This window comes from Blautia aquisgranensis (genome assembly GCF_040096615.1).
Classification (GTDB): domain Bacteria; phylum Bacillota; class Clostridia; order Lachnospirales; family Lachnospiraceae; genus Blautia_A; species Blautia_A aquisgranensis.
In genome coordinates, this window is sequence record NZ_JBBMEJ010000002.1 from 288357 (window position 1) to 346027 (window position 57671).

General features: G+C 42.6%; 45 protein-coding genes and 1 riboswitch (2 of these 46 cut by a window edge). Of the genes, 38 read left to right on the plus strand and 7 right to left on the minus strand.

All coding sequences use genetic code 11. The features are described from left to right. Positions 1-595: the start of a Glu/Leu/Phe/Val dehydrogenase gene (locus WMO28_RS03220; protein ID WP_178643743.1), read on the minus strand. The gene continues 674 nt to the left of window position 1, outside the view; 595 of the gene's 1269 nt are visible here — the first part of the coding sequence; it begins with the start codon at positions 593-595; the stop codon falls past the left edge of the window. 214 nt (positions 596-809) lie between these two features. On the opposite strand from WMO28_RS03220, the gene WMO28_RS03225 reads away from it, so the two are divergent. The 9 genes from WMO28_RS03225 (at position 810) to WMO28_RS03265 (ending at position 11137) form a co-directional block, all read left to right on the plus strand. Continuing rightward, positions 810-1673 carry an SIS domain-containing protein gene (locus WMO28_RS03225; RefSeq protein WP_178643741.1) on the plus strand — a complete coding sequence of 288 codons (864 nt, stop codon included), beginning with the start codon at positions 810-812 and terminating at the stop codon, positions 1671-1673. Positions 1674-1964: 291 nt separating this feature from the next. Beyond that, complete coding sequence (locus WMO28_RS03230; RefSeq protein ID WP_178643739.1) at positions 1965-2762, plus strand: DUF4422 domain-containing protein; 798 nt, start codon at positions 1965-1967, stop codon at positions 2760-2762. After that, positions 2746-3780, plus strand: coding sequence for a glycosyltransferase (locus WMO28_RS03235; RefSeq protein WP_178643737.1), 1035 nt, complete (start codon positions 2746-2748; stop codon positions 3778-3780). The genes WMO28_RS03230 and WMO28_RS03235 overlap by 17 nt, the downstream gene beginning before the upstream one ends. A gap of 12 nt (positions 3781-3792) precedes the next feature. Continuing rightward, positions 3793-4902, plus strand: a complete 1110-nt coding sequence (locus WMO28_RS03240) for a glycosyltransferase (protein ID WP_178643735.1) — start codon at positions 3793-3795, stop codon at positions 4900-4902. Next, complete coding sequence (locus WMO28_RS03245; RefSeq protein WP_178643733.1) at positions 4880-5917, plus strand: glycosyltransferase; 1038 nt, start codon at positions 4880-4882, stop codon at positions 5915-5917. Before WMO28_RS03240 ends, WMO28_RS03245 begins: the two co-directional genes overlap by 23 nt. Next, entirely contained in the window at positions 5910-7151 is a 1242-nt protein-coding gene (locus WMO28_RS03250) for a hypothetical protein (protein WP_178643731.1), read from the plus strand. The genes WMO28_RS03245 and WMO28_RS03250 overlap by 8 nt, the downstream gene beginning before the upstream one ends. A 3-nt stretch (positions 7152-7154) precedes the next feature. After that, entirely contained in the window at positions 7155-8354 is a 1200-nt protein-coding gene (locus WMO28_RS03255; protein ID WP_178643729.1) for a hypothetical protein, read from the plus strand. 54 nt (positions 8355-8408) lie between these two features. Beyond that, complete coding sequence (locus WMO28_RS03260) at positions 8409-9881, plus strand: oligosaccharide flippase family protein (RefSeq protein ID WP_349056039.1); 1473 nt, start codon at positions 8409-8411, stop codon at positions 9879-9881. Between the two features lie 56 nt (positions 9882-9937). Next, positions 9938-11137 (plus strand): hypothetical protein, encoded by a 1200-nt coding sequence (locus WMO28_RS03265; protein WP_349056040.1) that lies wholly within the window; start codon positions 9938-9940, stop codon positions 11135-11137. A gap of 7 nt (positions 11138-11144) precedes the next feature. On the opposite strand, the gene WMO28_RS03270 is transcribed toward WMO28_RS03265, so the two are convergent. Continuing rightward, on the minus strand, positions 11145-11411 hold the full coding sequence (locus tag WMO28_RS03270) for a hypothetical protein (protein ID WP_178641136.1): 267 nt from the start codon (positions 11409-11411) through the stop codon (positions 11145-11147). A gap of 41 nt (positions 11412-11452) precedes the next feature. Beyond that, positions 11453-11704: a DUF1413 domain-containing protein gene (locus WMO28_RS03275; protein WP_178641133.1), complete on the minus strand. Its 252-nt coding sequence runs from the start codon at positions 11702-11704 to the stop codon at positions 11453-11455. A 221-nt stretch (positions 11705-11925) separates the two neighbouring features. Here WMO28_RS03275 and WMO28_RS03280 point away from each other — a divergent pair, with 221 nt between their 5' ends. The 12 genes from WMO28_RS03280 to WMO28_RS03335 all read left to right on the plus strand — a co-directional run bounded on the left by WMO28_RS03280 (position 11926) and on the right by WMO28_RS03335 (position 29375). Next, complete coding sequence (locus tag WMO28_RS03280) at positions 11926-14184, plus strand: hydratase (RefSeq protein ID WP_349056042.1); 2259 nt, start codon at positions 11926-11928, stop codon at positions 14182-14184. 177 nt (positions 14185-14361) lie between these two features. Continuing rightward, the gene (locus WMO28_RS03285; protein WP_349056043.1) at positions 14362-14898 is read left to right on the plus strand and encodes a hypothetical protein; all 537 of its coding nucleotides are present in this window, start codon (positions 14362-14364) and stop codon (positions 14896-14898) included. Positions 14899-14985: 87 nt separating this feature from the next. Further along, the gene (locus WMO28_RS03290) at positions 14986-15288 is read left to right on the plus strand and encodes a hypothetical protein (protein ID WP_349056044.1); all 303 of its coding nucleotides are present in this window, start codon (positions 14986-14988) and stop codon (positions 15286-15288) included. Positions 15289-15820: 532 nt separating this feature from the next. After that, positions 15821-15926, plus strand: a riboswitch (cyclic di-GMP riboswitch). 112 nt (positions 15927-16038) lie between these two features. Then, positions 16039-19245, plus strand: a complete 3207-nt coding sequence (locus WMO28_RS03295) for a response regulator (protein WP_349056073.1) — start codon at positions 16039-16041, stop codon at positions 19243-19245. A gap of 58 nt (positions 19246-19303) precedes the next feature. After that, complete coding sequence (locus WMO28_RS03300; protein ID WP_349056045.1) at positions 19304-21148, plus strand: ABC transporter substrate-binding protein; 1845 nt, start codon at positions 19304-19306, stop codon at positions 21146-21148. A gap of 146 nt (positions 21149-21294) precedes the next feature. Further along, positions 21295-23445, plus strand: coding sequence for an ATP-binding protein (locus WMO28_RS03305; RefSeq protein WP_349056046.1), 2151 nt, complete (start codon positions 21295-21297; stop codon positions 23443-23445). Between the two features lie 359 nt (positions 23446-23804). Then, complete coding sequence (locus WMO28_RS03310; protein ID WP_349056047.1) at positions 23805-24563, plus strand: transposase; 759 nt, start codon at positions 23805-23807, stop codon at positions 24561-24563. A 28-nt stretch (positions 24564-24591) separates the two neighbouring features. Then, a complete protein-coding gene (locus WMO28_RS03315; protein WP_349056048.1) occupies positions 24592-25599 on the plus strand; it encodes a phosphoribosyltransferase-like protein in 1008 nt (335 codons plus the stop codon). Continuing rightward, positions 25586-25882 carry a hypothetical protein gene (locus WMO28_RS03320; RefSeq protein WP_178644824.1) on the plus strand — a complete coding sequence of 99 codons (297 nt, stop codon included), beginning with the start codon at positions 25586-25588 and terminating at the stop codon, positions 25880-25882. Before WMO28_RS03315 ends, WMO28_RS03320 begins: the two co-directional genes overlap by 14 nt. Positions 25883-26062: 180 nt before the next feature. Next, the gene (locus tag WMO28_RS03325; protein ID WP_178644822.1) at positions 26063-27058 is read left to right on the plus strand and encodes a retron St85 family RNA-directed DNA polymerase; all 996 of its coding nucleotides are present in this window, start codon (positions 26063-26065) and stop codon (positions 27056-27058) included. Between the two features lie 64 nt (positions 27059-27122). Further along, positions 27123-28247, plus strand: a complete 1125-nt coding sequence (locus WMO28_RS03330) for an aldo/keto reductase (RefSeq protein WP_349056049.1) — start codon at positions 27123-27125, stop codon at positions 28245-28247. A 36-nt stretch (positions 28248-28283) separates the two neighbouring features. After that, on the plus strand, positions 28284-29375 hold the full coding sequence (locus WMO28_RS03335) for a PTS sugar transporter subunit IIC (protein WP_349056050.1): 1092 nt from the start codon (positions 28284-28286) through the stop codon (positions 29373-29375). 92 nt (positions 29376-29467) lie between these two features. On the opposite strand, the gene WMO28_RS03340 is transcribed toward WMO28_RS03335, so the two are convergent. Then, positions 29468-30556: a DnaJ C-terminal domain-containing protein gene (locus tag WMO28_RS03340; RefSeq protein ID WP_349056051.1), complete on the minus strand. Its 1089-nt coding sequence runs from the start codon at positions 30554-30556 to the stop codon at positions 29468-29470. Positions 30557-30945: 389 nt separating this feature from the next. On the opposite strand from WMO28_RS03340, the gene WMO28_RS03345 reads away from it, so the two are divergent. The 10 genes from WMO28_RS03345 (at position 30946) to WMO28_RS03390 (ending at position 44883) form a co-directional block, all read left to right on the plus strand. Further along, positions 30946-31896, plus strand: a complete 951-nt coding sequence (locus WMO28_RS03345; protein WP_349056052.1) for an SH3 domain-containing protein — start codon at positions 30946-30948, stop codon at positions 31894-31896. A 16-nt stretch (positions 31897-31912) separates the two neighbouring features. Beyond that, positions 31913-34570 carry a transglutaminase domain-containing protein gene (locus WMO28_RS03350; RefSeq protein ID WP_349056053.1) on the plus strand — a complete coding sequence of 886 codons (2658 nt, stop codon included), beginning with the start codon at positions 31913-31915 and terminating at the stop codon, positions 34568-34570. Positions 34571-34617: 47 nt separating this feature from the next. Further along, positions 34618-36048: a fibronectin type III domain-containing protein gene (locus WMO28_RS03355; protein ID WP_349056054.1), complete on the plus strand. Its 1431-nt coding sequence runs from the start codon at positions 34618-34620 to the stop codon at positions 36046-36048. A 210-nt stretch (positions 36049-36258) separates the two neighbouring features. Further along, positions 36259-38838 carry a preprotein translocase subunit SecA gene (gene secA / locus WMO28_RS03360; protein ID WP_349056056.1) on the plus strand — a complete coding sequence of 860 codons (2580 nt, stop codon included), beginning with the start codon at positions 36259-36261 and terminating at the stop codon, positions 38836-38838. Between the two features lie 120 nt (positions 38839-38958). After that, complete coding sequence (locus WMO28_RS03365) at positions 38959-39786, plus strand: carbon-nitrogen hydrolase family protein (protein WP_178642994.1); 828 nt, start codon at positions 38959-38961, stop codon at positions 39784-39786. A gap of 101 nt (positions 39787-39887) precedes the next feature. Then, a protein-coding gene (gene prfB, locus WMO28_RS03370) for a peptide chain release factor 2 (protein WP_118061801.1) occupies positions 39888-41007 on the plus strand; the annotation gives its coding sequence in 2 pieces (ribosomal slippage) (positions 39888-39962 and positions 39964-41007; 1119 coding nt in all). 138 nt (positions 41008-41145) lie between these two features. After that, positions 41146-41598: an ACT domain-containing protein gene (locus WMO28_RS03375; RefSeq protein ID WP_178642992.1), complete on the plus strand. Its 453-nt coding sequence runs from the start codon at positions 41146-41148 to the stop codon at positions 41596-41598. A gap of 4 nt (positions 41599-41602) precedes the next feature. Then, complete coding sequence (locus WMO28_RS03380) at positions 41603-42814, plus strand: homoserine dehydrogenase (protein WP_178642990.1); 1212 nt, start codon at positions 41603-41605, stop codon at positions 42812-42814. Between the two features lie 22 nt (positions 42815-42836). Further along, positions 42837-44045, plus strand: coding sequence for an aspartate kinase (locus tag WMO28_RS03385; protein WP_178642989.1), 1209 nt, complete (start codon positions 42837-42839; stop codon positions 44043-44045). Positions 44046-44121: 76 nt separating this feature from the next. After that, complete coding sequence (locus WMO28_RS03390) at positions 44122-44883, plus strand: DUF975 family protein (protein ID WP_178642987.1); 762 nt, start codon at positions 44122-44124, stop codon at positions 44881-44883. A gap of 615 nt (positions 44884-45498) precedes the next feature. On the opposite strand, the gene WMO28_RS03395 is transcribed toward WMO28_RS03390, so the two are convergent. Together WMO28_RS03395 and WMO28_RS03400 are read right to left on the minus strand one after the other, a co-directional pair. Further along, positions 45499-45987, minus strand: a complete 489-nt coding sequence (locus WMO28_RS03395; protein WP_178644265.1) for a Gx transporter family protein — start codon at positions 45985-45987, stop codon at positions 45499-45501. A gap of 4 nt (positions 45988-45991) precedes the next feature. Further along, positions 45992-46366, minus strand: coding sequence for a NusG domain II-containing protein (locus WMO28_RS03400; protein ID WP_178644263.1), 375 nt, complete (start codon positions 46364-46366; stop codon positions 45992-45994). Positions 46367-46781: 415 nt separating this feature from the next. On the opposite strand from WMO28_RS03400, the gene WMO28_RS03405 reads away from it, so the two are divergent. The 5 genes from WMO28_RS03405 to WMO28_RS03425 all read left to right on the plus strand — a co-directional run bounded on the left by WMO28_RS03405 (position 46782) and on the right by WMO28_RS03425 (position 53983). Then, positions 46782-47387, plus strand: a complete 606-nt coding sequence (locus tag WMO28_RS03405; protein ID WP_349056058.1) for an FMN-binding protein — start codon at positions 46782-46784, stop codon at positions 47385-47387. Further along, positions 47384-48163 (plus strand): 4Fe-4S binding protein, encoded by a 780-nt coding sequence (locus WMO28_RS03410; RefSeq protein WP_349056059.1) that lies wholly within the window; start codon positions 47384-47386, stop codon positions 48161-48163. Before WMO28_RS03405 ends, WMO28_RS03410 begins: the two co-directional genes overlap by 4 nt. Beyond that, positions 48160-49203, plus strand: coding sequence for an FAD:protein FMN transferase (locus WMO28_RS03415; RefSeq protein WP_349056060.1), 1044 nt, complete (start codon positions 48160-48162; stop codon positions 49201-49203). Before WMO28_RS03410 ends, WMO28_RS03415 begins: the two co-directional genes overlap by 4 nt. A 60-nt stretch (positions 49204-49263) precedes the next feature. After that, positions 49264-51936: a penicillin-binding Tp47 domain C-containing protein gene (locus tag WMO28_RS03420; protein WP_349056061.1), complete on the plus strand. Its 2673-nt coding sequence runs from the start codon at positions 49264-49266 to the stop codon at positions 51934-51936. 67 nt (positions 51937-52003) lie between these two features. After that, positions 52004-53983: an FMN-binding protein gene (locus WMO28_RS03425; RefSeq protein ID WP_178644255.1), complete on the plus strand. Its 1980-nt coding sequence runs from the start codon at positions 52004-52006 to the stop codon at positions 53981-53983. Between the two features lie 100 nt (positions 53984-54083). On the opposite strand, the gene WMO28_RS03430 is transcribed toward WMO28_RS03425, so the two are convergent. Continuing rightward, on the minus strand, positions 54084-54641 hold the full coding sequence (locus WMO28_RS03430; protein ID WP_178644253.1) for a hypothetical protein: 558 nt from the start codon (positions 54639-54641) through the stop codon (positions 54084-54086). A gap of 181 nt (positions 54642-54822) precedes the next feature. Between WMO28_RS03430 and WMO28_RS03435 the strand changes: the two genes are divergently transcribed. Together WMO28_RS03435 and WMO28_RS03440 are read left to right on the plus strand one after the other, a co-directional pair. After that, positions 54823-56979 (plus strand): Tex-like N-terminal domain-containing protein, encoded by a 2157-nt coding sequence (locus WMO28_RS03435; protein WP_178644251.1) that lies wholly within the window; start codon positions 54823-54825, stop codon positions 56977-56979. Between the two features lie 162 nt (positions 56980-57141). After that, positions 57142-57671: the 5' portion of a mechanosensitive ion channel family protein gene (locus tag WMO28_RS03440; protein WP_349056062.1), read on the plus strand. It continues 325 nt past the right edge of the window; 530 of the gene's 855 nt are visible here — the first part of the coding sequence; it begins with the start codon at positions 57142-57144; the stop codon falls past the right edge of the window.

The following is a 57671-nucleotide window of genomic DNA, read 5'->3' on the forward strand; positions in this document are numbered from 1 at the left end:
CGATGATGGTAACGCCACGTCCGGTAGCCTCAACACGGCCTACGGAACCACCGATCTCGATCGGTTTACCGGTAACAACGCCCGGAACAGTATGGCCTGTGAACATACTGTAGGTATCCATGATCCATGCCATAACCTCACCGTTTGTATTTACATCCGGTGCAGGAATATCTTTATCCGGTCCGATGATCGGAAGAATACGTGTAGTATAACGACGTGTAAGACGGATCAGCTCAGCTCTGGAAAGCTTGGAAGGATCGACCTTGATTCCACCCTTGGCACCGCCGTAAGGAATATTTACAACTGCACATTTAAAGGACATCCATGCAGCAAGAGCTTTAACTTCGTCCATATCAGAATTCTGATGGTAACGGATACCACCCTTGCACGGTCCACGTGCGCTGGAATGCTGAACACGATATCCCTCGAATACCTTGATGGAACCGTCGTCCATACGGATCGGGATTGATACTTTAAGCTCGCGCTCCGGGTAGCAAAGTGTTGCATAGTCTTCATAGCTGAGACCAAGTGCCTCTGCGGACTGCTTCAGGACAGAGAGCATATTGTCGTAAGGATTATACTTTTTTTCTGCCATTGTTACCACTCCTTTGAAAATAAATATTTTTTCTTGATTAATTAAGAATAATATTATTCATCTGATGAACTGAGTATAGCACAACAAATACGAATGGTAAATAATTTTGTTCATAAAAATATATACAAAAATATTTATATCTTTTTGGCGGATTTTACATAGGCATATGATAAAATAAAAAACAGAATAACGGCAGTAAACAGGAGGACGCTTCATGGAGAATGAGTTACAGAAACTGATCATTTCAGCACAGCTGACACCAAAAGAAAAAGAAGTCGCAGATTATGTTCTCGAGAATCTGCAGAAATGCTGTTTTATGACATCCACAGAGCTGGCAGGAGTGCTGAAAGTGAGCTATTCCTCTGTGATCCGGCTTACAAAGACACTGGGTTTTACCGGATATCCGGACTTTCAGAGTTTCCTGAGAGAGATTTATGCAGAGCAGTCTAGAGATGTAGATACCGGAATCCTGATCCCCGCAGAGCGTATCGAAGCCATCAAGAAAAAAGAACACAAAGCAACTGTGCAGGATACGGTATGTGCCTATACCCTGAGCAATATCCAGAGTACCATTGCCAGCAATACAGAAGAACAGTATCGTAAGGCCAGCAGCATTCTGATCAACAGTGATGTGAAATATATTTTTTCCTCAAGGGGATCTACCTGTGTGGGGGAATTTCTGAATACGATATTGAGACAGACACTTCCGCATGTGTACAATTACGGAAGTCACGGCCAGAATATGTTTGACTTTGCCAGTGACCTTAAGAAAGGAGATGCGGCGGTTTTTATTACTTACTCCAGATATTCGAAACTGATGTATCTTACAGCGGAAATGGTGCATAAACAGGGAGCTTCTATTATTCTTCTTACAGATAAACCTACCTGTGAGGCCGCAAAATTTGCAGATGTAGTATTGACAGCCAGAGCAGACAGCAGTGAGTTTTATAATTCCTATGTGGCAGGAATGTTCGCAGCAGAGATGCTCTGTGCATATATCTGCAGGGAGACGAATTATTCCAATCAGGAATTGCTGGAGCGGATCGACGAGTATACGTCGCAGATCGGGAATTTCTGACAGAAAGTGGGAAGAATTTCATAATTATTCTTTTTACAGGCAGTATTGCCCTTGGCATTTGCTTGCTTTTCTGATATTATACTGATAAGATATGGTGGGATTGCTGACCTGACAGTCCCTCAATGTAACAACTACTCGGTCATGTAAATTGTTTTATGTAAATGACAACATGGTTTTAGCTGCTAGGAACACGATAAAATAAGTACAGAATAAAAAGTCCGAAATGGAAATATCAGCAGATCGACAAGACCGGTATTTCTTTATTTGTGACTCAAAATGTGGATAGGAAAAATGAAAGAAAAAAATAAGTTAAAAATTGCTGTAGCAACTCACAAAAAATTTCAAATGCCAACACAGGCAGGATACTTCCCTTTGCATGTGGGAAAAAGCTGCCATGAACAGAAACTGGAAGAATATGTGGGCGATGATACGGGAGACAATATTTCAGATAAGAATCCATTTTTCTGTGAACTGACAGGATTATACTGGTTATGGAAAAATACGGATTCAGAATATGTGGGCATGGTTCATTACCGCAGATATTTTAAGACGTTGAAAAAATGTTATGGAAAGAACCGGATGAATTATATTTTACGGGAGTCAGAAGCAATTCGTTTTCTGCAGAAGTATGATATGATACTCCCACGAAAAAGACAGTATATAATTGAAACATTATATACGCATTATTCTCATACGCATTATGCAGAACATCTTGAATGTATGAGAAATATTCTGATGGAAAAAGAAAGCTCTTATGTACCGGTTTTTGACAAGGTCATGAAGAGAAGAAGCGCGCATATGTACAACATGTTCATTGCGAAACGGGAAATCTGTGATGCATACTGTGCATGGCTGTTTCCGTTGCTTATGGAGCTGGAAAAGAGAAGTGATCCGGGTTCTTACGATCCGTTCCAGGCGAGACTGATCGGACGTGTGGGAGAACTGCTGATGGATGTATGGGTTGAGAAAAACAATATCCATTACTGTGAGGTACCAGTTCTTTATATGGAAAAAGTAAACTGGATACACAAAGGAAAGGCCTTTCTGAAGGCGAAGTTTTTAGGAGAGAAGTATGGTGCAAGTTTCTGATATAGACATCAGCATTGTTATTCCGGTATATCATGTCCCGGAAGAACTTTTGCTTCGCTGCCTGCAAAGTATAAAGAGCATCCGGGGACTTTCCCGGGAAGTGCTCCTGGTAGCAGATGGAGAGGATCAGACTGTCTGTTCAGGTCCGGCAGTCCGAAAATTCGCAGAAGAAGCGGATTTTCCGGTCTTTTTTCATGTGAAAAAACATGAAGGAGTTTCTGCTGCACGAAATTATGGGATCAGTCATTCATGTGGAACATGGATTTTTTTTATGGACGCAGATGATTACATCTGTGGGGATGCCTTCGAAAAAATTGCTCCCGGATTAAAAGGAGAAGAAATGGATCTGGTCATTATGGACTATTCCATGATGACCGGAAATGAATGCAGCCGTCATTACTACAAAAAAGAAATGGATTTTATCAATCTGGACAGCTTTCAGAGAGATATTCTGAAACCGCAGTCAGGAGCAGGATTTGTATGGTCAAAGCTTTACAGAAGAGAATGGCTCAGCAGATCAGGAGTCTGCTTTGATACAGAGCTGTCAGCGGCAGAAGATGCAGAGTTTGTTCTGAAACTGGCATTAAAAAAACCGAAAGTTTTTAATGTGCCTTATAACAGCTACTACTACTGCTACAATCCACAGTCGGCAGTTCACAGTTTCCGACAGGATTACGCCGACCGCTATATCAATGGAATGCAAAAAATCAGAGATGATCTGAAAAGAGAGAATGCTATGACACAGCTGCAGGATGAGTATGACAGCTGTGTTTTGTATCATCTCCTTTTAATTGCGGTAAATTTTTCGTTTCATCCGGAGAATCCTTCTAAGGGAAAGAAGCGTATACACAATTTTCAGAAGATTACCCGACAGAAGATATTTAAAGAAGCGTTGAAAAATATCCATCTCGAGAATTTTTCAATGACAAGAAAGGTAACTCTGGTCTGTATCCGGCTTCATTTATACAGAGTCGTAGAAATGATCGCGAAGATCAGGCACAGACAGCGTGAAACATGAGGAGACAGAAATATGCATAAGATACTGGTATTTGGAATGACAGAAAACCCCGGAGGAGTGGAGAGTTTTCTGTATAACTATATATCTGAGATAGATCCGGGGGAGTTCCAGTTCGATTTTTTGTGTAATTCTTACGAAAAAATAGCATATGAGGATAAGCTTGCAGAGAGAGGCTGCAAGATGATTCATTTCATAGCCAGAAGTAAAAATTACAAAAAATACAAGCAGGAAATTCAGACATTTTTCAGCAAACACGGAAAAGAATACGAGTGCATATGGGTTAACGTATGCAGTCTGGCTAATATTGATTATCTGAAATATGCCAAAAAATACGGAATTCCCAAAAGAATCATTCACAGCCATAATTCAAAAAATATGGATTCCTGGTTACGGGGAGAACTGCATCAGCTGAATCGTTTTGTGATCCAGAAATATGCTACAGATTTCTGGGCCTGCTCAGAAGCAGCAGTCAGCTGGTTTTACAGGGATTCTTTGAAGGATAAAGCGAAGGTCATTCATAATGCAATCTCAACAGAGCGGATGGCCTATGATCCTGAAAAAAGTCTGCAGCTGAGAGAAAAACTGGGACTTCAGGATGCATATATTATGGGAAATGTTGGAAGACTGCATTTCCAGAAAAATCAGGAATTTTTACTGAAAATTTTTGCACAGGCAGTAAAAAAGATGCCGGAAGCCCGTCTTGTACTTGTGGGACAGGGTGAAGATGAGGAGAAACTGAAAAAACTTGCAGCAGAGCTTGGAATAGAGAAATATATATACTGGGCAGGGGTGCAGAAGGATATTTGCCAGTGGCTCAGTGCATTTGATCTTTTTGTCTTTCCGTCAAGATTTGAGGGCGCACCGATTGCAGCACTGGAGGCGCAGGCGAACGGGCTTCCTATACTTACATCCGAGCAGGCTGTACCGGAAGCATGTGTACTTAACGGAAACTGCAGACGTCTTTCTCTGGAAGAACCCATGGAAAAATGGGTAGATGAACTTCTTAAAATGGCAGAGAATGCCAAAAGAGAAGAACAGGCAGTTATACAACAGAACTTTGTAGACGGTGGATATGATATTCATACGGAGGTAAAGAAAATTGAAAAACTTCTGTGTTGTTGAGAAAAACAGCCGGGAAAATCATGCTGGTTCCAAGGCCAGAAATGATGTGGCAGAAATTCTGGAAAACTGTGGATATATACCGGTCTGCGTACATCACAGTGAAGAAAAAGGAACGCTGGATAAAATAAAAATGTCAGCAGTAACCATAAGTGACTGGCAGCGTGTCAGCAAAACAGCAGGCAGCGGAAACCGGATTATCATACAGTATCCTCTGGCCATGTATCCCAAGGTAAGCCAGCTGGCAGTTCCTTTTGTACAGAAAATGAAAAAAAAGAATACAAGGATCATTCTTCTGATTCATGACCTGGAAAGTCTTCGAGGACTTGTTTTTGCTTCCGAAAGAAAATTTCTGGAGCTTGCGGATGAGGTGATCGTTCACAATGAAAAGATGAAACAGTACCTTCTGGAAAAAGGATATCATTTTCAGAAGATACATATACTGGGACTGTTTGATTACCTGATACCGGGATTTAAACCGGCAGGGGACAGGAATCGTCGTGAAATTGCGATCGCCGGAAATCTGAAACCGGAGAAATGCGGATTTTTAAATGATCTGAAAAAAATCCCGGGAGACCTGGAATATCATCTGTATGGTCCAAACTACCAGGAAACAGAAAAAAATCCACAGGTGATCTATGAAGGACAGTATGCACCGGAACAGCTTCCCTCCGTATTAAAAGAAGGATGGGGCCTTGTCTGGGACGGCGGCAGTATTTATGAATGTGAGGGTACTTTCGGAGGATATCTGAAATTTAATAATCCCCATAAAGCATCATTGTATCTGGCAAGCGGAATGCCTGTGATCGTATGGAATCAGGCAGCGATCGCGCCGTGGATACAGGAACAGAATCTGGGTATCACAGTAAGAAGCCTGGAAGAAATCCCGGATATCATAAATAGGATGACAGATAAGGAATATAAAGAGATGCTGGATAATGTTCAGAAAAAAGGACAGCAGCTCAGAGAGGGAAGCTCCCTGAAGAAAATAACAGATGAGATAGAGAGCAATGAATGATAACAGAATAAAATTAAGAAAGAAAGTATTTTTCGCAGGACTTTTTCTGTATTGTGTTCCGACAATTCTGCAGACTACATTACTGGTAGAAACCTCGTACTGGAATGATCTGTTTGTTTATCTGCGTTATCTTGCTTTTTATTTCGGGCTTATCCTGATTGTGGATGAACATGTTACATGGAATAAACGAAAGAGATTTCCACTGGAACTTGTGAATGTCAGAAAGAGCGTATGGTGTCTGGCGATTCTGGCTGTGACCGGAATCAGTGCACTTATTTCCGGAGACCGCTCTTTTCTTGCCTGTGTCGTTTTTACAATGGCTGCAGAAAATATAGATCTGGATCAGATCGTAAAAACCATATTTTTTATGATCTCCACAGTATTGCTTATAATTACGGGACTGAGCGGATATGGAACTATTGAAGATATGATGTTTAAGAGACAGGATGTTCTTACACGTCATGCGCTTGGTTTTGATTACCCCAGTACGGTGATGTCATATCTGTTCTTTGCAGTTGTGTTGTACTGCTGGATCACGGAAATGAAACTTACGCTTATTGAGGTGATAACGATCGAACTTCTGAATCTGATTCTTTTTAAACTTACGGATTCCAGATTCGGATTTTTGCTCATAGCAGTATTGGTTGCAGGTGTTTATCTCTGGGGACTGGTACAGAAAAACTTCATAGTAGAAGATATCTTTAAAAACAGAAGAGTGAGATTTATCACGGACTATGCCGGTGTTCTTCTTTCTGTTGTGACATTGATAATGTGTATTATTTATCCAACCGGACTTGGAAAACTTTTTGACCGGTTTCTCAGCAAACGAATTCAGTATATGGTAGCTGGTTTTCGGAATTACGGAGTCCATTTGTTTGGAAAGCATATAGACTGGATTGGCTTTGGAGGATCTGATAACACAGACAGTCTGTTGAAAAGTTATAATTTTGTAGATAATTCCTATGCCAAAATCCTTCTGGATCAGGGACTTCTGATATTTATTCTGGTGCTTGTCATATTGATTATTATGAACAAAATAATTCGAAAACAGTACCATGACGGAAGAATTGTACTGGTTTTATTTGTACTGCTATATTCCTTTGTGGAACCACGCCTGTTGCATATTTATGTAAATCCGTTTCTGTTTGCGGCGGCACCGTTTATCAGAGGAACTTTTCTTGAAGAGAAAGATGGAAAGTTTACGGAATGGTACAAGATGATAAATAAGGAATAAAAGATGCTAGGTCAGAAAATTCAGAAGACGATAACAAATATATACTGCAAAGCAGATAACAACAAACAGAATATTTTCGAAAATCTGTATCTGATTTATTTTGGTTTGATCACGATGATGGCTTTTAAAGATACGACAATGTTTTCTTTCGGATGGAGCGATACACAGCTGGATCTGGTACTGATTTTCGGGATACTGGTCGTATTTGCAAAAATTGCATGTGGCCGGTCCTGGAAATTATATGAGATTCTGATTGCAGGAATTGCAGCCGGAGTGCTGATCCTCTGCTGGCATCATTATATGAGAAGATATATACTGGATCTGGTGGTTCTGATCATTGGAGCCAGAGATGTAGATGAGGACAAGCTGGTCAGAGTATTTTTGTGGGTATCAACAGGATGCCTGATTATTACAATGATTGCAGCGCTGACAGGACAGATTGAAAATCTGATCTATATCCAGAAACAACGGGGAAATATTGCAAGAATATCTTTTGGAAGTATTTATCCTACGGATTTTTCAGCACATGTATTTTTTACGGCTGCCTGTTATCTGTGGCTGCGAATCCGAAAGATCCGGTACAGAGATCTTGCACTTGTAGCAGGACTTGGAATATTCTGTCTGTATTTCTGCGGAGCAAGAACCAGTGCAACAGGACTTTGGATTTTTGCATTGTTCTTCCTGCTGAAGAAAAAAGAAATTCTTAAAGAAAACAAAAAAATACAGAGTATAATGTGTTTTGTTATGCCGTTGTGCAGCGTCAGTTCCATACTGCTGGCGCTGTTTTACAGGCCGGAATGTGGCTGGATGAGATGGATCAATAAAATATTGACTAACAGATTTTCGCAGGGACATAAAGGCTTTGAACGTTATTCAATTCCGCTGCTGGGACAGGAAGTGCTCATGAACGGATATGGAGGAGCTGTTCATCAGAAAGAAGGAGTGGAATATTTCTTTCTGGACTGTTCTTATATTAACATACTTTTTCAGTACGGTATTCTGGTACTGGGAATACTTATAATCTTATCTGTCTGGATTTTGTTCCGGCTGATGAAAGCGGGAATGTCTGAGCGGATGTTTATACTTGCAGTAGTTTTTCTGTGCTGCATTATGGAACAGCATCTGCTTGAAATTTCATATCATCCGTTCTGGCTGCTTACACTGGCGGGGATTGCTTCAACTGATAAAAAAACATATTTATAAGGGAAAAGGATTTATGGGAGAAAAATCATATAAAGGAAAAAAGAGGAACAGATAGTGAAAAAAAATGAAAACAGGTCTGTGACATACAATTTTATAATGAATGTAATTCTTACAGGAAGTAATATCCTGTTTCCGCTTATTACATATCCATATGCTTCCAGAATCCTGAAACCGTATGGAATGGGAATGGTAAGCTTTGCGAATGCGGTAATTACGTACTTTACCATGTTTGCACAGCTTGGTATCCCTACCTATGGAATACGTGTATGTGCGAAAGTAAGAGATGATAAAGAAAAACTGAGCCGTACAGTTCAGGAAATTCTGATCATTAATATGATCACCTGTTTCCTGTCATATGCGGCATTTTTTGCGGCAGTATTTTTTAATGCAAAACTCCGGCAGGAAAAAACATTATTTCTTGTCATGGGTATTCTGATATTTTTCAATACACTTGGTGTGGAGTGGCTGTATAAGGGGCTGGAACAGTATACCTATATTACAGTTCGTTCCATTATTTTTAAATTTATTGCCTTTTTATGTATTTTTATATTTATACATAACAGTGATGATTATGTGATCTATGGTTTCCTTACAGTTCTTGCACTGGTCGGCTCCAATGCCATGAACTTTATTAATCTTCACAAAATGATTTCGACTCATCCTGTAGGAGACTATCATTTCCGGCAGCATCTGAAACCGATTTTTATATTTTTCGGAATGTCAGTTGCAACAACGATCTATACCAATATGGACAGTGTAATGCTTGGATTTATCAAGGGCGCAGAAGAGAATGGATGTTATGATGCTGCTGTAAAGATCAAGAACATTCTTGTCAGTGTAGTAACATCGCTGGGAACGGTATTACTTCCGAGAGTTTCTTATCACTGGGAAAAGGGAAACAGGGAAGAATTCTGGAAACTGGCAAAAAAAGCTGCAGCTTTTGAAATCATAGCCGGAGGTTCGCTTGCTCTGTTTTTTATAATTTTTGCACAGCCAACCATTTATCTGGTATCCGGAAAACTTTTTGAAAGAGCAATTGTTCCAATGGAGATCATTATGCCGACTCTGCTGTTGATCGGACTCAGCAATATTACGGGAATACAGATTCTGATTCCTATGGGGAAAGAGAAATATGTACTGTATTCAGAAATTGCAGGAGCAACAGTGAACCTTATCATTAATGGAATCCTGATCCCGAGACTTGGGGCTTCCGGAGCTGCCATTGGTACGGTATCGGCGGAACTTGTGGTTCTGATGTATCAGATGTGGGTTTTACGGAAGGATCTGGGAAAACTTTTCGGAGGTGTTCAGATCTGGAAGATTATAATAGCGGTTGTTTTATCGGCAATAGCTGCAACAGCAGTTCGAAGAAGCAGTCTTTCTACATTCTTTATGCTGCTTTTGGGAGGAATTGTATTCTTTATGGTATATGGAATCATTCTTCTTATTCTGAAAGAATCCGTGGTATGTGAATATTTAAATACCGGAAAAGGCTATGTAAATAAAATTCTGAAAAAGAAACATTAAACATAATTCGCTGCCTGGAATGCTGCAGGTGAAAAGAACGAGAAGTGAGGAAAAAAATGAAAGGAAAAACACAACAGGATATTGACTGGAAAGAGATACTGTATCTTGCATGCTTATGTGTATATATTATAACTTTTACAATGGTTAGAAACGGCAGAATATTAACTTATGTTCATCCGGTGAGCTGGGAGCAGTATGTTACATTTGTTCATGTGATTAATGGACTGCTTGTGGTGAAGATTATATTTGATATAGTAGAAGAGCCACGGATCATAGGGCTGATCGCACTGACGGAAGCTGTTGGTTTTATAGTATACAGACATAATTCTTCTGATATAATTCTTGCCATATTCTGGTTTTTGTGTGCCAGCAAAAATGTGCGGCCGAGAAAAATTACAGAATGTCTGTTCTGGAGTCATATTGTCGGCTTTATGATCATGACATTCCTGGGTCTGATAGATGTTGTTCCATTTGGAAGAACTGTAAAGATCGGACACAAAACAGTATCCTATGCATTTGGATTTTCACACCCTAATGTAGCAGCGGCCAAGATCTTTCAGATTGTTTTACTGTACTGGCTTTTAAGAAAAGGCAGACTGATGCTGAAGCATTATATCGGAATTATAGTTGCAATGGCAGTTGTTAAAGTAGTTACGGACTGCAGTACGGTTCTGATGCTTATGGGACTTCTGCTGGTGATTACGGTACTGTATAATTTACCTGGTGCCAGAGGATTTCTGAACAGAAACATTAACAGAGTAAGGAATGTATTTCTGACGTGCTATCTGGGAATTCTGGGAATAATGATTGGATTCTGCTGTTTTTGCAAAAATGAAAAAATATTTAAGGTGCTTGGGACATTTGGAGCACGTATTTCCCAGGCAATCAAATACTATAAATATTATGGGCTTTCGTTATGGGGACAGCCTTTGATGGATTACAAATCAAATCCGGAGGGATACAAAAAACTGGGGTTATATACATTGGATAATGGTTATATGCATTTGCTGCTTGCGTTTGGAATTGTACTGTTTCTTTACATTATCTTTTTACATGTTGGAACAATATGGTGGATGTTCCGGAGAAGACGTCTGGATTATGTGATCGTGTATGCAATGTTCTTTAGTTATGGATTTCTTGAGACAAACGTGATCCGTACAGGTATGAACTTTACTTTGTTTTATCTGTTTGGATTTATCTGGGAATATTATGATACAAAAATTTCCCGGAAAAATAAATCCATATTAAAAAGCTGAGAAAGCATCAATCTTCCTCAATGACCTGAATCTCCAGATAATCGAATTCAATCTGTTCAATGAAATTGTCCTGATAAAAACGGGCTTTATCATGTTTCTTAAAATCTTTCACGGTAGCGTCCAGCCAGATCGGATTGCCGAGATCCAGCTGATAGCAGATTTCCTCGAGACCGTGGAAGATTTTATGCGTTCTTGTATCATTACTGTCATCGCAGACAACTGTATCTGTGAGCATGTGATTGTCTTTCCAAATTTTTCCCCATAAACGGAACATAACATTTCTCCTTTTTGAAACTGCCACAGGCGGCAGAGATATTAAAGTTTTTTATAGATCTGCTGATTCTGAGGTGTTTTATTCAGTGCAAGCAGAACAGAAGAACCAGTCTCGTTTTTGGAATAAGCGAGAACCATAGAACCTAATTTTGTACGGTTGCCCTTCTGGATCCGGTTCCATTCAAATCCTCTGAAAAGTTCTCTTACTGTGAAAACTTCTCCTAGCTCTACATCATCGAGTGTTCTTACGACAATATCAAACAAATCCTGTAATGAAGTATTCTCATTTACCATACGTATTCTCCTTTTTCGATTAATTGCACTCATCTGCTGCGGTTCGTAATCACATTATAGCTACTAGCTATATGCTTGTCAATATAAAAAATCAGAAAATTTTTCTCTTGTACAGGAAACAGTGCATTTAACAGGCGCGCTTTTGTTGACTAATGTGTAAAAATCCTCTATAATAAACCCAATTATGAAAAAATGAATCATTACAGATTGGAGGAACCGAAATGAAACTTTACGATACAGGCGTTTATCTTCAGAACGGTCATGATATCATTCCTGAAGATCAGGCGAATCTGCCGGTAGCGAAAGAAGAGGCTGCTAAGAATACCATCGCATATTCTATTCTCAAGGCTCATAATAAATCCGGCAATATGGAGAAGCTTCAGATCAAATTCGATAAACTGACTTCCCATGATATTACATTTGTAGGAATCATCCAGACTGCAAGAGCTTCAGGACTTGAGAAGTTCCCGGTACCATATGTACTGACCAACTGCCATAACTCCCTTTGTGCAGTAGGCGGAACCATCAACGAAGATGACCACATGTTCGGACTTACCTGTGCGAAGAAATATGGCGGAGTTTATGTACCACCTCATCAGGCAGTTATCCATCAGTTTGCAAGAGAGATGCTTGCAGGCGGTGGAAAAATGATTCTCGGTTCCGATAGTCATACAAGATACGGTGCACTGGGAACCATGGCCATGGGCGAAGGTGGCCCTGAGCTGGTTAAACAGCTTCTCTGCCAGACATACGATATCAATATGCCGGGCGTTGTTGCCATCTATCTGAAGGGCACTCCGCGTCCGGGCGTAGGACCGCAGGACGTTGCACTGGCTATCATTGGAGAGGTTTTTGCCAACGGCTATGTGAAGAATAAGGTTATGGAGTTCGTAGGACCTGGAGTTGCCAATTTAAGTGCGGACTTCCGTATCGGAATCGACGTTATGACAACCGAGACAACGTGCCTTTCCTCAATCTGGCAGACAGACGAGAAGATCGAAGAGTTCTATGCGATCCACGGAAGACCGGAGGATTATAAAGAACTGAAACCAGGCAGTGTTGCATATTATGACGGATGCGTTGAGATCGATCTCGGCGAGATCAAACCAATGATCGCAATGCCGTTCCATCCAAGCAATACCTATACCATCGATGAGCTGAAAGCAAACCTGGACGACATTCTTGCAGATGTTGAGAAGAGAGCACAGGTAAGCCTCGATGGAAAAATTCCTTTCACCTTAAGAGATAAGGTAGTTGACGGCAAGCTTTATGTTGACCAGGGAATCATTGCAGGCTGCGCTGGTGGTGGATTCGAGAATATCTGTGCAGCAGCAGACATCCTTAAAGGCAAAAACATCGGACATGATGCCTTTACTTTAAGTGTTTACCCGGCAAGTACTCCGATCTATATGGAGCTGGCTAAGAACGGCGTTCTTGCAGAGCTGATCGGAACAGGTACTGTTGTGAAAACTGCATTCTGCGGACCGTGCTTTGGTGCCGGAGATACACCAGCCAACAATGCGTTCAGTATCCGACACACAACCAGAAACTTCCCGAACCGTGAAGGCTCCAAGATCCAGAACGGTCAGATCTCTTCTGTTGCACTTATGGATGCACGTTCCATTGCTGCAACAGCTGCCAATAAGGGATTCCTTACATCAGCAGAGGAGTTTGAGGGAAGCTATTCCGAGCATAAATATTACTTCGATAAATCCATCTACGAGAACCGTGTATTTGACAGCAAGGGCGTAGCAGATCCAAGCGTTGAGATCCAGTTTGGCCCGAACATCAAGGACTGGCCGGAGATGGCTGCACTTGCAGATAACCTGATCCTGAAAGTTGTTTCCGAAATTCACGATCCGGTTACAACAACAGACGAGCTGATTCCATCCGGTGAGACATCCTCTTACCGTTCCAATCCGCTTGGACTTGCAGAGTTCACACTGTCCAGAAAAGATCCGGAATATGTAGGCCGAGCAAAAGCGATCCAGGTAGCTCAGAAAGCGATCCAGGAAGGCAACTGCCCGGCAGAAGCAGTACCGGAGCTGAAACCGGTGCTTCAGACTATCAACAAAACATATCCGGATGTGGACAAGACCAACCTTGGTGTAGGAAGCACTATCTTTGCAGTAAAACCAGGTGATGGTTCCGCCAGGGAGCAGGCAGCATCCTGCCAGAAAGTACTCGGCGGCTGGGCAAACATTGCAAATGAATATGCAACCAAGAGATACCGTTCCAATCTGATCAACTGGGGAATGCTTCCATTCCTGATCCCGTCCGGTGAGCTTCCGTTCAAGAACGGCGATTATCTGTTCTTCCCGGGAATCCGCAAGGCAGTAGAAGAGAAAGCAGATGTGATCAAAGGTTATACAGTTGACGGCGATACACTGAAAGAATTCGACGTTACACTTGGAGAACTGACAGATGATGAGAGAGAAATCATTCTGAAAGGCTGTCTCATCAATTATAATCGTAAATAAAATATGATATATTTTGCAGACCGGCAGGCATTTCAGGCTCCGGTCTGCTTTTTGTTTCAGTGATATAAAAGAAAAAAACAGTGTTAATGATGAATTGCTGAAAATACATGAATATGATATTATATTCTATAAAAGTGTAATAAAAAAGTACACCTTGACGAATATAGAGAAATGGAGGTGCCTATTATTTCTGATGAAGTAAATAAATCAGATATATCCAGCAGGAAAAAACTGAAAGGCAGACTTACTACAGGCACAGTGGCACTCCTTATTGCATTGCTTGCAGTGATTTCAGCAACATATGCATGGTATGTATATAATACAAGCCGTCATACAACAAAAGTCCGTATGGCAGCGGGCGCAGGTGTCAATCTGCAGATCAGTAATTCATACAGTGGAACATATGGATCAGCCGCTGTGCTGGACAGCTTTTCGGGGAGACTGAATCCTGTATCAACCAACCGGATCAGCGGAGGATTCCAGAAAGTCCTGGGTTTTACCAACGGAACAGAGAATCAGAGCAATCTGGTGGCCAGCCTTTTTGGGAAAGGAGACTATAGTGATTACTATAAGACCAGTCTGTTTCTGAGAACAAATGGAAATTCTACAGATATATACATAGCGGATATCGGTTTTGAGGACAGCGACGAGAAGAATCCCATATCATCAGCAATCCGTGCAGGTTTTGTGGTACACAGAACAGGAAGAGACTAGCCGGCTCAGGGTGAATATATTTTTGCCATAAGCAATAAAAAAAATCCGGAGGCAGATTACAATACTGCAAGAGGAAAAGAAGGGGATGTGCTGGATTGCACGAAGACAGACGGAAAATTAAAACCAGTAGCAGTGACTTATCCATATATTTATGCTACTACTTATACCGATCAGAATAGTCAAAACTGGATAGCCACGAAGGTTGGAAAGAACTATGAAGTTTCATCTGGCACACAAAAAATTGCTTCTTCCGTAGGGTATGATGGCGTAAAAATGCGTGTTTATATCTGGATGGAAGGTACCGATGCTGATTGTGTCAATAATGCAGCAGCAGAAGACCCGGCAACTTATAACGTAAATGTAAAACTGGCAGGTATTTCTGCTGAATAAGACAGCAAATATAAATTGAAAGGTCATGGCAGAGCCATGACTTTTCTTTTATCCTAATTTTCCCTATTATCTACTATCCCCAATCTCCTCCACGCATTTTCGGTACATCTGCTGAATTGCTATTTCCCCGACTTCTGGTATAGTCATGTAACTGAAAAGAGAACTTCAGAAGGGAGAAATGCAATATGTGAAAAAAACAGGATATCATATGGGAGCAAAGTACGCTAATAACAAAGCAAATACAAGCAATAAAAATGGAATTCCCTAAACCAGAACTCCACTTTATATTATTTCTTCAATAATATCTTCATATAAAAAAATATCTCCCCTGGGGCACATCGTTGAGAGGTGCGGGGAGTCCTGTTAATATTACTATATGTATAACAGATAATAATATCAATGTGCAAAATAGCCAAAATTCATCCTAATCCCTGACAATGCAACCTGACATACGCAAAATACACGGATTTTCTATCCAACATTATTGACGTATGAAAAACTTCATGGTATTTTATTTTTGATAAAAATGGAAATTATTTCAAGGCAAACCTGCTGAAAGGCAGGGACGCAAAGCCAGAAGGGGCTAAAATCAGTGTGATGTTAAAGAAATATAGTAGGGACGCTGGCAGGTTTTAGAAGGTGTCCTTTTTTGTATGCAAAAATGGATAAGAAAACTGGCAGGGACGGGTTCTCTGTATATAGATAAAAGCAGGATAACGAAGCATGAAACAGAGTGAGGATTTTTATAAAATGGGAAATTATGAAGACAAAATATATTCTTTAAGTGAGACTGTACCGGGACAGACACAGGCCATGTCACAGGCAGTACAGAAAACACTGGAAAATAATGGCGGGGTAGGCATAATGACAGGATATTATGACCAAAACCTGTCTGTTTTATCTGTGAGCAATCTGCTGTTACATAGTACAGGATATACATTCGACTCTTTTATGAAGCAGACAAACGGCTCATTGAAAAATTTCTTTTATGGCGAGGAAGATATACTGGATCGAGATCGTTTTTTGCAGCTTCACGGAGCAGGGGAATCACAGATCCTTACAGCAGACGGTACAGTGAATAATGTACGGCTTTATAAAGAAGATGCGACAGATGAGGCGGGCAGACAGATCTGGGTTATGTCCGTACAGGTCAACTGGGATCATGTAAATCTGGCACTGCTCAATGAGGCTATCTGTTCCGGCTTCTGGTATTTTGACTGTGACGAAAACAGTGAGATTGTGAATGCAAACTGGAGTCATGAATTCCGAAAAATGCTTGGCTATCATGACACTTTGGACTTTCCGAATAAACTGGAATCCTGGTCAGATCTTCTGCATCCACAGGATAAAGAAAGAGTAATGGTGCAGCTTCAGGCGGCAATTAAGGATAAGACGAACCAGATAAAATACCAGGTAGAGTATCGTATGAGAATGAAGGATAATCAATACCAGTGGTTTCGGGCATCGGCAGAAGTAATACGCCGTCTGGATGGTTCTGCCAGCAGGATTGCCGGGATTTTTATTAACATTGATGGGGAGAAAAAAGAAATCATGCAGGCACAAAAATCTGCTGCTTTCCACCGGGCTTTTACGAAAGCAGATCTGTGCGAGTATTATGTGAATCTGGAAGCGAATACTTTTGATACCTTTAAGGTTGAAACATCCCTGATGACAGTCTTTGAACAGAGTCATACATGGGATGAACTGATCCGGCATTTTGTGGATTCCTATGTTGTGGAGAAAGATAAGAAGGCGGTATCCTCTTTTTACGACCGTGGTTATATTGCAGAAAGGCTGAAGGGTCTGGAAACCGAATTGGCTTTGGAGTGCCGTATCACTCTGAATGGAGAAGAACGATGGGTCCGTAATGTGATCATACGCGGCGAGATAGAGGATTCAGAATATGCCATGATCTTTCTGCGGGATATCACAGAGACAAAGGTGGAGAGTGCACGGCATCTGCAGATGGCAGCGGATAATGCTTCCATGGAGCAGCTGATCCAGAGTATTGTGCGTCTGGTTGACCGTTTTGTTGTCTGTGATCTGGAAAATGACAGGTATGAATTCTACAATCTGAATGGACAGATGATATATAAACCTCTGGGATTTTATCATGATTTTCAGATGCAGGTTCTTGAAAAATATAAGACACTGGAACCATTGGAAGCTATAGATATCCTGATAGCCCCGGATAATATCCGGAAAAAACTGAAAAGTGAAAATGATATTTATAAGTTTGAGTATTGCAGCCAGGATGAAAAGACTTATAAGATCGCTTCTTACATACCCCTGGAATGGGAGGATGGAAAACTGGTAAAAGTATTGCTGGCATCCATGGATGTGACACAGGAGAAAAAAGCAGAGATTGAATCCCGTCAGGCACTGAAAGAGGCTTACTGTTCTGCAGAAAATGCTAATCGTGCGAAAACAGAATTCCTTTCCAATATGTCCCATGATATCAGGACACCGATGAACGCTATTGTCGGTCTGACAGCGATCGCAGGAGCAAATATTGAGAGTCAGGAGAGAGTTATTGAATGTCTCAGCAAGATTACAGAATCAAGTCGCCATCTGCTGGGGCTGATCAATGAAGTGCTGGATATGGCACGTATCGAAAGCGGAAAAATGACGCTGGCACAGGAAGATTTCAATCTGTCAGAACTGGTGGATAATCTTATTACGCTTACGAAACCGGTGCTTGATGAACATAAACATAATTTTGATATACATATTAATCACATTGAACATGAGGATGTCTGCGGTGACAGTCTGAGGATTCAGCAGGTGTTTGTGAATCTGATGAGTAATGCGATCAAGTATACACCGGATGGTGGGAATATTATTTTTTCCATAGAGGAAAAGCCAAATGGATTTTCAGAGCTTGGATGCTATGAATTTACGATTGAGGATAATGGAATCGGTATGTCACCGGAATTCCAGAAAATCATGTTTGATCCTTTCAGCCGTGCAGATGATCACCGGACAACCAGAGTTCAGGGAACTGGTCTGGGAATGGCGATCAGCAGAAATATTGTTAATCTGATGAATGGTAATATTAAAGTGGAGAGCACCTTACATAAGGGAACCAGAATTACGGTAACGATTTACCTGGAGCTTCAGGAAAAAGAAAAAGCACAGGACAAAAATCTGATGAATCTTCCTGTTCTGGTTGTGGATGATGATAAGACATGCTGTGAAAGTACAGTTGCCACACTGAAAGAAATCGGTATTACAGGTGAATGGGTTCTCTCCGGCAGAGAAGCCGTTGAGCGTTGTTATGCACACCACGAGTTGAAGTGCGATTATTTTGCTGTTATTCTGGACTGGAAGATGCCGGATATGGATGGAATAGAAACTGCCAGACAGATCCGGAAGCGTATAGGTAAAGAGATTACCATCATTGTACTGACATCTTATGAATTCAGCGAGATTGAAGAAGAAGCAAAGGCTGCAGGTGTAGATGCTTTTATTGCAAAACCGCTGTTCCGTTCCAGGCTGACGGCAACATTGCGGCAGTTTACTTCGGACAGAAAAGAAAAAGCAGCAAGAAATTATCTGCAGAAGCTGTCAGAAGCAGATTATACAGGAAAAAGAATTCTGGTGGTTGATGATAATGAGTTAAACAGAGAAATTGCTGTTGAAATTTTACAGATGACAGGGGCAGAAGTGGAAACAGCAGAAAATGGAAAAGCTGCAGTTGAAAAAGTGGAAGTTTCTCCGAAAGGCTTGTATGATCTTGTTTTTATGGATATCCAAATGCCTGTCATGAATGGTTATGAGGCAACCGCAGCGATCAGGAGCCTTCCGGGTGAACAGGGAAAACTGCCGATCGTTGCCATGACTGCCAATGCTTTTGCAGAAGATGTACAGCTGGCAAAAAACACAGGCATGAATGGACATATCGCAAAACCGCTGGATATGAATAAGCTGAATGATGTCCTGGAAAGCTGGCTGTAATTGATTCCCGATTATTGAATTAATGATTTTAGCAGGAAAGAATGAGGAAAATACGAGTATGAAAAAGGCAAAACATTATCTGATAGCTTTATTGTCAGGGGTGCTTGTAGCAACTACTGTTTTGTCTGGCTGTGGACAATCTGAAAAAGCAGTATCTGAAAATGATGATCACCTTACTGTGTATCTGTGGGAAAATCGTTTAATGAAAAATATTGTACCCTATATCTATGAGCAGTTTCCGGATCAGGATATTGAGTTTATTACCGGCAACAATGATACCGATTTATACAGCTATTTTGAAGAACATGGTGAACTGCCGGATATCATAACTGTACGTCGATTCTCAGGAACAGATGCACAGGATCTGGAGCCGTATCTTATGGATTTTGCTTCTTATGATGTGGTTTCCAGGTATTACTCCTATGCATTGCAATATTATAAAAATTCAAAAAATGAGATTCAGTGGCTTCCTATCTGCGGTATGCCGCAGACGATCATTGCCAACAAGACATTGTTTGAGCAGCTCGGGATCAAGATACCGGAAAATTATAAGGAATATGCACAGGCATGCCAGCAGTTTTATGATAATGGTATAAAACCGTATTCCCTGGATCTTGCAGAAGACTGGTCTGCTCATGAGGTGATTCAGGCAGGTGCAATCGGTGAATTCATGAGTCTGGATGGAATCGAATGGAGAAGCTCAGCTGAAAGTGCATCAGGGGATATTGCGTTTGATGATGCGTTATGGAAACGTATTTTTTCAGAAACCAATACATTTCTGAAGGACTCACATTTTACAAGTGATGATATCAGCGTCGATATTAATACTGCAGCGCAGATGTTCCTTGAGGGAAAAGCAGCAATGTTTCATGGTTATCCGGCACTTATGCAGGAATATCAGGAACAGATGGGTGCAGAATTAACCCGTATACCGTTTTTTTCACAGATTTCGGATGAATCTTTTATAAATATGACCCCTTCTCTGAATATTGCATTCAACAAAGACCTGGAAAAAGATCAGGAAAAACTGGACCTGGCATTCGATGTCCTGGATCGTATGATTTCAAAAGAAGGACAAACGCTGATTGCAGAAGGAAAGGGTGTAATTTCATTAAATGTAGATGTTCCAAACATGATGGAAGATGTACCTGGCCTTGAAGATGAAATTAATAATAATTCTGTTTATATCCGATATTCTGCTCAAAAATCATTTGATGCCAGCCTTAAGGCTGTTCACGGATTATTGTCAGGGGAAATGGATGAAACACAGGCGTATGATGCTTTTCGCAGCACAATGAACAGTAAGGATTCAAAAGAAAAAAACACAGTAAATTTTGAAAATGAATATTCTATTTCACTAAATGATAAAAACGGTCGTGATGCGGCATCTTCTATTTTAACTACGATCAGAGAAGAAAATGATGCTCAGCTGGCTTTGGTACCATATTATTATTTTACTTCTTCCATTTACAAAGGGGAGTGCACCGGCAGCCGGGTTGCTTTGATGACAGCAAAGAGTTCAGATACACCATTATATCTGGCAAAAATCAATGGCAAAGAGGTTTATGAACTTGCGGAGAAATATCTTGCTGATTCTGATGAGAAATTTCATGTAACCAATAAATATGAATTACCAATTGCATCCGGTATGAAAATAATCGTCAGTCAGGAGGAAAACGGATTCTCATTACAGGACATAGAAGTAAATAAGAAAAAAACAGACAAAGACAAGGAGTACTCTATTCTTCTTACAGACACCACAATGTCTGTTTTGAAAAAAATAAATCCGAAATGTGAGATCAGGCAGCTTAAGGACACAACATTATCAAGTGCATGGACTGCAGCAATGGCAAACGGACAGCAACCGTCAGCACCGGAAGATTATATAGAGGTTGAAAAATAAAAGTGGGAAAAGAACAAGTGATAACAAAAAGAAAAAAGATCATAGTACCATTGTTTTTTTTAATTCTTATACTTTTAAGCTTAATTTTTGTAAAGCTCCTTTTGAACAGGATGAACAGCTATATCGCAGAAAACGGGAAAAGCAATATGGGAGCTGTTGTTGAACAGATACAGCAGACCTATGATCTGCAGGTGAATGGATACTACAGTCAGCTGCATTTGCTTGAGGATTCTCTTATTCAGGAGGACGGAAGGTCTCTTGGACTGGATATAAACAAAAAGTTCTTTGAGGTATGGCAGAAAGAATCTGAAAGTACACTTATATTTCTCCAGGAAAATGGAAAGGCAATAACCACTGATGGAACAAAACTTCGGGTTGACATGCCAAGTAAACTTTTGTTGGATTTGAGGAACGGATATAATATTGGAAAATTGGTTTCTCTTGATTACAACCAGAAGAAAAAAGATGGTTATCTGGTTGCAATTCCATGTCAGGAATATACGATTAATGGGGAAACTTATACGGCAATTGGAACCTTGTATGATCATTCAAAATTAGATTCCATGTTAAGTGTGAAAAGCTATAACGGGAATGCGTATCTGTTTATGCTGGATAACGACGGAAATATTACTTATACAAATCAGAAAGAAGATAAATTTTTTAGGAACTATTTTTTGTTAAAGCATTTAAAAGGAGATCAGGCTATCACTGAGGAAGAGGCTGATTCTCTTCAAAAAAAGCTGGATGGCAGAGAACAGGGGGTAGAACTTCTGGGAAGTGACAAACCTTACTATCTGGGATACTGTCCGATAGAAAATAATAACACCATGCTGATCTGTATTGTAGAAAAGAGTGTTGTAGATAATGTACTGAAAGATTATCAGAAAACAATAGGATTTACAACATTACTCATGGCAGGTTTTATACTTTTGCTTTTTGCCGGATTATTCTACAGTATTTCCAGACGCCGTCTTGCTGATCAAAAAGCTGAATATGAAAAAAGAAATAATGAGATTCAGATACAGGCATTGAGGGAAATGCAAGTCGCCAATAAAAAACTGAAAAAGGCAAAGGACATTGCAACGGAAGCCTTGCAGACAGCTGAAAATGCAAATAAGGCGAAAACAGATTTCCTGTCCAATATGTCACATGATATTCGTACACCAATGAATGCAATTATCGGTATGACGTCATTGATCAGACATGATGCAGGCAATAAAGCGAAAGTAATAGAATATGCAGATAAAATAGACATTTCATCACAGCATCTGTTAGGAATCATCAATGATGTTCTGGATATGAGCAAAATTGAGGCAGGAAAAACAGTTTTTAAGTATACCGATTTTTCCATCTTGGATTTTATTACAGAACTCAATACCATATTCCATTCACAGATAGACGAAAAAAACCAGACTCTTACGATCATAAAAGAAAACATCCGGCACGAGTGGGTGAATGGTGACAAGGTTCATTTGATGCAGATTTTCAGCAACTTGGTTTCTAATGCAGTGAAATACACGCAGAAAGGTGGAAAAATTCAGTTTCTGGTAGAAGAATGTGAGACAAAGTCATCTGTCTACGCAAAGTACCGTTTCTTAGTCAGCGATAATGGAATAGGAATGTCGGCAGATTTCAAAGAGACGATCTTTGATGCTTTTACCCGGGCTGAAAGTTCTGTGACTAATAAGATACAGGGAACCGGTCTTGGAATGGCTATTACCAGAAATCTGGTTGAAGCAATGGGAGGCACCATTGATGTGGAGAGTGAACTGGGACAGGGAAGCTGTTTTGAGGTTCTCATAGATCTGAGAATTGCAGAGGACAGAAAGGTTGTTTTGATAGCACAGGAAGAAATAGATGAACCGGATAGTAATACCCTGAAAGGAATGAGGTTCCTGTGTGCTGAGGATAATGAGCTAAATGCAGAAATCCTGATGGAACTGTTAAAGATTGAGGGCGCAGAGTGTATCATCTGTGAAAATGGTGAAAGAGTTCTGGAGGCATTTGAACAGTCTGCCCCAGGGGATTATGACATGATCCTGATGGATGTGCAGATGCCTGTTATGAATGGCTATGATGCAACGAGAGCAATCCGCAGGAGTACTCATGAATTGGCAAAGACGATTCCGATCATTGCTATGACCGCCAATGCATTTTCTGAGGACATTCAGTATTCTCTGGCAGCCGGTATGAATGCCCATATTTCAAAGCCGGTTGATATGAAGACGTTGGAAAAGACGATAAGAAGAATAAAAATCGGCGGGAGGGGCACCGAAACGCAGGCCATTGAACAGTGACAAATGGATATAAAAAGCAGAAAAACATATTTAACAGAAGCAGCCTGCCGGGTTTTATCTGAAAAGATGATTCCCAGGCAGGTTTTATTTTTTGTCCGGAAAGTTGAAAAGATTAATGTGCAAAATAGTTGAAATTTATAACCTTCATTCTATATGCTAAAATGAAAAATAATGAAAATTGAAAACCATCGGGGACGGAGAAATTTGGAAACCTATTCTGTCCCAAATGGATAAATATTATTTTACACTTGTATTTATGATCATATTTTTTTATAATAGTCCCAATAATTTATTTCTAAGTACAATTTCTAACTACATTTCTTTTTTTATCTATAGTCATTTCGTGAAAGGAGCAGTTCATGCCAAGAAAACCCAGAGAGAAAAGTGCGCTTTGTATTCATCATGTAATTTTGCGTGGGATTAATCAGCAGATTATTTTCGAAGATGAGTATGATTATCTGCAGTTTATCAATGTCCTGAAATATTACAAAGAAACCTGTGAATTTAAGATATATGCGTATTGTCTGATGAATAATCACATTCATTTGCTAATAGAACATATGACAGTTGATCTTGATTTAATTATGAAAAAGATAGAAGTAAAATTTGTCAGGTGGTATAATAAAAAATACCAGCGTAGTGGATATCTGTTTCAGGACAGATACAAAAGTGAACCTGTAAATGATATGAGATATTTTCGGACAGTGTTTCGGTATATTCATCAGAACCCATTCCATGCAGGAATGGAAAAGACGTTGGGAATGTATCCATGGAGCAGTTATAATGATTATATCAACATGGATGCTTCTTTTGTAGATATCAATACAGTTTTTGACTTGTTTCAGAGTTATGATGAATGTATAAGTTATCTGCAGGTTGATTCGGATGAAATGTGCATGGAGTATTATGCTTCCTCACGTCTTTCAGATGCAGAAGTTCTTAAAATAATTGCCAGAAGGACATCCTGCACATCACCTTCTGATTTTCAACGACTTGATCTTGCCACGAGGAATGAATATTTACAGAGGCTACATTATTCTGGAATTTCTATACGCCAGATGAGCAGACTTACGGGAATTTCCAGAACAGCAATAAGTACAGCGGTTAAAAAGAAATGAAAGAGAGAGCCAGAAAAACCCGTCCCCAATGGAAAACACAACAGCAATAGACCATTTTTACAAATTCAATAATATAAAACCTGAGCAATATGCCTCAAGCCAAATGGAGGCATATACACAAAATAAACTCTACGACTCGCAGATATTACAGGAAAATCTGGAAGATAGAATTTCCTGTTGGATAAAAAGATTCGATGAGGACGAAAGAGAATATTTCTATTCTTTATTCGAAAATTACAGTTATATAACAGAGAATGAATATAAACAGCGTATTTATGAATTATGTAATTCAATATATGAAGATATTCAGAAGAAACAAATTAAGCGAGAGGAAGTTTTGTTTGTAACGGTGCCAAGTTCTAAGGGTGTTGGTAGCGGAGGAGATTCTCTAAGAAGCCAGTTACTGTGTGTGAATCTGGAATGGGGAATACATAAAGAACAGATTATATCGGATATCAATAAAATGGATTTGAAGTTACTGGATAATAAGAAAGCCATTATTTTTATTGATGATATATTAGGAACAGGATTCTCGGTAAGAAAAACAATGGAAAACTTTGCAGAACACTGCTCAGAGAAAAATCTTGATAACTATCTGATTTATGTAACAGGTATCTTAATGACGAAACGGGCAATAAAGTATATTAATAAAAAAGCGGAAGAAAAGGTTTGGGTTTTTCAAATGCAGGAAGAAAAAAACTGTATTAAAAACTGTATGACAGGTGGCTATATTTTTAAAGGAGAAGACAAAAAGAAAATAGAAAAAATTATAGAAAAATATGAAAAAGAAATAGGTATAGAAGGGGAAAAAAGTTTTGTTATGGGATTTGAGAAATGCAAAATCCTGCTGTCTTTTTATTACAATACTCCGAATAATACGCTTTGTTCGTTCTGGAAATACACGGAAAAAAATGTTCCACTATTTCCAAGAGACAGAGATAAAAGATTAACATTAGAGGCAATTAAAAAAAGAAAAAAGAAAAACACAGATAATGCATATCTGAAAGGATGCGTGGACACATATGAAAATGTATAAAAGATTAATTCTGACATACATTGATAAATACCATAGAGTAGATTTTGGACTTCTGATAGCAGAATTGAGAATGACAGAAGTGCAGATAGCGGAACTGGTCAGTGAATTGAAATCGGAAGGATTTATAACCGTGAAAGATCAAAGATATGAATTAAGTACGTTGGGGAAAGAACAGGCGTTTTCGATATGGAATGAATGGTCTGTTTATAATGATGAAAAAAGAGAAAAAACAGGACAGAAATTTGAATGGGATTATTTATACATCCCGGCGAATATGATATAATTCGCTTTAAGAGTAATTGAATTGAGGTGCAGTCGCCTCCTTGATGAAGGGGACTAACATACGAGCGGGACTGGCTGTTCGCTTATTATCATTCGTTCACATCCAGCCTCGCTCGTATGAGAATGATCTTAGCCACTTTCATATAATCAATACAATTACTCTTTTTTTGTAGGAGCATTTATGAGTGAATATAAATATATTGACCGTTTAAGAAAGGCAATGGAAAATAAGTATTCAAAAGAGTACATTCAACGTTGCTCAGACTATGCGAAGAAGCTGCTGGATAAGAATCTTCCGGTGATTTATGATGGCAGACATGCGAGTGAAATTTTGGAATTACAGCAGATAAAGATGGAGTGTTACCATACATTTACAATAGCAGGGAAAAATAAACAAAGAAATATTACAGCTCCCAGTTATGAGCTTAAACGGAGACAGAAATGGATACTTAAGGAAATTCTGGAAAAACAAAATGTAAGTAAAAACTGTCACGGTTTTCTAAAAGACAGATCTATTTTGACGAATGCAAAAATGCATATAGGGCACAGGAATATTCTGAATCTTGATATCAAAGATTTTTTTCCATCGATTACACAGACAATGGTCATATCACTGTTTCAGGAGATTGGGTACAGTGAGAGTGCGGCAAAATTCCTTGCAGAAGTCTGCTGTTATGAAGAAAAATTACCTCAGGGAGCACCCACAAGTCCATATATATCCAATCTGATTCTGAGAAGTATGGATGAGAAACTGGAAAAATTTTGCCTCAAAAAAGAAATTACCTATACTAGATATGCAGATGATATGTCGTTTTCAAGCAATGAAGACATTGGTGGACTTTCAGATGAGATTTGTTCTATTATTGAAGAGTATCCATTCAAAATTAACCAGAAAAAAATATGCTATTATCAGGATCCATACCGAAAAATAGTCACAGGGCTGATCGTGAAAGAAAATGAAGTGTGTATTCCTAAAAAGTTCAAAAGAAAGTTGAAACAGGAAATATATTATTGCAGACATTTGGGGGTACAGAAACATCTGGAAAATACAGGAAACAGTGAACGGACCGGATTCAAAGAGTATATGTATGGAAAGGCATATTTTGTGGCAATGGTAGAGCCGGAAACCGGAGAAAAGTATCTGGAGGAACTGGATAAGATAGAATGGGGGTATTAACAAAAGAGAGAGCCAGAAAACCCCGTCCCCAATGGTGCCCAATGGTGAAAGGAGAAAAACAAACATGGCATATTTAGGTGAAGAAATCAAAAAACTGGGTTTTGGTCTGATGAGACTTCCGCAGAAATCCGAAGGTGTGATCGATGTAGAGCAGACTAAGGTTATGGTAGATAAGTTTCTGGAAGCCGGATTTACATATTTTGATACGGCGTGGGCTTATGCTGGCAGTGAGGATGCGATCCGTGAAGCGCTGGTAGAGCGTTACCCGAGAGAAAAATATCAGCTTGCAACCAAGATGGCAGCCTGGATCAACTGTAAGACAAGAGATGAAGTAATCGCACAGTTTCAGACATCTCTGGAGAGAACGAAGGCAGGATACTTTGATTTCTATCTTCTTCATAATCTTGGAGAGCACAGAACGCAGTATTTTGATGAGTACGGTTTATGGAACTGGATTCATGAGCAGAAAGAAGCTGGCCTGATCAAACATGCAGGATTTTCTTTCCATTCCACACCGGAAGAGCTGGATGCAATCCTTACCGCACATCCGGAGATGGAGTTTGTACAGCTTCAGATCAACTATGCAGACTGGGAAAACCGGGCTATTCAGTCAAGAGCCTGCTATGAGGTAGCCAGAAAACATGGCAAGCCGGTTGTGATCATGGAGCCAGTTAAAGGCGGTATGCTTGCAACTCCGCCGGAATCCGTGGAAAAAATCCTCAAGGCAGCAGAGCCGGAGGCTTCCACAGCATCTTGGGCAATTCGTTTTGCAGCAGATCTGGCTGGCGTGATCACTGTACTTTCCGGAATGAGCAACATTGCCCAGATGGAAGATAACCTTTCTTATATGAAAGATTTCACAGGACTTACAGACAGCGAGAAGGAGACTCTGGATAAAGCAAGAGAAGCCATGAACAAAATTCCGCTGATTCCGTGTACAACCTGTAATTACTGTGCAAAGGTCTGCCCGAAGGGAATTGGAATATCAGGTTCCTTTACAGCAATGAATTATCTGACACTGTATGGAAACATGGGAGCAGCAGCACATCAGGAGAGCTGGCTTGTATCCGGACACGGAAGAAAACGCGCAGACGAATGCGTGAAATGCGGAAAATGTGAGGAAGTCTGTCCGCAGCATATTTCCATCCGTGAGGAGCTGGAAAAAGTCAGCGAGACTTTTTGCAAATAAAAAAGCCCTTTATGAGGGCGGAGAGAGAGTTTTATAATGGAAAAATTTAAAGCGTTTCTGAAGCGGAAGGATATCGAGATCTCACTGAAGAGATATGGTATCGATGCGCTGGGAGCCATGGCACAGGGACTTTTCTGTTCCCTTCTGATCGGTACGATCATCAACACTCTTGGCACACAGTTTCACATTCCGTTTCTTACAATGACAGTTGCCACAGTCAACGATACTCCGTATACGGTTGGATCCCTTGCATCCGCTATGAGCGGCCCGGCTATGGCAGTAGCGATCGGTTATGCGCTGCATTGTCCGCCACTGGTACTTTTTTCGCTGATCACGGTTGGATTTGCATCCAATGCACTTGGCGGAGCCGGTGGTCCTCTGGCTGTACTGTTTGTGGCCATTGTTGCAGCTGAGCTTGGTAAGGCTGTGTCCAAGGAGACGAAGATCGATATTCTTGTGACACCGCTGGTAACGATCGGCGTAGGTGTGGGACTTTCCGCATGGTGGGCACCTGCACTTGGAAAAGCAGCCATGAAGGTAGGAAGCGTGATCATGTGGGCAACAGATCTGCAGCCATTCTTTATGGGAATCCTGGTTTCCGTATTTGTGGGAATTGCACTGACACTGCCGATTTCTTCCGCAGCGATCTGTGCGGCACTGGGACTGACCGGGCTGGCAGGCGGTGCGGCAGTAGCAGGCTGCTGTGCCCAGATGGTAGGTTTTGCGGTAATGTCCTTCAAGGAGAATAAATGGGGAGGACTGGTTTCACAGGGAATCGGAACCTCCATGCTCCAGATGGGAAATATTGTAAGAAATCCAAGAATCTGGATCGCACCGATCGTAACCTCTGCGATCACAGGACCGCTTGCAACCTGTCTGTTCAAGCTGCAGATGAACGGAACCGCAGTATCATCCGGAATGGGAACCTGTGGTTTTGTAGGACAGATTGGTGTGTATACAGGATGGATGAACGATATTGCTGCAGGAACAAAATCCGCAGTTACCGCTATGGACTGGGCCGGATTATTCCTGATTTCTTTCATTCTTCCGGCGGTGCTTTGTCCGCTGATCAATATGTTCGTGCGTAAGCTTGGATGGGTAAAAGACGGGGACATGACACTGTCATAAACGTATCAGAAATTTTTTGCATACAAAAAAGAGTATCACAGGATCTCATGTATTATCATATGAGATTCGTGGTACTCTTTTTGTATTAGGCTTTATGCTACGTGGGAGCCGCCTGCGTTGCTTCGCTCCAGCCCGCAGGCTTTTGCGTATTCATGGAGTTTCTCCTTTGCAGTGTAATTCAGATCCTGCGGAACCTGAATCTGGATGGTAACGTACTGGTCACCGCGAACCTGAGGATTTTTCATGGAGACGATACCTTTGCCCCTCAGACGGATCTTGGAACCGGACTGCATGCCTTCACGGATTTTGCAGATCACATTGCCGTAAAGGGTAGGAACGGTAGCCTCGCCACCGAATACTGCGGTAGTATACGGAATGGAGAGTGTGGTGTAAACATCAGATCCCTTACGCTCATAGCCAGGTCGTGAGCCGACAGTCACTTTCAGAAGCAGATCGCCAGGTTCGCCGCCACCGGTTCCGGGCATTCCTTTTCCTTTCAGACGGATGCTCTTGCCGGTGTCAATACCGGCAGGAATGTGTACCTGAAGCGTCTGCGGTGCGCCGGAGCTTCCGTCCGGACTGGACAGAGAAATCCGCTTGTCGGCACCGAAAGCTGCTTCATCAAAGGTAACATTAATACTGGCTTTTACATCGGAGCCTTTCTGGCGAAAAGATTCCTGATGGAAGCCTCCGAAACCATTACCGCCGAAACCGCCATGAAAACCACTGTTTCCACCAAAGCCGCCATGGAAGCTTCCGCCATTACCGCTGAAATGCTCATAAGCACTATTGCCACCGGCGTTGCCATGACCTCCATGAAACATATTTCCAAAGATATCTCCGAAAATATCGTCCATATTCTCTCCGTTGAAATGAAATTCCTGATAGGAGCCGTTATTGTTGCTGTGAAAACCGCTGAAACCACCGGCTCCTGCGCCCGGATCAGCACCAGCGTCAAATGCAGCATGACCGAACTGATCATACATCTGTTTCTTCTTAGGATCGCTTAAGATATCATAGGCTTCATTTACTTCTTTAAATTTATCAGCAGCTTCCGGATTGCCGGCGTTGGTATCCGGATGATACTTCTTGGCCAGCTTACGGTATGCTTTTTTTATTGTTTTTTCATCTGCGTTCCGGTCAATGCCCAGAACGTCGTAATAATCTCTTTTTACTGACATGGTATTCACCTTCCCTTATACAATTATGAAATTAGCTAAGTGCGGATTACCAGTATCCGCCTCGCAATTGTCTGCTTATAAAATTCCCCGGGAAAAATTCCCGGGGTTAGTTTCAAAATCTTTTGTGACACTGGTTAAGAAAGTTCCTCCAGTTGTTCTATTTGTAATATAACACCTTGCGCTTTTGATGTCAAGTACAGTAAGACAAACGGCTGAAAAAAATATTTTTGCAGATCAAATCGGGCTGAATACAGCGATAAGATTCTTACAGATACCAGAAGAAAATATGGTATAATATTACTACAAAATTCAGGCGTTCATTATCAACGAACAGGAGTACAGTTTTTCTGCGATTCATTCACGAAATATCAGGAAAAGGAGGCATAACCATGAAAAAAAGAAATTTTTTATCAGGAACGAGGCATATGAAGTGGGTGGCACTTTTTGTCCTTGCTTTTACAGCGGCAGTCGTGCCGTCGCAAAAGATCAGAGCAGCAGCAGGAACGACTTTTGAGGTGAAGGTAGACAGTGGATATCTGGCATTACGAAGCGGGAAAGCTTTTGACAGGAGTAATGAGATCGGCCAGCTTAATACCGGAGATCTGGTAGAAATCACAGACAGGAAGGATTCCACATACTGGTATGCGTATTCACCGAAGCTTGATAAAGCCGGTTATGTGGACAAAAATTATCTTCAGGTAGCAGAGAATTCAGCTGCTTCCAATGATTCCTGGACGGTAAAAGTAAAAAGCGGATATCTGGCACTTCGCAATACAGCAGCCTATAATGACACCAATGAGATCGGCAGGCTGAATACCGGAGATACGGTTCTTGTAAAAGACAGCAGTGATTCCACATACTGGTATGTGTATTCACCGAAGCTGGATAAATCCGGATATGTAGATAATCGTTATATTTACAACAGTGGCCTGTGGACAGTTAAGGTAGAAAAAGGCTACCTGGCACTTCGAAATAAACCGGCCTATAATGACAGCAATGAGATTGGTCAGCTGAATACCGGAGATAATGTTCAGGTTAAGGATACCAGTGACGACAACTACTGGTATGTGTATTCACCACAGCTTGACAAGACCGGTTATGTAGATAAAAACTATCTGACAGGAGGCCCGGAGGTAACATATCCGACTATGACAGTGCAGGTAGATAAGGGGTTCCTGGCATTACGCAGTGCGAAAGCTTTTGACAAGAATAATGAAATCGGTCAGCTGAATACCGGGGATACCGTTGAGATCATTGAAAAAGAAGACAAAACTTACTGGTATGTATATGTACCGAAACTTGGAAAAGAAGGATACGTCGATAAAAACTATCTCAAATAGGAAGGGAGAAAAACTAATGAAAAAGAAACTTTCGGTGTTGCTTTTCAGCGCAGTACTTTGTGTAACAGCTTTTCCGGCAAACGGGCTGGCAGCAGATTTTGGTGATGAAGCGACAACAACGGAAGATATTTTCGAGGAGGCAGATGAGAGTTCCAGACAGGAAGAAGCAGAAAATACAGAAGATGCAGAAACCGTTGAATATGAAGATACGGAAGAACTGGAGATTGGAGAAACAGAACAGGCGGGTACAGGAAGCAACAACAGTGAAAATTTCACAGATTCGGGAGAAAATTTTTCTGATGGCGGAACAGCAGAAAATGGAAATATAATATTATCACATGACGGAATTATTCAGGAAGGCGCGCTCAGTCCGAAAAAAACTTCAGCAGTACTTAAGGAAGAGTGGGAAAACAGTCTGGTAAGTCTTGTGGAGGAGAATAGTTCTGTACTGGATATTTCAGCTCTTGCTATTCCGGCAGAACAGATTTCAGATGTTGTAATGCTGTTTATTAATAAACATCCGGAATATTACTGGCTTTCTTTTGAATCCTGCGATGTGGAGAATGGTATTGCAGTTACGCTATATGAAGATGCGAAACCTTCTATGGGAAGAAGCCGAAGCAGTATTTTCGGCTCATCTTCTTTTGAGTATGCTGCAGAAAAGGCACTTTCTGTTGTACAGCCGGGAATGAGCAATCTGGAAAAAGCACTGGCACTTCATGATTATATCGTTTTGAATGCGGAGTATGATTACCAGGGGGTTATGGACGATGAGCTTCCGGACTCTGATTATACAGCGGAAGGAATTCTGGTAAAAGGAAAAGGGGTGTGTCAGGGGTATGCTCTTGCATATCAGTATCTTCTGGGAAAAGTCGGAATTGAGAGCAAATATGTTGCCAGTGCAGCGATGCAGCACGGATGGAATCTGGTAAAAATTGATGGTCAGTGGTACCATGTTGATGCTACCTGGGATGATCCGGTGTGGGATCAGCTGGGACGCGTCAGGCATCAGTATTTTATGTTGAGCGATTCTGCGATCAGAAACCTTGAACATGACAGCTGGGAAGCATGGAATGGTGGAACGGAAACAGCACCATTAGCAACGTCGGGAAAATATGATAATTTTTTCTGGAAAAATATTGATACAGGAATCTGGTATTATCAGGGAAAATGGTATTATATGGAAATTAATACTACCAAGGGTACAGATATAAGAATCGGAAAAGTAAAATGCCAGAAAATACTGGATTCTTCTGCTACAGTGATCAGTACGTTAAGCATGAAGTGGCCGTATGTGGGAAATCCCAATGCTTATTGGGGCAATTCTGCGAAGACCGTTCTCGATAATGGAAAATTTTATTACAGTGGCCCGGATGCAATCTATCAGATGAATCTGGATGGATCCGGCACAGTAAAAGTAGCAGATGTGAAGTATACTGATGAATATGTTTACGGTTTTGCACTTGTAAATGGTGCTTTCTGGATCTCGGTTAAGGAAAATCCTAATATTGATGCTGAAGAGACTCCGATAAAAATTACATTAAAAAGTTCGACAACAACAGTTACACCAAAGCCAACAGCGACGCCGATCACAACACCAAAGCCGGCAGATAACGGAACAGTTATTACCAGAAATACATATAAAAATTACAGCAAACCGGCACTGCGCGTAAAAAAAACAATAAGGAAAATAGAAAACAATGCCTTTGAAAATCTACATTTGGAGCGTATTTATTTTGAAGGAAACGCACCTCAGATAGGCACTGACATATTTAAGAATCAGACATTGACTGCATATTATCCGCTTAACAATTCTACATGGACTGCGGATAAGATGAAAAACTATGGAGGTACGCGTATAATCTGGTCCGCCTGGAATCCGGAAACGGGAGAAGTGTATGGTGCGGATCTCAGGAAATACGGAGAGCTGAAACTCCAGTATACGACCAGGACATATAACGGAAAAGCACAGAAGATGAAAGTTTATGTGCAAGATAAGTCATATACCGGTTCCACGAATAAAATGTTACGTGAAAATACGGACTATAAAGTTACCTGGAAAAATAATGTAAATGCAGGTACCGCAACCGTAACGGTAACAGGTGTGAAACCAAGATTCAGGGGAACGCTGACAAAAACCTTTAAGATCGTTCCGGCTGTAAACAGTATTACAGCTGCCAATGTGAAAAAGACTCAGAGTACCAAAACACAGACATTTTACCTGGGAGCAAAAGTAAAGGATAAGGCAAAACTCAGCTACACGTCAGGCAGTAAAAAAGTCACGGTTAACTCAAATGGAAAAGTAACAATTGCCGCGAATTATACGGGAAAAGTAGCTGTCACAATTACAGCAGCAGCAACCAGAAACTATAAAGCATCCAAAAAGACTGTAATAATAACAGTAATACCATCTGCAACAACCATAACAAAATGCACAACTACGAAAACAGGAAAAGCAGACATTCAGTGGAAAAAGAACAGTTTTGCAACCGGATATGAAATTCAGTATTCAACTGACAAAACATTTAAAAACGGAGTAAAAACAAAAACGATCACAAAAGTTTCCACGACAAAGTGTACAATAACCGGTCTTGCAAATAAAAGAACATATTACATAAGAATACGGACATATAAGAGCGTGGGCAAGCAGAAACTGTATTCTTCCTGGGGCTGAACAAAAGCTGTAAAGATTACCATGACATGAAAGAGGAAAAGAAAACTATGAAAAAGAAGTTTTTAGCAATACTTTTAGCTGCAACACTTTCTGTATCTGTGCTGCCGGTAACATGCATAGCAGCAAATATCGATACGGAAGAAACTTTATCGGTATCTGATATTGTGACAGTGCCGGAAGCCATGGCTGCATCGGCGTCTCAGTCTGTTAAGAACAGCATTGAGTTAAAATGGACGGGATTCCGGTGGATAAGTCATACTTCGGCAGCCCTTACATTACGGACAAATATAAACGGAAAATGTTATTATCAATGGGTAGAACGAAGAGATGACGGAACCTCTGAAATTCCGAAACTGACTTTAAAAAGTGCGTGGATTTCCACGAAAACAGATAAGAATTTTACGATACAACTCAATGATCTGAAGACGGATAATGCGATTGATCTGTATATGGTACTTGTAGATACCAAAGGTAACAGATCCGGACTGAAAAAAATAAAAATGGATCAGAGTAAGAGACCGGCAGTGGTTCCGGCACACAAAGCGGTTATACCAAAGGTGACAGAAAGTATTCTGAAAGGCCTGGATTCTCCACTGAAATTTTATCCGGATACATTCTATCCGTTTCAGGTGATCGGTGCGGGAACCACAAACCAGAATCCGGGAGATGGAGATGTAAAATGGGAGCCGGTTTACTGGAGTACAAGTTCCAATCCGCGTGATGCCCAGAAGAACAGTGCCTGGAAAATCGGTTCCGCAAAGGGAATCACCAAGGCTGCTACATATAATCTCTATGTATTTTTCCAGAAATGGGTTTATACAGGAAATCAGTGGACAGCAACTGACACAGTCGATTCGGCTGTTTATCGGTTTCAATCAGCAGACATTTCAAAAACCCCGGTATCGAAACCGACATCCGCACAGGTAAAACTGTCCACACCGTCCCTTTCAGGTATTTCGAACAGCTCGGTGGGTATCGTACTGAAATGGAAACAGGTCAGAAACGCAACAGGATATAAAATTTACAGAAAAACCGGAAAAAGCAGTAAATGGAATTATATTGCAACGGTAAAAGGCGGAAAAAATCTGACCTGTACAGACCGCTCCGCAAAACAGGGAACGATGTACACTTATACAGTTCGTGCGTACAGAGGATCTGCATTGAGTTCCTATAATAAATCAGGAATCCGAACGATCCGCCTGTCAGCGCCGTCTCAGTACACGCCGTCCAGTAAAGCTGTGGGAAAACTGACAGCCAGATGGAAAAAAATATCTGCTGTATCGGGATACCAGATTCAGTATTCTGTTTCCTCGAAATTCAACGAAGCAAAAACAGTGTCAACAACTGCGGTATCAAAAACTCTTTCCGGTCTAAAAAGAGGAAGAACGTATTATGTCCGTATTCGTGCATATAAAAAAACAGGTGGAAAAGTCTATTACGGTGCATGGAGTAACAGAAAAGGTGTTAAGATAGCGTAAACAGGATATCCTGCAGAAAACCTGAAAAGTACAGGTCCTTCTGCAGGATATTTTTGCACGGTTTTGGTCACGATTTGTTAATCAATTATTCATTGTTTTTATACCTGGAAAGTGGTAGAATATATACCATATGTGATGAAGAAATCATTCTGACAGAAAATTGGAATGATCCTGAATCGGATAGATCAGAGACGAGATTGGAGCAGAAACATGAATGTTTTTTCAAAAGTATTTGGAACAAGAAGCCAGCGAGAAGTAAAACGTATCATGCCGCTGGTTGAGAAAACCGAGAGTTATCAGTCTGAGATGCAGAATCTTACAGACGAGCAGCTCAGAGATAAGACAAGAGAATATAAGAAACGCCTTGCAGAAGGAGCAACACTGGACGATCTTCTTCCGGAGGCATTTGCTACAGTACGTGAGGCTGCCAAGCGTGTGCTTGGAATGGAACATTACCGTGTACAGATCATCGGTGGTATCATCCTTCATCAGGGACGTATCGCCGAGATGAAAACAGGTGAAGGTAAAACTCTTGTGTCCACACTGCCTGCATACCTCAACGCCCTTGAAGGAAAAGGTGTTCACATCGTAACAGTCAATGACTACCTGGCAAAACGAGATGCGGAGTGGATGGGCAAGGTTCATGAGTTCCTTGGCCTGACTGTAGGTGTGGTACTCAACGATATGAAACCGGAAGAGCGCCGTGCAGCATACGGATGCGATATCACTTACGTAACCAACAACGAGCTTGGATTCGATTATCTTCGTGATAACATGGTTATCTATAAAGAACAGCTTGTTCAGAGAGATCTGCACTACTGTATCATCGATGAGATCGACTCCGTCCTGATCGATGAGGCGCGTACACCGCTGATCATTTCCGGACAGAGCGGCAAGTCCACCAAGCTTTATGAGGTGTGCGATATTCTTGCACAGCAGCTGGAGCGTGGTGAGGCCAGCCATGAGATGACCAAGATGGCAGCCATCATGGGAGAAGAGGTTATCGAAACCGGTGACTTCGTTGTAAATGAGAAAGATAAGATCGTCAACCTTACGGAACAGGGTATCAAAAAGGTTGAGAAATTCTTTAATATTGAAAACCTGGCAGATCCGGAGAACCTGGAGATCCAGCACAATATCATCCTTGCACTTCGTGCACATAATCTGATGCATAAGGATCAGGACTACGTTGTAAAAGATGATGAGATCCTGATCGTTGATGAGTTTACCGGACGTATCATGCCGGGCCGTCGTTATTCGGATGGTCTTCATCAGGCAATCGAGGCGAAGGAGCATGTTAAGGTTAAGAGAGAGAGCAAGACTCTTGCAACAATTACCTTTCAGAACTTCTTCAACAAATACGACAAAAAAGGCGGTATGACTGGTACAGCCCTTACCGAGGAAAAAGAATTCCGTGATATCTACGGAATGGACGTCGTTGAGATCCCGACCAACCGTGTAGTACAGCGTAAAGATCTTGACGATGCTGTTTATATGACAAAGAAGGAGAAATTCAACGCAGTTGTAGAGGCAGTAAAAGAGGCACATGCGAAGCATCAGCCGGTTCTGGTTGGTACCATTACTATCGAGACATCTGAACTCTTAAGCAAAATGCTCAAGAGAGAGGGAATTCCGCATAATGTATTGAATGCCAAGTTCCATGAGCTTGAGGCTGAGATCGTAGCACAGGCCGGACAGGCAGATGCTGTTACCATCGCTACCAACATGGCAGGCCGTGGTACGGATATCAAGCTTGACGACGTGGCAAGAGAGGCCGGCGGTCTGAAGATCATCGGTACAGAGCGTCATGAGTCAAGACGTATTGATAACCAGCTGCGTGGACGTTCCGGACGACAGGGAGATCCGGGTGAATCCCGTTTCTATATTTCCCTTGAGGATGATCTGATGCGTCTGTTCGGTTCTGAGAGACTGATGAAGGTATTCACATCTCTTGGTGTCGAGGAGAACGAGCAGATCGAGCATAAGATGCTTTCCAATGCTATTGAGAAAGCGCAGGAGAAGATCGAGTTTAACAACTTCGGAATCCGTAAAAATCTTCTCGACTATGACCAGGTTAACAATGAGCAGCGTGAGATCATCTATGAGGAGCGTCGTCAGGTGCTTGATGGTGAGAACATGCGTGATGCCATCTACAAGATGATCACAGATATCGTGGACAGCATGACAGATATGTGCTTCTCCGATGATATGGATTCTTCCGAGTGGGATCTTGATGAGTTCAATACAGCACTCACACCGATTATTCCGATCCAGCCGCTGACAGCTGAGAAGGTAAAAGGTCATAAGAAAGATGAAATTAAGCACATCGTGAAGGAAGAGGCTGTGAAGCTTTATGAAGCGAAAGAGGCTGAGTTCCCGGAACCGGAGCAGCTTCGTGAGCTTGAGCGAGTTGTTCTTCTGAAATGCATCGACAGTAAGTGGATGGATCACATTGATGACATGGAGATGCTCCGTCAGGGTATCGGTCTGACTGCATATGGCCAGAGAGACCCGGTTGTAGAGTACAAGATGAGCGCGTTCGAGATGTTCAACAACATGATCACTTCTATTCAGGAGGATACCGTACGTATGCTGTATCATGTTCATGTAGAGCAGAAGATCGAGCGTGAGCAGGTTGCAAAAGTAACCGGCACAAACAAAGATGACAGTGCAGGCCCGAAGAAACCGGTTCAGAGAAAAGAAGACAAGATCTACCCGAACGATCCATGCCCATGCGGAAGCGGCAAGAAGTACAAACAGTGTTGCGGACGTAAGGCTGCGAAGGTCTGATAACAGAATAGCGAAATACACACACCCCTGTATATCGATAGAAGCGGATACACAGGGGTGATTTTATAACCGAAAAACAGGATCATCAATATCCATCGGATCAGGAAAGGATGTGTTACCATGCCGAAAATAAAAACCGCAATCCTGCAGACTCATGTATACAAAGACAAAATCCGCAATATCACCCAGACAGCGGAGCACCTTGCAGCTCCGGAGCTTGCAAGTATCGATCTTGCAGTACTGCCCGAAATGTTCTGCTGTCCCTATGAAAATAAATGCTTTCCGGAATATGCGGAAGCAGAAGGCGGTGATACCTGGGAAAAATGCTCTCGTCTGGCAGCAGAGCATAAAATTTATCTCGTTGCGGGCAGTATGCCGGAGCGGGATGAAGAAGGTCATATTTACAATACATCCTATGTATTTGACAGAACCGGAAAACAGATCGGCAAACACCGGAAGATGCACCTTTTTGATATCAATGTGAAGGGCGGACAGTATTTTAAGGAATCGGATACACTGACACCGGGGAACCAGGTAACGGTTTTTGATACAGAATTTGGAAAAATGGGACTTTGCATCTGCTATGATCTCCGTTTCCCGGAGCTTGCCAGACTTATGGTGGATAAAGGCGCTCAGGTTATCATCGTGCCGGCTGCTTTTAACATGACAACAGGACCGCTACACTGGGAGCTGATGTTCCGTCAGAGAGCAGTGGATAATCAGGTTTATACCATTGGGGCTGCACCGGCCAGGGACATGAATGCAGGATACCATTCCTGGGGGCATTCCATTGTCACAGATCCCTGGGGAAAAGTGCTCATGGAAATGGATGAGAAGCCGGATATAAAAGTTGTAAAGCTGGATCTGGACGAGGTGAGCCGGGTGAGAGAAGAGCTGCCGCTTCTGAAGCACAGGAGAAAAGATCTGTATACGCTATCGCAGATTTAAATTTTTCCCAGACGGTTTTTCGTTGTAATTTCCATGCCTGTATGGTAGAGTATAAGACAGGCAGGAATTCCTGCATCAATATATAGAAAGAAGGTGAAGCTGTGGTTGAGTTAGATCAGTTCAAGAGTATTCTTGCAACATACACAGAGCCATTAGTGGAAGTGAGGGATTCACTTTGACCTCGCTAACAAGGAGCAGAAGGTCGAAGAATTAGAGCGCGAGATGGAAGCGCCTGATTTCTGGGATAATGCAGAAGTATCCCAGATGAAGATGAAACAGTTAAAGAGTCTCAAGGATGACATTGAGACATACCATAATCTGGAAACACAGATGGAAGACATGGAGACCATGATCGAGATGGGATATGAGGAGAATGATCCTGAGATCATTCCTGAGATCCAGGAGATGCTGGATGAATTCCAGGCAAGCTTTGACAGTATCCGTGTAAAGACACTGCTTTCCGGAGAATATGATGGAGAGAATGCCATTATCAAGCTGAACGCAGGAGCGGGCGGTACAGAGGCATGCGACTGGTGCGGAATGCTTTACCGTATGTACAGCAGATGGGCTGAGAAGAAGGGCTTTGCACTGGAGGTGCTGGATTATCTTGACGGTGATGAGGCCGGTGTGAAATCTGTAACCTTCCAGGTAAACGGAGAGAATGCCTACGGCTATCTGAAATCCGAGAAAGGTGTGCATCGTCTTGTACGTATCTCACCGTTTAATGCAGCCGGTAAGAGACAGACATCCTTTGTATCCTGTGATGTTATGCCGGATATCAAGAAGGATCTTGATGTTGAGATCAATGATGATGATATCCGTATTGATACCTACCGAAGCAGTGGTGCCGGTGGACAGCATATCAACAAGACATCTTCTGCAATCCGTATCACACATTTCCCCACAGGAATCGTGGTACAGTGCCAGAATGAGCGTTCCCAGCACATGAACAAGGACAAGGCCATGCAGATGCTGAAGGCCAAGTTATATCTTCTGAAGCAGCAGGAAGCTGAGGAGAAGCTTTCCGGCATTCGTGGCGAGGTGACAGATATCGGCTGGGGTAACCAGATCCGTTCCTATGTCCTGCAGCCATACACTATGGTGAAAGACCATAGAACCAATGAAGAAACCGGTAATGTTGACGCAGTCCTGGACGGCGGTATCGATATCTTTATCAATGCCTACCTGAAATGGATCGCGCTGGCAAAAAAGAAAGAATAACATTACTGTCACGGAACCCATCATAAAGACGAACAAGGACTCCGCAGGCAAAAAAACGCTTGTGGAGTTTCTTTTATTATGATAATATATCTTTTGTACAAAAACAGTTGTCTTTATGAAACGGACAGAGAGGTTGCTATGCAGAAACAGGTTGAAAAGAAAAAATACTATGTAGTGCGGGAGCGGGCAGTGCCGGAAGTACTTCTGAAGGTTGTGGAGGCCAAGAGGCTGATTGAATCCAACCGAGTGGTCACTGTTCAGGAAGCTGCTGAAAAGACCGGTATCAGCCGCAGCTCTTTTTACAAATATAAGGACGATATTTTTCCTTTCCACGAGGAGACCAGGGGAAAGACCATTACCTTTATCATTCAGATGGACGACGAGCCGGGACTTTTATCAATGGTGCTGCAGACGATTGCCCGTTTTCACGGTAATATCCTGACCATACATCAGAGTATTCCCATTAACGGAGTCGCAACACTGACGCTGAGCGTTGACATCCTTCCAGGAGAAGGCGACGCAGAGGCCATGGTGGAGGATATTGAACAGAGAGACGGTATACACTATTTGAAAATTTTAGGCAGGGAGTAAGCATATGATAAACATAGCAGTATTAGGCTACGGTACAGTAGGAAGCGGAGTTGTTGAAGTTATCAACACCAATCATGAGAGCATTAACAGGAATGCAGGAGACGAGATCAACATCAAATATGTTCTGGATTTAAGAGACTTCCCGGGAGATCCGGTGGAGAAGGTTCTGGTTCATGATTATGAAGTGATCGTAAATGACCCGGAGATCGATATCGTTGTTGAGGTTATGGGTGGAATCGAGCCGGCTTATACTTTCGTAAAGAGAGCACTGGAGGCCGGAAAGAGCGTAAGTACATCCAATAAGGCTCTGGTGGCAAAACATGGTTCCGAGCTTATGGAGATCGCTAAGGCGAAAGGTATCAATTTCCTTTTTGAGGCAAGCTGTGGTGGTGGAATCCCGATCATTCGTGCGCTGAATTCTTCACTGACAGCAGATGAGATCGATGAGATCACAGGTATCCTTAACGGAACCACCAACTATATGCTCTATAAGATGAGCACAGAGAACTGTGATTTTGATACAGTACTCAAGGAAGCACAGGCGAAAGGATATGCAGAGGCTGACCCGACAGCAGATGTTGAGGGCGCTGACGCATGCCGTAAGATCGCGATCCTTTCTTCTCTTGCATACGGAAAATTCCTGAATTACGAGAATATTTATACAGAAGGAATCACAAAGATCACACCGGCAGATATGGAATATGCGAAAGAGCTTGGTATGACAATTAAACTTCTTGCAACAAGCCGCAGAATCGGAGATGCTTTCTATGCAATGGTAGCTCCGTTCCTGGTAGGAAAGGAGAGCCCGCTTTACAGCGTAAATGATGTGTTCAATGCAGTATTTGTACACGGAAATGTTCTTGGAGATGCTATGTTCTATGGAAGCGGAGCAGGTAAGCTCCCGACAGCAAGTGCTGTTGTTGCTGATGTTGTAGATGAGGCAAAACATCTTCACAGAAATATCATGACAAACTGGAGCAGCCGTGATCTGGAACTTATGGATTTGGATGATGTTGAGGGACGTTTCTTTGTACGTGTGTCCGATACAACTATGGATGAAGTGGAGAAAGCTTTCGGTGATGTACAGACTATCGAGCCGGATGATCTCCCGGATGAGTTCGGATTTATCACACCGAAGATGAAGCAGGCTGATTACAAAGAGAAGATCAGCAAGCTTGACGGAAAAGTACTGGCGATGATCCGTGTAAAGGACTGATGCCGAAGGGGAAGAAAAGAACATGTTAATCGTAAAAAAATTCGGTGGTACATCTGTGGCTAACAAAGAGAGGATTTTCAATGTGGCTAAAAGATGTATCGAAGATTACAAAAAAGGAAACGACGTGGTGGTTGTGCTTTCAGCAATGGGTAAATATACTGATGAGCTTATCACCATGGCGAGGGACATTAATGAGAAACCTCCGAAACGTGAAATGGACATGCTTTTTACTATCGGAGAGCAGATGTCAGTAGCACTTATGGCTATGGCTATGGACAGCATGGGAGTACCGGCTGTTTCCCTGAATGCTTTTCAGGTGGCTATGCATACAACAAGTGCCCATGGCAGTGCGCGCCTGAAAAAGATCGATGCCGCACGTATCCGCAGAGAGCTGGATAACCGCAGGATCGTTGTTGTCACAGGATTCCAGGGAGTGGACAAGTATAACGACTATACCACACTTGGACGTGGTGGTTCTGATACTACGGCTGTTGCACTTGCTGCAGCACTTCATGCAGATGCCTGTGAGATCTATACAGATGTTGATGGCGTTTACACAGCGGATCCGCGTAAGGTGCCGAAAGCGCGTAAGCTTAAGGAGATCACCTACGATGAGATGCTGGATCTGGCAACTCTGGGAGCAGGTGTGCTTCACAACCGTTCCGTAGAGATGGCAAAGAAATATGGCGTACCGCTTGTAGTACGCTCCAGTCTCAACAACAGCGAAGGAACTGTGGTAAAGGAGGAAGTTACAGTGGAGAGAATGCTGATAAGCGGTGTTGCTCTGGATACAGATGCAGTACGTATTGCTGTGATCGGACTTAAAGATTCACCAGGAGTAGCGTTCAAGCTTTTTGATACCCTGGCTAAGAAAAATATAAACGTGGATATGATCCTTCAGTCTATCGGCCGTGCCGGTACCAAGGATATTTCGTTTACTGTTGATAAGAATGATCTGGATGATGCCATGAACGTACTGGAGTCCAACCAGTCACGTATTGGTTATGATGAGCTTCATGCGGAGAAAAACATCGCCAAGCTTTCTATTGTTGGAGCAGGAATGATGAGTAATCCGGGTGTTGCTGCGAAGATGTTCGAGAGCCTTTACAATGAGGGTGTGAACATCAACATGATTGCAACATCTGAGATCCGTGTGACAGTTCTTATCAATGAAAAAGACGGTGTACGCGCAATGAATGCCGTACATGATGCTTTTAATCTGGCTGACTGACCGGAACAAAGCACAATAAAATGGAGGCGGAGGCTTGGATAAAGTCTCCGCTTTTTTATCAAGGAGAAAAAATATTATGAGAAAAAATCTGAAGGGCTGTAAGAAGCTTGCGAGAGAAACCCTGGCAGGAAATTTCACAGTTCCGGTGGTAGGAAGTATTGCGGTTGCGGGAATGAGCGTGATATCAAGCTATATTTCCACAGCACTTTTTCCGGGAGATTCCCTGTATGCGATCATTGGAGGTGAGGTGTTCAGCTTCATTCTTTCGCTGGTGATCTGTGTTTTTTCAGCGGGACTTTACCGGGTTTATCTGAATATTACAAGAAGAGAAAAATATTCATTTGGTGAGCTTCTGTACTTTTTCAGCCATCAGCCGGATCATGTGATTGTGGCATCCTTTGTGCTGGCACTGATCAATCTGGTGACATCACTTCCTATGGCGTGGTTTTCATTTACAACAGATATGGGAAGCACAGTAGAGGCTCAGATGAACTGGGCGGTAAATTATATGCTGCTTACTTTGCTTGGATTTGTATTGAATCTGCTGCTGGCTATGCCGTTTTCCATGAGCTACTATATTCTGGCGGATAACCCGGATATGAAGGGCGGACAGGCGTTGAAGGCCAGTGCGAAGCTGATGAAGGGGCATTATTTTGCGTATCTGCGCCTGCTTTTAAGCTTCGTGCCGTGGATTATTTTTTCCATGTTTACGCTTTATCTGGCGCTGATCTGGCTGGTGCCTTATATAGAGACCTGCCTGGCGGTTTTCTATCGAAATATTTCCGGGGAGTTTGATGAACCGCCGGTGGCTCAGTTTCTGGATGAAACCGAGGCGTAGATTTAGTTTCTTTTCCAGAGTGGGACATTTAGGCGTGAGGCATGATTTCCTTGACAGGTGGGACACTTAGAAGTGTGAGAATTTGCGAGGGGGAAAGCACTCGGAGTTGCGAAGCCCGTTTTTCCCCCTCGCGCTCCCCCTTTCTGGGCACGCAGCTGCTCGGTGTTGTGGGGATGTGTGTGGGGGCTGGCGAGGCGATGGATACGATGGTGCTGGAAGTGAAAATTTGAGCCGATTGATGGAAGTGTGGAAGGTGGTTCAGGAGGAACGGAAAGCGGTCTGCGTAGCAGACCTGTTCCTGAGAGGTGATAAAAAAATAAGAAATGTGTTGCGGATTCCTGACGTTGTTGGGGATTTTTTTTGTGATTAAATATGTGTGATATGTCTGTTAAGTCAGACTGCATTGGCGTATAAAGTGTAGTAAGTATATCAAAAAATTAGAGATTAGGGAGATTGAAGCCAAGCCGGAATGCGTTGCAGCGGAAACGATTATGTTTCCCAAATGCTTCTCCGCAAGAAAAGAATCATAGAAGCACACTTTCCTATTATAAAAAGTCGGGGAACAGGCACGCTGCGCGTACCGCTTTCCCGTACACAACAAAAAACAAATTAAATTCAAAGATTCAAAGGAACTCGCCCAAGCACTTCCTTTGTCAACACCCCTACAGCAATCCCGGCCACAACTCCTGCGATCAGCAGCGCCGGTGCGTAAACTATCAGGCTGGTGTTACTCACCACGATCATGGCCACGATCAGCTGGCCGATATTGTGCGTAACACCTCCGGCCACACTGATGCCGATCAGACTGAAATCAGAATGCTTTTTCAGAAGGTTCATTACAGTAAGGCTAAGTGCCGCACCAGCCAGACTGTATAGAATACTGAACAGATTTCCGAACATAAATCCGATCACCAGAATTCGCACAACGGAGACAAGTGCAGCTTCTTTCAGGGAATACCGGTCCAGAATGAAAAGCACAGCCAGGTTGGCGAGTCCAAGTTTAATCCCTGGAATTCCTGCGAAAACAGGAACCAGGGATTCTACATATCCAAAGATGATGGCTATAGCGGAAAATAATCCAAGATAAGCAGTTTTTCGTTTCATAATCTTATGTCACTGCGTCGATCTTCGGTGAATCTTCAGATTCAGAGGAATCCGCAGTATCTTCTCCTTCTATTACAACTTTATTTGGCAGGCAGATGATAGAGCCTCCATGTTCATCGATTGCTTTCTGTTTCATACAGTAATGATCCGGACATGTAGCTTCGATCATAGTGACCTTGCCGTCTTTGATCTCACAGACGTTGGTATCGCCTATGTGGATCACCTGATCCTTGTCAAGTGAGTAGGTTCCGAATTCTTTTCCATCCACAGTGATGCGGATCGTATTGTGGGAACGTTGCCCGGAAAGCCGGAAGCCAAGCCACATGACCCCGGCCAGAACCAGAAGCCCTGCAATAAAAAATATTTCTTTTTTCTTCAAAATAAAATCTCCATTTTTTCTGTAAACGACACAATAAGGTTCATTTGAAAAATCAAAACAGAACCTGTGTGATTCACGGAAAATCATAACATACTCCAAATCAAAAGGCAAATATAAGTTAATATTATCTAACCGACGAGATGATAAAAAGTTAAAAACTACTAACAAAAACTATGGACAAGAAAAAAATCCGGTGCTATAATACCTACCTGTAAGTTAGAGATATCTAATTTGTGATTATAAATTAACTCAAACTAAGATTAAGACGGGAATTTATGGCGACTCGACCAGATCAAGTAAGTCGCCGGTGGGGGTGTAAAGAGCAATAAGCAGTTATCAGATGTAGAGATATGTAGCGAAAGCGGGATTGCGAATATCTGATTAACGCCGAAATATAAAACAGGAGAGAAAAGAGATGAAGAACCAGAATTTTTACATGCGTGTGATCTCACTTTTGCTGGTGATCATGGCTGTGCTTTTTTATAACAGCAGCATGAAAGCCCAGGCAAATGAAAAAGAGATCGCAGCTCTGACTGATAAAGTAGATACACTTCAGACACAGCAGAATGAGCTTCTCAGTGCATTGGAGACGAGCTATGCGAACCGTGTGCAGAACCAGAGTGCTGCGGCTGAGAGTAACAGCTCAGATGAAACTGCTACAGATGCATCCGGAAACAGCTCCTATAATACAGAAAACACTGACAGCTCCGCATCAGACAGCGGCACATCCGATGACAGTGCCGACAACGTATACAAGGACGGTACCTACACCGGTGAAGCACAGGGCTACGGCGGGACGATCCAGGTTGAGGTAACACTCTCCGGCGATGAGATCACATCCATCAATGTAGTCAGCGCACCTGGTGAGGACAGCGCTTATCTTTCTCAGGCGGAAAGCGTGATCGATTCTATCATCGGTGCCCAGAGTACAGATGTGGATACGGTTTCAGGAGCAACCTTCAGTTCAACAGGAATCCTGAATGCGGTTGATGAGGCACTTGGAAAGGCGGAGAACGAATGAAAAAAAGACAGCGGGAAGTAAGGCTGATACGTGCAGGAATACAGCTTGCATTTTTCATTGCGGCACCATCGCTGTTTTCCACAGCCTTTGCGGGAATCAAATCAATCTTTCTTGCCATTGCAGGCGGACAGCCGGTGGAATGGAATTCTTTTCTGACTGTAACCGCAGTGCTTCTGGTCATCACCTGCTTTTTCGGAAGACATTTCTGTGGATATGCCTGTGCATTCGGATCCTTTGGAGACGCTGTTTATGAGGGCTTTTCCTGGATCTGGACGAAATGCTTTCACAAAAAAAAGAAACCTGCGCTTTCTGAAAAAATGGTTCACAGACTTCAGAAAGTAAAATATATCGTACTGGCCCTGATCCTGCTTTCCTGCCTGACCGGTATGTATGGAAAGCTCACAGGAACCAGCCCGTGGGATGTTTTTTCCATGATAACAGCCGGACGGCTTCCGGACAGTAAATATCTGGTGGGAATTATCCTGCTAATCCTGATCATGGTGGGAATGTGTACACAGGAGCGTTTTTTCTGTCAGTTTCTCTGCCCTATGGGAGCGGTATTCGCTTTAATGCCGATCCTGCCGGGAGCGCTTTTTCAGAGAAACCGTGAAAAATGCCCACCGAAATGTGGCCTCTGCAAAAAAAGATGCCCTGCGCATCTGGATATTGACGGAGACACCGGCAGATCCGGCGAGTGTCTTTGCTGCCACGCCTGTGCAGCCACATGCCCGAGAAAAAACATTCATATCGGAACAACTGAGGAAAATAATCTATGAAAAAAGCTTTTTTTGCCACGGCTGTGTTAGTGGGAACAACGATGCTGTTTCCGGCAGGCTGTCTGGCAGCGGAAAAAGAGATACAGACATATAAAGATACAGATTTTGCCATGGATACTGTGGTAACAGAGACTCTTTATACCACAGGTGACGATATAAACAGTAAGCTGACATCTGTTCTGACGGATGTGGAGACAAATCTTCTGTCCTGGACGAATGAGAAATCCCAGATCTACAAGGTCAATGCAGAAAGCGGAAAGGATACGGAGATCTCCGATGAGCTCTCCGGCTATCTGGAGAGAATCCTTAAGATCGCAAAGGATTCAGACGGAGCTTTTGATCCGACGATCGGGAAGCTGATCCGCCTGTGGGACATTGGAGGAGAAGACCAGAGAGTTCCGAAGAAAAGTGAAATCCAGGAGGTTCTGAAGAATTCCGGTTACGAAAAAGTTTCAGTGGATGGAAAAAATATCCGTATGGATGAGGGATGTTCGCTTGATCTTGGTGCAGCCGGAAAAGGTATCGGCTGTGATTCCATTCTGGAATATCTGAAAGGCCAGAAAGAAATTTCAGCAGCGCTTATGAATCTTGGGGGAAGCAGTGTCATGACTTATGGAAGCAAACCGGATGGTTCTTCCTGGAATGTGGCAGTGACAGATCCCCGTGCAGAGAATGAGGATGATTATCTGGGTGTGGTTGCCTTAAATGGCACAGAATTTCTTTCCACATCCGGAGATTACGAGAAATATTTTATCGAAGATGGTGTGAGATATCATCACATTATGGATCCGTCTACCGGGTATCCGGCAAAAAGCGGAGTGACGGGAGTGACCGTTGTATGTGATACAGGTCTTGAGGCCGACGCACTTTCCACAGCTTGTTTTGTTCTTGGTGTGGAAAAAGGCTCCGAATTGTTGAAAAAGTACGGCGCCAACGGACTTTTTGTGGATGAAGACCATCATGTGTATCTGACTGAGGGGATGAAGGAGCGCTTCAGTCTTCTTGCAGATTCCTACAGCGTGGAGGATATTACAGAATAACAACGATAGTAAGCCGGGAAGGTTTTCTATAAATATTTCATATTTTAGGAGGAATAAGTAATGCATAAGTGGAATCTACTGAAAAAAACAGTTCCATGCATCCTGAGTCTTGCAGTGGCAGCTACAACTTTTCCAACAGCGGTAATGGCATCTGAGTTTGATGCGGCAGTTGTTTCTGAGGCAGATGAGCAGACGGGAGCTTCTGAGGAATTTGGTGCTGAAGAAGTTGTTGAGGATACAACAGATGTAACAGAGGCTGCATCTGATGCAGAGGAAAATGCAGCAGAGGATATCCAGCAGGATGAAACGGCAGATGAGCTTGCGGTTGAAGAGAACACAACAGAAGCAGAGTCTTTTTCTGAAAGTGCAGAAGATTTTGACGCAGGAGATGAGATTGCTGTATTTTCGGATTCCGATCAGCTGACAGGAGAATACCAGTATGTGTATGCTGGACTTACCTGGGCACAGTACTGGGCTGCAGAGGGCGTTTATGCAGCAGGAGACACCAGCAGCAATGATGTGAAGGATTCGCATAACGAGCTTGATAAAGGAGCTTTTGATACCGTAACCAGAGCAACAACGAATCATGGTCTTCACAGAGGAAGCTTCCAGACAGAGACAACGATCGTTGCAGAAGATGGAAGCAGATATCCGATCGCAGCATGGACAGATCAGACACACATCAAGCTGACAAATGGTGATGTTGTAGGCTTCAGCAGAGGAACCATTACAAAGACAGACGGAACAACTGTTGATATGGAATATTATGAAGTATACGGTCTGAAATATGTTCCGGTTGCCGTAAAAACAGAAGATTATGCAGCATTTTGCCAGCAGTATAATGTGGTTACAAATGATGGTGTTCTGGAAGGTGGCTATGGTGAAGTACAGTTAAAGTCTTATCAGGAAACAGCGAATGTAACTGCGTCAACCAATGGTCTGAAATATGCAGTAAAAAATGGAGATGGCTTTACATTTGAGGCAAGAAAAACAGGAACAGATTCCGGAATCAAGGATCAGATTCTGAAAACAGCAGAAAATGTAACACCAACAGTAAAAGAGGCAAGTGGAAGTTACGGAGAGTTTCTTCGTGTAGATATTAATGGCGATGGTTATGGAGATCTTGGAGCAAACATGCAGGCTGTGCGTTGGGATTATTGTGGAGATGACGCTACAGGAACTAACGTATTGAGATCTTTTGGAACAAAGTTTGCCGCAGATAACTGGATGCATAAATCCATGGGAATCCAGCTTGGACTTACAGATTCTATCCGTTGCCAGCTTCCGGAGGGAACTGACGGAACCGGATACTGGAGACTGACAGTGTATGCACTTGGTTATGCAGACTACAGTTTTGTAGTGCAGGCGACAGAGGCGAATATTGTGAAACCGGCAGAAGAACCGGCAGACACCACTGTTCTTACAAAAGAGGTAGAAGCCGCAAAAGCTCTCGTGAAAGATGATTATACAAAAGCATCCTGGGATGCAATGCAGATGGAACTTCAGGAAGCAGAAGAACTTCTTGCAAGAACAGACGCAAAACAAGCAGAGGTTGATGAGGCTCTTGAGCATCTTCAGTCAGCAGAAAAAGATCTTGTCAAAGTAACCGTTTCTCTTGATAAAACAACAGCATCTGTATACACAGGCAAGACAGTTGCACTGAAAACAACAGCAAATGACAAAGACACAGCAGTGACATTTGTATCCGACAACACATCAGTAGCAACAGTAAGCAGTACAGGAGTTGTAACCGGAGTAAAAGCCGGAACAGCCACAATCACAGCAAGCTGCGGAAACGCAAAAGCAACCTGCACAGTAACTGTAAAGAACGGAACAGTTAAACTTGATAAAACAGCAGCATCTGTATATGTTGGAAAAACAGTAACTGTAAAAGCAACAGCGACACCATCTGCAACTGTAAAATACACAAGCAGCAATACAGCAGTAGCAACAGTAAGCAGTACAGGAGTTGTAAAAGGCATAAAAGCCGGAACAGCAACAATTACAGCAACAGCCGGAAGTGCAAAAGCAACCTGTACAGTAACTGTAAAGAACGGAACAGTCAAACTTAATAGAACGACAGCAACTGTATATACCGGAAAAACAGTAACTGTAAAAGCAACAACTACTCCGGCAGCAACTGTAAAATATACAAGCAGCAATCCGAAAATTGCAACAGTAAGCAGCACAGGAGTTGTAAAAGGCGTGAAAGCCGGAACAGTTACAATCACAGCAACCGCCGGAAATGTGAAAGCAACCTGCAAGGTAACTGTAAAAACATCTACCATTAAATTTGCAAAAGCTTCCGCAACGATCTATAAAGGAAAAACAGTAACTGTAAAAGCAACAGCAACACCATCTGCAACTGTAAAATACACAAGCAGCAATCCAAAGGTAGCGACAGTCAACAGCAGTACAGGAGTTGTAAAAGGGGTAAAAGCCGGAACAGTTACGATCACAGCAACCGCCGGAAACCTGAAGACAACCTGCAAGGTAACTGTTAAGAATCCGACATTCAGCCTTGTGAAATATTCTGCGACCATCAAAGCAGGAAAAACGACAACAATCAGCTCCAAAGCAGCACCTGCAAATAAGGTTACATATGTAAGCAGCAATAAGAAGATTGCAACTGTAACAAGTAAGGGTGTTGTCAAGGGAATCAAAAAAGGTAAGGCAACTATTACAGTTAAATGCAATGGAATTACAAAGAAATTTACAGTAACTGTTAAATAAAGCAGTTTTTGTCAAAAAAAATTGTCTGGCAGCAGCCGCATATAAAAAAGAGGGAGGATAAGGACTCATGGAAAAAGACATAAAAGAAGAAAAGCTATCCGGTAACAATGAGCCGAAGCTGCCCTGGCCGAAGCTGATTCCGGCAGCGGCTGTTATTGCGGCACTTGTATTCTCAGGTATCAAGGCCCAGGGTTCGGATGAAAATGCCCAGACGGTTCAGAAGACAGAATCAAATATAATGTCTGCCTCTGAACTGGAAAAATATCTGAGCTATGAAGAAACCGGAACAGACTCTGCTAAAAGTAAAAAATCAACTGCCAAAACTGCTTCAAAGAAAAGTACAAAGAAAACAGCAGCGAAAAAAAGCTCCGGTACCAGAACGGTATCGGAGTCTGCCGGAAATAATGCCGGTGCAGCCGGACAGGGATCTACGCAGACGCCTGTAGCAAATGTTCCGGTTAATGGTTATAAGGACGGAACCTATGAAGGCTCCGGAACCGGTTTTGGTGGAACGATCCGTGTGCGGGTGACTGTAAGTGGAGGAAGGATTACGGCAATTGACATTCTGGATGCTTCCGGGGAAACTCCGTCTTATTTTGCGGCGGCGCAGGGGGTTATCAGCAAAATGATCGAGGGAAATACTCCAAATGTGGATGCAGTCAGCGGAGCAACGTATTCTTCCAATGGAATCATTCAGGCGGTTCAGAACGCATTATCCCAGGCAGCAGCAGATGGAAGCTCCGGTCAGGTTCCCCCTGCACCGGCAGCAATCTCAACGCCAACGCCAACGCAAACCCCTGCGAAGAAACCCAAGCCGACGACAAAGCAGGATCCGGACAGCTCTCCGAAATATCTGGACGGAACCTATGAAGCGTCTGCAAAAGGCTACAGCGGTGATGTAAAGGTAACAGTGGTTATTAAAAATGGAGTTATTCAATCTGTAGAACAGGAAAATACAGATACTCCGGAGTTTTTTGAAAAAGCATGGGAAGTGCTGAAGGAACAGATTGAAGGAACAGATTCTGTAGAGGGCATTGATACAGTCAGTGGAGCAACCTATTCATCCAGGGGTATTCTGGAAGCTGTAAAAAAAGCTCTTGAGAAAGCGATAAATCCTGAATATGGCAAAGAAGTCACTCCGACACCGACAAAAAAGCCGATGCCAGAACCGACTTCCACGCCGAAGCCAACGTCAACACCAATGCCAACACAAATCCCTACAAAGAAGCCGGTGCCAACAACAGAACCGGATCCGGACAGTCCCCCGAAATATCTGGACGGAACATACGAAGCTTCAGCAAAAGGTTTTAGTGGTGATGTAAAGGTAACAGTGGTTATCGAGAATGGAATTATTCAATCTGTAGAACAGGAAAATACGGATACCCCGGAGTTTTTTGAAAAAGCGTGGGAAGTGCTGAAAGAGCAGATTGAAGGAGCAGATTCTGTAGAGAATATTGATACAGTCAGCGGAGCAACCTACTCATCCAGCGGTATCCTGGAAGCTGTAAAAAAAGCTCTTGAAAAAGCGATAAATCCTGAGTATGGCAAAGAAGTCACTCCGACACCGACAAAAAAGCCTGAACCGAAACCAACGGCAACACCAAAGCCAACAACAATACCAGTTCCAACAGCAACTCCGGAACCGACAGCAACACCAGTTCCGACAGCAACGCCGGAACCAACAGAAGAGCCGGATAATCCGGACGTGACACCGGATCCGGAAGAACCAGACGTAACGCCGGAACCGACACAGGAGCCGGAACCAACACCGGCCGGAATGTACCGGGACGGAATTTACGAAGGCTCAGCGTTTGGATATGGCGGAAAGACAAGACTGACCATAACCATCAGCGGTGGACAGATTACGGAGATTTCACAGACAAATAACGATACACCGAATTTCTTTGAACCGGCGTGGGCAACGATTTATGCACAGATCATGGCAAATCAGTCCGCAGACGGTATTGATACTGTCAATGGAGCTACGTATTCTTCACAGGGAATTATCGGAGCAGCCCAGAAAGCTCTGAGTCAGGCAAAGAACTGACCTATATAATAAGAAAAAAATTTTGATCTAAGCCATAAAAAGGCCCCTGGACTACTGAAGAAATATTTCAGAGTTCAGGGGCTTTTTGCATGAAAAAGTTCTATAGTTGTTTCAGCTTATCGGAAGGAGACTCTGTGGACGGAACATCCGGCATCTGTCCGTCATCGCCGAACGGAATTGTGAAAATATACGGCTGGCTGTCATCAGAGCTGTCAGATCCATCGGAATCTCCGGAACCATCAGAACCATAGGGAATGGTGTAAGTGAAGGGATACTCCTCATCAGAACTACCAGAACCATAGGATCTGTCCTGAGAATTATTACCGTGTTCTGTATAAGGAATCACTTCCCGGTAAATTTTCTTTTCAACGTTATGCAGTGCAGGAATTCCAAAGAAGATATACAGTGCAAGGAGAAGTCCGCTGAATACCACGCCGATGGAGGAAAAAATAAGCCCGAGTTTTGCAGTCAGAAGCATAGGCTGTTTCCGGCGGGAGGCGAAGGCAAAGATGATGCTGAGGATTCCGAGAATCAGTCCGCCGACCGCGCTCACAGAAAAAACAACGGACAGAATCCCAAGGATCAGAGCCGCAATGGACAAACCGTTTACCGGACGGGGAGATCGTCTGTTATATGTAGGATCATTATTATATGACATGAAAAATCCACTCCTTTTAAAAATGATTATATATTATAGCATTTTCGAGACGGAAATCCAACTTTTTCGACTTTACCTTTCAGGGATAAATTGCTTCTTACGCTCGTATCTGCTACAATGGTAAGCGGACTAACTGTTTACAGTATTCAAAGTAAATTTGGGACAACAGGAGAAAATAAAAATGGACATTATTCAGGTAATCACCAGAGAGCTGAACGTTGAGAAATGGCAGGTGGAGGCAGCTGTGAAGCTGATTGATGAGGGCTGCACCATTCCTTTTATTTCTAGATACCGTAAGGAAGCGACCGGTACACTGAACGACGAACAGCTTCGTAATCTCAATGAGAGACTTACCTATTTAAGAAATCTTGAGGACAAAAAAGCGCAGGTTCTCGGCAGTATCGAGGAACAGGGCAAGCTGACACCTGAGCTGAAAAAACAGATCGAGGCAGCACAGACGCTTGTAGTAGTTGAGGATCTTTATCGCCCGTACAGACCGAAACGCCGTACAAGAGCCATCATCGCAAAGGAAAAAGGTCTGAAGCCGCTGGCAGACATTATTCTTCTTCAGATGACCAACAAATCAATTGAGGAGGAAGCAGAAGCATTTCTTTCCGAAGAAAAAGAAGTTAAAACTGTGGCAGATGCCATCAATGGAGCGAAGGATATCATCGCAGAGCATATTTCCGATGAGGCAGATTATCGTATCCACATCCGTAAAAGAACAATGGACAAAGGTAGTGTAAGCTCTTCTGCAAGAGATGAGAAGGAGCAGTCCGTCTACGAGATGTATTACGATTTCGAGGAGCCGATAAAGAAGCTTGCAGGACACAGAATCCTTGCCCTGAACCGTGGCGAGAAGGAAAAATTCCTCACAGTGAAGATCCTTGCTCCGGAAGAAGAAATCCTCCGCTATCTGGAGAAACAGGTGATCGTTCGGGATAATCCAAACACAACACCGATACTGAAAGAGGTTGTGGAGGACAGCTACAAGCGTCTGATCGGACCGGCTATTGAGCGTGAGATTCGAAGTGCCCTTACAGAGGCAGCTGAGGACGGAGCGATCCGTGTCTTTGGAAAAAATCTTGAGCAGCTTCTTATGCAGCCTCCGATCGCAGGTCAGGTGGTACTTGGCTGGGACCCGGCTTTCCGTACAGGATGTAAGCTTGCAGTGGTAGATCCCACCGGAAAAGTTCTGGATACAACCGTTATTTATCCGACGGCACCGACTAATGAGAACAAGATCCGCGCTGCAAAAGAAACCCTGAAAAAACTGATTCGCAAGTACAATGTAACACTGATTTCCGTAGGAAACGGAACCGCTTCCAGAGAGTCCGAGCAGATCATTGTAGAACTTCTCAAGGAGATTCCGGAGAAGGTACAGTATGTGATCACCAATGAGGCAGGAGCTTCTGTATATTCTGCAAGTAAGCTTGCAACAGAGGAATTCCCGAACTTTGATGTGGGACAGCGTAGTGCTGCCTCCATTGCAAGACGAGTACAGGATCCGCTGGCAGAGCTTGTAAAGATTGATCCGAAATCCATCGGTGTCGGTCAGTACCAGCACGACATGAACCAGAAGAAGCTGGGAGAAGCACTGAATGGTGTTGTGGAGGACTGCGTAAACAAGGTCGGAGTTGATCTGAATACAGCCTCTGCATCACTTTTGGAATACATCTCCGGAATCAGCAAAGCCATTGCAAAAAATATCGTGGCATACCGTGAGGAGAATGGCCGTTTCCAGACAAGGCGTGAACTTCTTAAGGTCGCCAAGCTGGGACCGAAGGCTTTTGAGCAGTGTGCAGGCTTCATGCGTATCACAGGCGGAAAAAATCCTCTGGATGCGACCAGCGTTCATCCGGAGAGCTACGATGCAGCGAAAAAGCTTCTGGAGAAGCTTGGATACACACCGGAGGATGTGGCAGAACGCAAGCTTTCCAATCTGTCCAGACAGATCCGTGATTATGCAAAAATGGCGAAAGAGCTGGAGATCGGTGAGCCTACTCTTCGCGATATCGTAAAAGAGCTGGAGAAACCGGCAAGGGACCCGCGTGATGAGATGCCGAAACCAATCCTCAGAACAGACGTACTTGATATGAAGGATCTGAAAGAGGGCATGATTCTTAAGGGAACTGTCCGCAATGTAATTGATTTCGGAGCTTTTGTAGATATCGGAGTACATCAGGACGGACTGGTTCACATTTCCGAGATGAGTGAAAAATTCATCAAACATCCGCTGGAAGCAGTCAGCGTAGGTGACATTGTGGATGTCCGCGTACTTGGCGTTGATATGAAGAAAAAACGTATCAGTCTTTCTATGAAGGGAATCAATAAATAATAAAGTACAGCAGCTTATTTTTTCCATAGAACAGAGAAATTGGTTTTACAGGAAAAAACAGCTGCTGTATTATTATATTACAGAACGTGAGCGATAGTGTTCGGCTATAACTATAGTACGTGATATAAAGACTATACATATAAAGACAGGAGGGGATCATATTTGGACAGTACAGTACAGACCGTACAGGAAGTGGGGAATCAGGTGAGCCAGTACAGGCAGATGTTTGAAAACTATCTTCCTGACATTACGAAATTCGGGATCAAGGTTGTTCTGGCAATCGTTGCTTTCTGGGTAGGAAGTACAGTGATCAAATGGATCGTAAAGGTTGTAAAAAAATCTCTTACAAAATCCAGACTGGATACAGGTGTGGCACAGTTTGTATCATCCCTGCTCAAGATCGTGCTCTACATTCTTCTGCTTTTTAATATATCTACAAGCTTTGGGGTGAAGGAATCCTCGCTGGCAGCATTGCTTGGAACAGCAGGTGTTACCTTGGGTCTTGCTCTTCAGGGCGGACTTTCCAACCTGGCAGGCGGAATGATGCTTCTTTTGTTTAAGCCCTTCCAGGTGGGAGATTACATCAATGTGGATGGACAGGAGGGAACCGTAGCAAAGGTCGAGATCTGTTATACAACGCTTTTGTCGATCGATAACAAACATATCGTGATCCCGAACGGTGCACTTTCCAA

Excerpts from the sequence above, each read along its gene's own strand:
- WMO28_RS03410 (WP_349056059.1), top strand. The coding sequence starts at position 47,384 with ATGAAAAAAAGACAGCGGGAAGTAAGGCTGATACGTGCAGGAATACAG.
- WMO28_RS03380 (WP_178642990.1), top strand. The coding sequence starts at position 41,603 with ATGATAAACATAGCAGTATTAGGCTACGGTACAGTAGGAAGCGGAGTT.
- WMO28_RS03395 (WP_178644265.1), bottom strand. The coding sequence starts at position 45,987 with ATGAAACGAAAAACTGCTTATCTTGGATTATTTTCCGCTATAGCCATC.
- WMO28_RS03225 (WP_178643741.1), top strand. The coding sequence starts at position 810 with ATGGAGAATGAGTTACAGAAACTGATCATTTCAGCACAGCTGACACCA.
- WMO28_RS03375 (WP_178642992.1), top strand. The coding sequence starts at position 41,146 with ATGCAGAAACAGGTTGAAAAGAAAAAATACTATGTAGTGCGGGAGCGG.
- WMO28_RS03345 (WP_349056052.1), top strand. The coding sequence starts at position 30,946 with ATGAAAAAAAGAAATTTTTTATCAGGAACGAGGCATATGAAGTGGGTG.
- WMO28_RS03280 (WP_349056042.1), top strand. The coding sequence starts at position 11,926 with ATGAAACTTTACGATACAGGCGTTTATCTTCAGAACGGTCATGATATC.
- WMO28_RS03315 (WP_349056048.1), top strand. The coding sequence starts at position 24,592 with ATGGAAAACACAACAGCAATAGACCATTTTTACAAATTCAATAATATA.
- WMO28_RS03250 (WP_178643731.1), top strand. The coding sequence starts at position 5,910 with ATGAATGATAACAGAATAAAATTAAGAAAGAAAGTATTTTTCGCAGGA.
- secA (WP_349056056.1), top strand. The coding sequence starts at position 36,259 with ATGAATGTTTTTTCAAAAGTATTTGGAACAAGAAGCCAGCGAGAAGTA.
- WMO28_RS03330 (WP_349056049.1), top strand. The coding sequence starts at position 27,123 with ATGGCATATTTAGGTGAAGAAATCAAAAAACTGGGTTTTGGTCTGATG.
- WMO28_RS03420 (WP_349056061.1), top strand. The coding sequence starts at position 49,264 with ATGCATAAGTGGAATCTACTGAAAAAAACAGTTCCATGCATCCTGAGT.
- WMO28_RS03305 (WP_349056046.1), top strand. The coding sequence starts at position 21,295 with ATGGGAGCTGTTGTTGAACAGATACAGCAGACCTATGATCTGCAGGTG.
- WMO28_RS03310 (WP_349056047.1), top strand. The coding sequence starts at position 23,805 with ATGCCAAGAAAACCCAGAGAGAAAAGTGCGCTTTGTATTCATCATGTA.
- WMO28_RS03240 (WP_178643735.1), top strand. The coding sequence starts at position 3,793 with ATGCATAAGATACTGGTATTTGGAATGACAGAAAACCCCGGAGGAGTG.
- WMO28_RS03365 (WP_178642994.1), top strand. The coding sequence starts at position 38,959 with ATGCCGAAAATAAAAACCGCAATCCTGCAGACTCATGTATACAAAGAC.
- WMO28_RS03385 (WP_178642989.1), top strand. The coding sequence starts at position 42,837 with ATGTTAATCGTAAAAAAATTCGGTGGTACATCTGTGGCTAACAAAGAG.
- WMO28_RS03275 (WP_178641133.1), bottom strand. The coding sequence starts at position 11,704 with ATGGTAAATGAGAATACTTCATTACAGGATTTGTTTGATATTGTCGTA.
- WMO28_RS03390 (WP_178642987.1), top strand. The coding sequence starts at position 44,122 with ATGAGAAAAAATCTGAAGGGCTGTAAGAAGCTTGCGAGAGAAACCCTG.
- WMO28_RS03235 (WP_178643737.1), top strand. The coding sequence starts at position 2,746 with ATGGTGCAAGTTTCTGATATAGACATCAGCATTGTTATTCCGGTATAT.
- WMO28_RS03350 (WP_349056053.1), top strand. The coding sequence starts at position 31,913 with ATGAAAAAGAAACTTTCGGTGTTGCTTTTCAGCGCAGTACTTTGTGTA.
- WMO28_RS03265 (WP_349056040.1), top strand. The coding sequence starts at position 9,938 with ATGAAAGGAAAAACACAACAGGATATTGACTGGAAAGAGATACTGTAT.
- WMO28_RS03335 (WP_349056050.1), top strand. The coding sequence starts at position 28,284 with ATGGAAAAATTTAAAGCGTTTCTGAAGCGGAAGGATATCGAGATCTCA.
- WMO28_RS03255 (WP_178643729.1), top strand. The coding sequence starts at position 7,155 with ATGCTAGGTCAGAAAATTCAGAAGACGATAACAAATATATACTGCAAA.
- WMO28_RS03355 (WP_349056054.1), top strand. The coding sequence starts at position 34,618 with ATGAAAAAGAAGTTTTTAGCAATACTTTTAGCTGCAACACTTTCTGTA.
- WMO28_RS03270 (WP_178641136.1), bottom strand. The coding sequence starts at position 11,411 with ATGTTCCGTTTATGGGGAAAAATTTGGAAAGACAATCACATGCTCACA.
- WMO28_RS03430 (WP_178644253.1), bottom strand. The coding sequence starts at position 54,641 with ATGTCATATAATAATGATCCTACATATAACAGACGATCTCCCCGTCCG.
- WMO28_RS03320 (WP_178644824.1), top strand. The coding sequence starts at position 25,586 with ATGAAAATGTATAAAAGATTAATTCTGACATACATTGATAAATACCAT.
- WMO28_RS03230 (WP_178643739.1), top strand. The coding sequence starts at position 1,965 with ATGAAAGAAAAAAATAAGTTAAAAATTGCTGTAGCAACTCACAAAAAA.
- WMO28_RS03405 (WP_349056058.1), top strand. The coding sequence starts at position 46,782 with ATGAAGAACCAGAATTTTTACATGCGTGTGATCTCACTTTTGCTGGTG.
- WMO28_RS03425 (WP_178644255.1), top strand. The coding sequence starts at position 52,004 with ATGGAAAAAGACATAAAAGAAGAAAAGCTATCCGGTAACAATGAGCCG.
- WMO28_RS03325 (WP_178644822.1), top strand. The coding sequence starts at position 26,063 with ATGAGTGAATATAAATATATTGACCGTTTAAGAAAGGCAATGGAAAAT.
- WMO28_RS03295 (WP_349056073.1), top strand. The coding sequence starts at position 16,039 with ATGGGAAATTATGAAGACAAAATATATTCTTTAAGTGAGACTGTACCG.
- WMO28_RS03415 (WP_349056060.1), top strand. The coding sequence starts at position 48,160 with ATGAAAAAAGCTTTTTTTGCCACGGCTGTGTTAGTGGGAACAACGATG.
- WMO28_RS03340 (WP_349056051.1), bottom strand. The coding sequence starts at position 30,556 with ATGTCAGTAAAAAGAGATTATTACGACGTTCTGGGCATTGACCGGAAC.
- WMO28_RS03300 (WP_349056045.1), top strand. The coding sequence starts at position 19,304 with ATGAAAAAGGCAAAACATTATCTGATAGCTTTATTGTCAGGGGTGCTT.
- WMO28_RS03435 (WP_178644251.1), top strand. The coding sequence starts at position 54,823 with ATGGACATTATTCAGGTAATCACCAGAGAGCTGAACGTTGAGAAATGG.